This is a genomic window from Ruegeria sp. YTSC199, from assembly GCF_059609725.1.
Window position 1 is genome coordinate 1 of sequence record NZ_JBXWMF010000037.1, and the last position, 45,147, is coordinate 45,147.

The 45,147-nt window shown below is 59.1% G+C and carries 46 protein-coding genes and 2 tRNA genes; 25 read left to right on the forward strand and 23 right to left on the reverse strand.

From position 1 onward, the window contains the following. The first annotated feature begins 294 nt into the window (after positions 1–294). Positions 295–1,545, forward strand: a complete 1,251-nt coding sequence (locus AC2FEE_RS23345) for a Hint domain-containing protein (RefSeq protein ID WP_496867847.1) — start codon at positions 295–297, stop codon at positions 1,543–1,545. Between the two features lie 369 nt (positions 1,546–1,914). Further along, positions 1,915–4,035 (forward strand): adenylate/guanylate cyclase domain-containing protein, encoded by a 2,121-nt coding sequence (locus tag AC2FEE_RS23350; RefSeq protein ID WP_496867848.1) that lies wholly within the window; start codon positions 1,915–1,917, stop codon positions 4,033–4,035. Positions 4,036–4,617: 582 nt separating this feature from the next. Here AC2FEE_RS23350 and AC2FEE_RS23355 read toward each other — a convergent pair. From AC2FEE_RS23355 to AC2FEE_RS23450, 20 genes are all read right to left on the reverse strand, one after another. Continuing rightward, on the reverse strand, positions 4,618–5,520 hold the full coding sequence (locus tag AC2FEE_RS23355) for an FAD:protein FMN transferase (RefSeq protein ID WP_496867849.1): 903 nt from the start codon (positions 5,518–5,520) through the stop codon (positions 4,618–4,620). Next, the gene (locus AC2FEE_RS23360; RefSeq protein WP_496867850.1) at positions 5,517–6,032 is read right to left on the reverse strand and encodes a nitrous oxide reductase accessory protein NosL; all 516 of its coding nucleotides are present in this window, start codon (positions 6,030–6,032) and stop codon (positions 5,517–5,519) included. Before AC2FEE_RS23360 ends, AC2FEE_RS23355 begins: the two co-directional genes overlap by 4 nt. Then, positions 6,029–6,850, reverse strand: coding sequence for an ABC transporter permease (locus AC2FEE_RS23365; protein WP_496867851.1), 822 nt, complete (start codon positions 6,848–6,850; stop codon positions 6,029–6,031). The genes AC2FEE_RS23360 and AC2FEE_RS23365 overlap by 4 nt, the downstream gene beginning before the upstream one ends. Then, entirely contained in the window at positions 6,847–7,740 is an 894-nt protein-coding gene (locus AC2FEE_RS23370) for an ABC transporter ATP-binding protein (RefSeq protein WP_496867852.1), read from the reverse strand. The genes AC2FEE_RS23365 and AC2FEE_RS23370 overlap by 4 nt, the downstream gene beginning before the upstream one ends. After that, positions 7,730–8,986: a nitrous oxide reductase family maturation protein NosD gene (locus AC2FEE_RS23375; RefSeq protein WP_496867853.1), complete on the reverse strand. Its 1,257-nt coding sequence runs from the start codon at positions 8,984–8,986 to the stop codon at positions 7,730–7,732. Before AC2FEE_RS23375 ends, AC2FEE_RS23370 begins: the two co-directional genes overlap by 11 nt. Before the next feature lie 3 nt (positions 8,987–8,989). After that, positions 8,990–10,897 (reverse strand): TAT-dependent nitrous-oxide reductase, encoded by a 1,908-nt coding sequence (gene nosZ / locus AC2FEE_RS23380; RefSeq protein ID WP_496867854.1) that lies wholly within the window; start codon positions 10,895–10,897, stop codon positions 8,990–8,992. 16 nt (positions 10,898–10,913) lie between these two features. Continuing rightward, positions 10,914–13,037: a 4Fe-4S binding protein gene (locus AC2FEE_RS23385; RefSeq protein ID WP_496867889.1), complete on the reverse strand. Its 2,124-nt coding sequence runs from the start codon at positions 13,035–13,037 to the stop codon at positions 10,914–10,916. A gap of 44 nt (positions 13,038–13,081) precedes the next feature. Beyond that, positions 13,082–13,546, reverse strand: a complete 465-nt coding sequence (locus AC2FEE_RS23390) for a DUF2946 family protein (RefSeq protein WP_496867855.1) — start codon at positions 13,544–13,546, stop codon at positions 13,082–13,084. Positions 13,547–13,687: 141 nt separating this feature from the next. Continuing rightward, complete coding sequence (locus AC2FEE_RS23395) at positions 13,688–13,951, reverse strand: hypothetical protein (protein ID WP_496867856.1); 264 nt, start codon at positions 13,949–13,951, stop codon at positions 13,688–13,690. Continuing rightward, positions 13,908–15,461: a cytochrome D1 domain-containing protein gene (locus AC2FEE_RS23400; RefSeq protein ID WP_496867857.1), complete on the reverse strand. Its 1,554-nt coding sequence runs from the start codon at positions 15,459–15,461 to the stop codon at positions 13,908–13,910. The genes AC2FEE_RS23395 and AC2FEE_RS23400 overlap by 44 nt, the downstream gene beginning before the upstream one ends. Beyond that, a complete protein-coding gene (nirJ, locus tag AC2FEE_RS23405) occupies positions 15,436–16,650 on the reverse strand; it encodes a heme d1 biosynthesis radical SAM protein NirJ (protein WP_496867858.1) in 1,215 nt (404 codons plus the stop codon). The genes AC2FEE_RS23400 and nirJ overlap by 26 nt, the downstream gene beginning before the upstream one ends. Positions 16,651–16,653: 3 nt before the next feature. Next, on the reverse strand, positions 16,654–17,136 hold the full coding sequence (gene ahbB / locus AC2FEE_RS23410; protein ID WP_496867859.1) for a siroheme decarboxylase subunit beta: 483 nt from the start codon (positions 17,134–17,136) through the stop codon (positions 16,654–16,656). Beyond that, complete coding sequence (locus AC2FEE_RS23415) at positions 17,133–17,582, reverse strand: Lrp/AsnC family transcriptional regulator (protein ID WP_496867860.1); 450 nt, start codon at positions 17,580–17,582, stop codon at positions 17,133–17,135. The genes ahbB (AC2FEE_RS23410) and AC2FEE_RS23415 overlap by 4 nt, the downstream gene beginning before the upstream one ends. Further along, positions 17,579–18,568, reverse strand: a complete 990-nt coding sequence (ahbB, locus tag AC2FEE_RS23420) for a siroheme decarboxylase subunit beta (RefSeq protein WP_496867861.1) — start codon at positions 18,566–18,568, stop codon at positions 17,579–17,581. The genes AC2FEE_RS23415 and ahbB (AC2FEE_RS23420) overlap by 4 nt, the downstream gene beginning before the upstream one ends. A gap of 3 nt (positions 18,569–18,571) precedes the next feature. Further along, positions 18,572–19,717 (reverse strand): cytochrome D1 domain-containing protein, encoded by a 1,146-nt coding sequence (locus AC2FEE_RS23425; RefSeq protein ID WP_496867862.1) that lies wholly within the window; start codon positions 19,715–19,717, stop codon positions 18,572–18,574. Then, positions 19,714–20,055, reverse strand: coding sequence for a c-type cytochrome (locus tag AC2FEE_RS23430; RefSeq protein WP_496867890.1), 342 nt, complete (start codon positions 20,053–20,055; stop codon positions 19,714–19,716). Before AC2FEE_RS23430 ends, AC2FEE_RS23425 begins: the two co-directional genes overlap by 4 nt. A 76-nt stretch (positions 20,056–20,131) precedes the next feature. After that, positions 20,132–20,893, reverse strand: coding sequence for a uroporphyrinogen-III C-methyltransferase (cobA, locus tag AC2FEE_RS23435; RefSeq protein ID WP_496867863.1), 762 nt, complete (start codon positions 20,891–20,893; stop codon positions 20,132–20,134). 202 nt (positions 20,894–21,095) lie between these two features. Then, positions 21,096–21,497: a cupredoxin domain-containing protein gene (locus AC2FEE_RS23440; protein ID WP_496867864.1), complete on the reverse strand. Its 402-nt coding sequence runs from the start codon at positions 21,495–21,497 to the stop codon at positions 21,096–21,098. Positions 21,498–21,550: 53 nt separating this feature from the next. Further along, positions 21,551–23,338, reverse strand: coding sequence for a NapC/NirT family cytochrome c (locus AC2FEE_RS23445; RefSeq protein WP_496867865.1), 1,788 nt, complete (start codon positions 23,336–23,338; stop codon positions 21,551–21,553). Positions 23,339–23,462: 124 nt separating this feature from the next. Then, positions 23,463–25,139 (reverse strand): cytochrome D1 domain-containing protein, encoded by a 1,677-nt coding sequence (locus AC2FEE_RS23450; RefSeq protein ID WP_496867866.1) that lies wholly within the window; start codon positions 25,137–25,139, stop codon positions 23,463–23,465. Positions 25,140–25,374: 235 nt separating this feature from the next. Between AC2FEE_RS23450 and AC2FEE_RS23455 the strand changes: the two genes are divergently transcribed. The 7 genes from AC2FEE_RS23455 (at position 25,375) to AC2FEE_RS23485 (ending at position 32,065) form a co-directional block, all read left to right on the forward strand. After that, positions 25,375–26,556: an NnrS family protein gene (locus AC2FEE_RS23455; RefSeq protein ID WP_496867867.1), complete on the forward strand. Its 1,182-nt coding sequence runs from the start codon at positions 25,375–25,377 to the stop codon at positions 26,554–26,556. 99 nt (positions 26,557–26,655) lie between these two features. After that, positions 26,656–27,105 (forward strand): c-type cytochrome, encoded by a 450-nt coding sequence (locus AC2FEE_RS23460; RefSeq protein ID WP_170448418.1) that lies wholly within the window; start codon positions 26,656–26,658, stop codon positions 27,103–27,105. Between the two features lie 16 nt (positions 27,106–27,121). Next, positions 27,122–28,522 carry a cbb3-type cytochrome c oxidase subunit I gene (locus AC2FEE_RS23465; RefSeq protein ID WP_496867868.1) on the forward strand — a complete coding sequence of 467 codons (1,401 nt, stop codon included), beginning with the start codon at positions 27,122–27,124 and terminating at the stop codon, positions 28,520–28,522. A gap of 2 nt (positions 28,523–28,524) precedes the next feature. Further along, the gene (locus tag AC2FEE_RS23470; protein ID WP_496867869.1) at positions 28,525–29,334 is read left to right on the forward strand and encodes a CbbQ/NirQ/NorQ/GpvN family protein; all 810 of its coding nucleotides are present in this window, start codon (positions 28,525–28,527) and stop codon (positions 29,332–29,334) included. A gap of 9 nt (positions 29,335–29,343) precedes the next feature. Then, positions 29,344–31,266 carry a nitric oxide reductase activation protein NorD gene (locus AC2FEE_RS23475; protein WP_496867870.1) on the forward strand — a complete coding sequence of 641 codons (1,923 nt, stop codon included), beginning with the start codon at positions 29,344–29,346 and terminating at the stop codon, positions 31,264–31,266. Further along, complete coding sequence (locus tag AC2FEE_RS23480) at positions 31,263–31,811, forward strand: cytochrome c oxidase subunit 3 (RefSeq protein WP_496867871.1); 549 nt, start codon at positions 31,263–31,265, stop codon at positions 31,809–31,811. Before AC2FEE_RS23475 ends, AC2FEE_RS23480 begins: the two co-directional genes overlap by 4 nt. A 5-nt stretch (positions 31,812–31,816) precedes the next feature. Then, the gene (locus AC2FEE_RS23485) at positions 31,817–32,065 is read left to right on the forward strand and encodes a cytochrome C oxidase subunit IV family protein (RefSeq protein WP_496867872.1); all 249 of its coding nucleotides are present in this window, start codon (positions 31,817–31,819) and stop codon (positions 32,063–32,065) included. Between the two features lie 56 nt (positions 32,066–32,121). Here the strand turns inward: AC2FEE_RS23485 and hemA are convergent, their stop codons facing one another. Further along, on the reverse strand, positions 32,122–33,345 hold the full coding sequence (hemA, locus tag AC2FEE_RS23490) for a 5-aminolevulinate synthase (RefSeq protein WP_496867873.1): 1,224 nt from the start codon (positions 33,343–33,345) through the stop codon (positions 32,122–32,124). A gap of 178 nt (positions 33,346–33,523) precedes the next feature. Here hemA and AC2FEE_RS23495 point away from each other — a divergent pair, with 178 nt between their 5' ends. After that, positions 33,524–34,216: a Crp/Fnr family transcriptional regulator gene (locus AC2FEE_RS23495; RefSeq protein WP_496867874.1), complete on the forward strand. Its 693-nt coding sequence runs from the start codon at positions 33,524–33,526 to the stop codon at positions 34,214–34,216. A gap of 251 nt (positions 34,217–34,467) precedes the next feature. On the opposite strand, the gene AC2FEE_RS23500 is transcribed toward AC2FEE_RS23495, so the two are convergent. Next, a tRNA-Thr gene (locus tag AC2FEE_RS23500) sits at positions 34,468–34,542 on the reverse strand. Positions 34,543–34,625: 83 nt separating this feature from the next. On the opposite strand from AC2FEE_RS23500, the gene AC2FEE_RS23505 reads away from it, so the two are divergent. The 9 genes from AC2FEE_RS23505 to AC2FEE_RS23545 all read left to right on the forward strand — a co-directional run bounded on the left by AC2FEE_RS23505 (position 34,626) and on the right by AC2FEE_RS23545 (position 41,180). Continuing rightward, the gene (locus tag AC2FEE_RS23505) at positions 34,626–34,781 is read left to right on the forward strand and encodes a hypothetical protein (protein ID WP_496867875.1); all 156 of its coding nucleotides are present in this window, start codon (positions 34,626–34,628) and stop codon (positions 34,779–34,781) included. 6 nt (positions 34,782–34,787) lie between these two features. Continuing rightward, entirely contained in the window at positions 34,788–36,056 is a 1,269-nt protein-coding gene (gene murA / locus AC2FEE_RS23510) for a UDP-N-acetylglucosamine 1-carboxyvinyltransferase (protein ID WP_496867876.1), read from the forward strand. After that, a complete protein-coding gene (locus AC2FEE_RS23515; protein ID WP_496867877.1) occupies positions 36,053–36,529 on the forward strand; it encodes a DUF2948 family protein in 477 nt (158 codons plus the stop codon). The genes murA and AC2FEE_RS23515 overlap by 4 nt, the downstream gene beginning before the upstream one ends. A 61-nt stretch (positions 36,530–36,590) precedes the next feature. Beyond that, a complete protein-coding gene (locus AC2FEE_RS23520) occupies positions 36,591–37,043 on the forward strand; it encodes a GNAT family N-acetyltransferase (RefSeq protein ID WP_496867878.1) in 453 nt (150 codons plus the stop codon). Positions 37,044–37,096: 53 nt separating this feature from the next. After that, positions 37,097–38,398 carry a histidinol dehydrogenase gene (gene hisD / locus AC2FEE_RS23525; RefSeq protein ID WP_496867879.1) on the forward strand — a complete coding sequence of 434 codons (1,302 nt, stop codon included), beginning with the start codon at positions 37,097–37,099 and terminating at the stop codon, positions 38,396–38,398. 859 nt (positions 38,399–39,257) lie between these two features. Next, complete coding sequence (locus tag AC2FEE_RS23530; RefSeq protein WP_496867880.1) at positions 39,258–39,737, forward strand: UPF0262 family protein; 480 nt, start codon at positions 39,258–39,260, stop codon at positions 39,735–39,737. A gap of 3 nt (positions 39,738–39,740) precedes the next feature. After that, positions 39,741–40,193, forward strand: a complete 453-nt coding sequence (locus tag AC2FEE_RS23535) for an arsenate-mycothiol transferase ArsC (protein ID WP_496867881.1) — start codon at positions 39,741–39,743, stop codon at positions 40,191–40,193. 2 nt (positions 40,194–40,195) lie between these two features. Beyond that, the gene (locus AC2FEE_RS23540) at positions 40,196–40,594 is read left to right on the forward strand and encodes a ketosteroid isomerase-related protein (protein ID WP_496867882.1); all 399 of its coding nucleotides are present in this window, start codon (positions 40,196–40,198) and stop codon (positions 40,592–40,594) included. Further along, positions 40,587–41,180, forward strand: a complete 594-nt coding sequence (locus AC2FEE_RS23545; RefSeq protein ID WP_496867883.1) for a GNAT family N-acetyltransferase — start codon at positions 40,587–40,589, stop codon at positions 41,178–41,180. The genes AC2FEE_RS23540 and AC2FEE_RS23545 overlap by 8 nt, the downstream gene beginning before the upstream one ends. Before the next feature lie 124 nt (positions 41,181–41,304). On the opposite strand, the gene AC2FEE_RS23550 is transcribed toward AC2FEE_RS23545, so the two are convergent. Continuing rightward, positions 41,305–41,772: a cupin domain-containing protein gene (locus AC2FEE_RS23550; RefSeq protein ID WP_496867884.1), complete on the reverse strand. Its 468-nt coding sequence runs from the start codon at positions 41,770–41,772 to the stop codon at positions 41,305–41,307. Between the two features lie 175 nt (positions 41,773–41,947). Here AC2FEE_RS23550 and AC2FEE_RS23555 point away from each other — a divergent pair, with 175 nt between their 5' ends. The 6 genes from AC2FEE_RS23555 to AC2FEE_RS23580 all read left to right on the forward strand — a co-directional run bounded on the left by AC2FEE_RS23555 (position 41,948) and on the right by AC2FEE_RS23580 (position 45,075). Next, positions 41,948–42,823, forward strand: a complete 876-nt coding sequence (locus tag AC2FEE_RS23555; RefSeq protein ID WP_496867885.1) for a carbon-nitrogen hydrolase family protein — start codon at positions 41,948–41,950, stop codon at positions 42,821–42,823. Positions 42,824–42,914: 91 nt separating this feature from the next. Then, complete coding sequence (gene infA, locus AC2FEE_RS23560; protein WP_005978431.1) at positions 42,915–43,133, forward strand: translation initiation factor IF-1; 219 nt, start codon at positions 42,915–42,917, stop codon at positions 43,131–43,133. Between the two features lie 11 nt (positions 43,134–43,144). Further along, entirely contained in the window at positions 43,145–43,723 is a 579-nt protein-coding gene (locus AC2FEE_RS23565; RefSeq protein ID WP_496867886.1) for a Maf family protein, read from the forward strand. After that, positions 43,720–44,742 carry a ribonuclease E/G gene (locus tag AC2FEE_RS23570; RefSeq protein WP_496867887.1) on the forward strand — a complete coding sequence of 341 codons (1,023 nt, stop codon included), beginning with the start codon at positions 43,720–43,722 and terminating at the stop codon, positions 44,740–44,742. The genes AC2FEE_RS23565 and AC2FEE_RS23570 overlap by 4 nt, the downstream gene beginning before the upstream one ends. Then, positions 44,739–44,921 carry a DNA gyrase inhibitor YacG gene (locus tag AC2FEE_RS23575; RefSeq protein ID WP_496867888.1) on the forward strand — a complete coding sequence of 61 codons (183 nt, stop codon included), beginning with the start codon at positions 44,739–44,741 and terminating at the stop codon, positions 44,919–44,921. The genes AC2FEE_RS23570 and AC2FEE_RS23575 overlap by 4 nt, the downstream gene beginning before the upstream one ends. A 79-nt stretch (positions 44,922–45,000) precedes the next feature. After that, a tRNA-Phe gene (locus tag AC2FEE_RS23580) sits at positions 45,001–45,075 on the forward strand. The last annotated feature ends 72 nt before the right edge of the window (positions 45,076–45,147 follow it).

Sequence of the window (45,147 nt, forward strand, 5' to 3'; positions counted from 1 at the left end):
ACAGGCCGGACACACGACTGTACTGACAGACCATCGCAACCGCAAAAAACGCTTGCAATGCAGGAGCCATCCACACAGGACATCTTAGGTAGTGCAATCGTGGGAAGCCGGCTGTAGCGAGCGTAGAGTCCAGATGACACCTTGCTTTCCAATAGTTTGGAGGACGATTTAGTATGCCGTTTTCAAACACAGTTGCATCGGTTCACCCGAGGTTGGGTTTGAGTAGCATGCCTGCTAGGTTACAGTTTAAGCGATAGTGTATTGACCCCGCCGATTTGAGAAACGGATCGAAAAATGCCCGTTTTTATCACTTTGACCAATGCTGATGTCAACGACACCGCATTCTGGGCGTCGTTAGACATAGGCCCTAACAGCACAATTGATGTCTCGGGGCTTAGCAACGCGTTCCAGGTCACCATGACCGGGAACTCGATCACTTTCACCAACACCAACACTGATACTGTCACTACCTATACCGACGTCGATCTCGCTGGGGGATCATTCAGTCAATTCGTTGAATACACCGGAAATAATAACGATGACGATGTAAGTGGTTCTGTTGGTTTGAACGCAGGCGGGTACAGCGGAGGGCGCGGGAACGATACCTTTGTCGACACCGGGGCACTTGGCGGAAGTATCAGTGGCGGACGCGGTAACGACACACTGCAAGGTGGCTCAGGAAACAATAACATCTTCGGCAACCAGGGTAACGACATCCTGCGCGGCGGTTCGGGCAACAACAATCTCAGCGGCGGCGGCGGGCGTGACACGCTGTTTGCGGAAGATGGCAGTGGGAACCTTGATGGCGGTGGCGGGCGTGACGTTATTTACGCCGGATTGAACACAAGCTTTGTCAATGGCGGTAACGGAAATGACAGGTTGGTTTTACCAGCCGGGTCAACGTTTGTTCCGTTTTCGCCGGGCTCAACAGGTGGGACAGTCACTCTCCCGAACGGTCGGAATTTCACATACCTGAGCATTGAGACTGTGGAAGTCGCATGTTTTACGGAGGGAACGAGAATCCGAACCCCGGGTGGCAATCGCTTGATTGAGAATCTTAAAGTTGGTGATTTGGTCAAAACACTTGACCATGGGCCGCAGCCTGTCAGGTGGATTGGGAAACGTACCGTTTGCGGTAGGGGCAAACACGCCCCAATTCGATTTGCGTCAGGCGCAATCGGTAATCGGCGAGAGCTCCGCGTGTCGCCCCAGCATCGTGTACTTGTCTCTGGTTGGCGTTGTGAATTGCATTTCCATGTACCCGAAGTGTTATGCGCGGCTAAGCACTTTTGTGACGGAGACAAAGTCTGCCGTGATCCATGTGATACGGTAAACTATGTTCACATCATGTTTGACAAACACGAAATCGTAAACTGCGAGAACGCCCAGCTCGAGAGCTTTTATGCTGGTGAACATATACTGAAGGCGGACTTCGAAGTTTATAGGGAATTGATTGAGATTTTCCCTGAGCTTGCCGACAGAAGATACAGGCCAAGTCCCGCACGCCCTTTCATCCGCCACGCTGAAGCCGCACTCTTAGACTAGCGGCAAGATTAAATCCTCAAACCCAATCCTCTCGATCTCGGCCCGCAAGACAAAGCGGGAGAGCCGTGTTCGGTAAGCTGTTTACAAATAAAGGAGTTTAAAAAGTCCACTTGCTGGGCACTCCTTCCATTCGAAGTAATCAGCAATGTGGCCGCAGCGAATGTCAGCTTAGTGGCCCGCTCGCCAAACAGGCGCTAAAGCCGCGAAGGTCAATGGTCGAAACCTTGCAACAGCTTCATGTGTTTTTTCTTGTTTCGGTGTGGGCAATTAACTAAAGCCGAATACTTGCTCCGGTAATCGCTTCACAAGCAGATCTTTTTGTTGAATTTAACAGTTGCGTGAGTTTTCAGCATTTAGGCGAAGTAAGCTTTGCTCTTCGAACTGTCTCAACTCAATACTAAAGCTCATGTCGCCAGTTGCGGAGTTTTAGTGCGAATTAGCGTAGGCATCGCTGTATCAATACTAGTTGCTATATCCATCGGCGTGTCGACGGTTATAGTCCACTCCCTGTGGTGGAAAACAGCGCGCGACAATAGCCGCATGCTCGCAGCCGAGATCAACAGTCAAATTGCAAACACCGTTCGTATAGAAGTGGGCGTAACGCTCAGGTCGGCCGAAGCCGCCTGGGCAGCCGTACGCACGATATTTGTCCAGAACGTTATCGCGACGCGACAAGCCGACAAGAGAGAGTTCGTGTTTTTATCACAATTGCAGGCACAACCGAATATTTCATGGATTTTCTTCGGTTGGCCCGATGGGAACTTTTTCGCGTCACATCGTTTAGGTGACGGCGGGCTTGAGATGATTGAAATCGACAAAGATATCCGTGAAAGGATGTTGCGGAAGGACCGCTATATCTTCATTCCAGGAGACATCCAGTTCGAAGAGCGAACCTTTACCGTAACATCCTACGATCCACGCGAACATGCGTGGTTTGAAAACTTTATGGGCCTTGAGTCCACGGGATGGATTGAAGCGCGCGACCTCCCGGAGAGTAACAAAACTGTCTACACATTTGCCGGTCCGATAGACGTCAACCGAAAGCGGCAAGGCGTTCTGGCCGTGGCGATCGAAACAGATCGACTTTCGCGCTTTCTGGCGACTCTTACGCCCGGGGAATTCGGCGCAGCGTTTGTTCTGGATGCCGATGGAAAAGTGATCGCGGTACCCGATGCGGAAGCAGATGAGGTCACACCCGCACGCATGGGTGAGGGTGAGCTTTATGAGGTCGCCAAGATCGCCGGTGAAAAGCTGTTGGGTGACCCCACAGCGAACGCCTCCGGTTCGTTGACTAAGCGTGTTGTCATCGAAGGTGTGCCCTACGCGGTTGCTCTTACGCCATTGGGGTTCTACGGCTGGCGCGTTGCCACCGTCATCCCTGAAGCTGCCTTTCTTTCGGATATCGACAAGACGCTGATAAACCTGATTTATATTCTGATCGGTGTGGTTGTAGTTGCCACCGGATTGGCTATCTGGCTGGTTCGCACAGTCGTCGCAAATCCGTTGGCATATATCGCCGAAGACCTGAGCAAAATCGAACGCTTTGATGTCGAACGCATTGCGCGCAGGCCCTCCAGACTCTCTGAGCTTGCAAACCTCTCTGCTGCGACCGCAAGTATGGCTGCAGGTCTGTCAGCATTCCGCAAGTATGTACCTACCGACTTGGTGCGCATGCTGGTTGCCGAGGGCATCAAGACTCAGCCAGGCGGAGACATAAAGCAGATTTCCGTGCTGTTTTGCGATGTCACGGGTTTCACAGGTCTGTCTGAAAAACTTGGCCCCAAAATCGTTCAAATGATGGAACCCTTCTTCAACGCGTCCTCTGCGGCCATCACGCGCAATGGGGGAACTATCGACAAATTCATGGGCGATGCCGTGATGGCTTTCTGGGGTGCGCCGCGCAAGGATACCAACCACGCCGAAAACGCCTGTCGCGCGGCACTGGACCTTGTCGCCGCTGTTGAGGAGGCCGGAATTGAAGACGACGCTGGCAACCCACTGCGCGTCAGGATCGGGCTAAATAGCGGCGAGGCTCTGGTCGGCAACATAGGGTCAGAGCAGCGTTTGAATTACACTGCAATTGGCGATGTGGTGAACGTTGCCAGCCGATTGGAGGGAGCCAACAAGGATTACGACACACTGATCCTGATTGGTCCAGAAACCCGACGCCAAGCGGCTGATAGAATCTTGGTGCGCGAACTGGACACGTTAACAGTATTTGGGCGCACAAAGGAGTTGGTGGTCTACGAACTGATCGCGATGGCGGATGGGATTGACGGATCGCTTGCGTGGATTGAACCCTACGAACAAGGCCTAGCACATTATCGAACAGGGCAGTTTGAAAAAGCTGTTGCTGCCTTCAAGGCCGCTGATCAAGAACGAAACGGAGATCCCGCCTCGGTGGTCATGATGTCCCGCGCCCAAGTTTTGTTAGAGAATCCGCCACCGGAAGATTGGAATGCAGTTACGAACACCAATAAGAAACGGTAGTTTGCGGGGCCCGCAGACGCTTATTGTCCGTTGAAGATTGGAACAGAGAGAGTTTTTCCAGCGACAAACAATTGCAAGGTATGCACTGCTGCCGTTCGATGTGCTGGGTGCTGCAAACGCAGTGAACAACAGCTGTATGACCATACGGAGCCTGATCGGGCGAATTGCAGCAGTCGATCAGCCCGCACTGCTAGAGGAACCACATTCGCGCCTTTTAGTTGCGAGAGGTTGTCAAGCAAACTCTGTAAGAATGACTATTGTCGGCTGGTCTTGGAACCGTGCCGTGCGAATGTAGCGTGCGTGTGTGGTCCCATTTATTTGCAGATATTCTTCTTACCTTATCCCGCATACCTTCTTCAGCGGTTTGTGGGTGGGTAATCCATAAATATTTGTTTTATATACGATTTATTGGACGGAGTTGCTTTGTCCGGACTCTCTTCGTTTCCGCCACCTACTTTTTTCGTGGATACGGCGTGAACCCAGGCTTGCCATACTAGTCATTGGGCAAGCCTAGGTTTCGGCTTTGGTGTATTGAGAGGCCTTGGTGGCGCAGTCTCTGGTGCGCAACACTGGGCCTTGTGATCAGATGTGCATTTCCAGCCGCGCGTCGGGGAAAGACCTGAGTACTGTGTCAAATCCTGTCTTCGGCAGGGCGCACAAAGCCGTCGACAACCCGTCGGCAATGGCTGCGCTGGGCGCCGAGACTGAGACGATGTCCGCTGGGCGCATACCACCCGCAGGGCTCAGAATATGCCCCTGATCACCTGTCAGCATAAAGCTGCGCGCGTCCGAAGTTGCGACCGCACGGTCCTGCAGTTCGATGGATTTGTGAACATTGCCACCGGGTCCAGCCAGCCCGACCCGCCAGGCTTGACCGTCTCCACGTTGTCCCCGGGCTGCGATTTCTCCCATGTTCACCAGCACGTTCCGTAGGCCATGCGCAGTCAACAACGCACTGATACGGTCGGTGATGGCGCCTTGAGCGATGCCGTTCAGGGTCAGTGCTGAAACGCCCGGTCGCGGCAAGCGGATCTTGTCCGTCTGAACGATCACACGAGTCCATCCGACAGAACGCCGTGCTGCGTCGGTCTTCTCTGGGCGCGCACCAGTTGCGAGTGCGGTCCAGAGCGGTTGAACGGTGGGGTCGAACGCGCCGTTCGTAGCCTCGTGCAGCGCCGTACACAGGCTGAGAACGTTTAGCAATTCAGGCGCGGGGCCGGACAAGTGGCCGTCGCGGTTCAGTCGGCTTAGTTCGGATTGGGGGCGGTACAGGCTGAAGATGTTTTCCAGGCGGCTCAACTCGGCTTCGACGGCGGCAACGACCGGCGCCGCCTGGGTATCGGTCAACCCTTCCAGCCGCAGGCTGGCTTCGGCCCCCAGTGCAACTCCGCGCCAATGAGCCGCCGGGGCGGGTTTCGCACCGGCTGGAAAGGCAATGCAGGCGGCGGACATGGTCAGGAACCGGCGGCGGGAGAGGGGGGTCATGACGGGGTCTCCAGTTTCTGGTCCAGATCGACGGGGCCAAGAACCTCGGCAGCGGGAATTTCGGACAGCGGCATCTGCGCGCCGCCATATTGCGTGATAAAAACATCGGCGGCGGTGGGATCGGCAAAGGGCACAACCTCGGGTGCGCCCATGCCCCCAGCAACGTTGGAGCCGACCACAAAGGTTGCACCATCAGCCGCGATCCAGTTGGAAATGCCGGGCTGCCGCCAGTTCGGAGCAACCCCCATGTCACTGACATAAACAGCCGTGATTTCGGCATCCCTCTCGGGGCTTTTCAGATAAGCCACCATGTCGCGCACTTGCGCAAAGAACAGCGGCACGGGATACCCTTCCAGATGAATCTGCCCCTTGGGCCCGCCATGTTCCGCGATGTTCATCTGACAGAAATAGCTGAGCGCGTCCGGGGTCAGATCAACCGGGTCAGGGGTGACAATCTGCTCTTCCTTGCAGGCGGTCAGAGCAACCAGGGCAATAAGGGCAAGATGTTTCATGGCTCGACCCTCCGGAATGCAAGGCGGGCAAGGGCAAATCCCAGCACCGGCCAGATCAGCAGCGAGACGGGCGCGGCCCAGACGGGCAGGGCCTGAGCGGCACCAGTCATACCCGAGGCCATGGCGACACCTTCGGTTGCGGCGATGTTCCACAGACGGAATGCGTCGGCCGGGTTGGCAACCATCACCCACGGAAAGACGGATTGGGTGAAGGTGCCGCCCTTGTCCATGACGACGGCTCCCAACAAGCCCAAATCATAAAGGACGACAAAAACCAGCCAGAGCCCGGCCGACAGACCTGCTGCCGCCGTGGCGCCCCTTGCCAGGGCAGACAGCAGGTAACCCAGCGCCAGAAACACGGCGCCCAGCAGGATGGATGTGAGAATGAGGCGGGCCAGCGCCATCAGGCTTTCCGGCCCCGCGCCGCCAAAGAATGCGGCCACCGCTCCGGCGGTGCCAAAACCAACGGTTATGGCAAAGGCCAGAGCGGCCAAGTGGGCAGTGAACTTGCCCAGCAGGATTTCTCCGCGCCCTGCCGGGTAGGACAGCAGCAGCGACAGGCTGCCCCGGTCCACGTCACCGGCGATGGCGTCGAAAGAAATCATCAACGCCAGCAAGGGCGCCAGGTAAACCGACAGTGTGGTCATTGAGGCCACAGAAACAGTCAGCATATCGACGCCCAGCGTGCCGGTGGGGGCGCTGCCCGCGAAAGTCAGAGCCAAAGCGAACAGTACCATGATCAGCGTTGCGACCAGCAGCCAGCGGTTGCGGCGCAGGATCAGCATCTCGGTGCGGGTGATGGCGAGGAAGCGGGTCATTGCATCTCCTCCTGTGCGTAGTGTCGATAGAGGTCTTCCAGCCTGGGCGGGGTCATTTCGACATCCGCCACCGCGTCGCCCAACCTGGCGATGCGGCGCAGGGCCTCCATCTTGTCATCCGGGGAACAGAGCAATTCCACGGACGCACCATTGATCCGGTTGCCACCCAATTCGGCGGCCAGTGCATCTGCGTTGACGCTGGCGCGTACGCGCAGGCGGATCGGCAGACCGGCCAGTGCCGACAGGTTGTTCAGCGTGTCATCTGCGACCATCCGGCCTTTGCGCATAATGGCGATGCGGTCGGTTCGGGCCTCGACCTCGGTCAGTGCGTGCGATGCGATCAGGACGGCGGTGCCCTGAGCGGCTAACTCGTCGATGATGGCATAAAGATCCTGACGGGAAATCGGGTCCAGCCCCGAGGTCGGTTCGTCCAGCAGCGCCACTTTCGGCTGGCCTAGCAGCACTTGCGCCAGACCCAGACGTTGCCGCATCCCCTTGGAGTAAGTTCCGATCCGGCGATCCAGTGCATCGCTGAGGCCAACGCGATCCAGCAGGCCGGGCACGTCGGCCTTTGCCCCGGACAGCTTTGCGAAAAGGGTCAACTGCTCGCGTCCGGTCAAGGCTGGGTGAAACGACACCGCCTCGGGCAGATAGGCCGTATCCCGCCGCGCTTTCGCGGTGCCGGGGGTGGTATCACCGATCCGAATGGCTCCGCCATGGATCGGCGTCAGGCCGAGGATGGATTTGATCAGGGTCGACTTACCCGCGCCGTTATGGCCCAACAGCGCAACGCGCTGACCGGGGGCAAGAGAAAGGGTGATATCGTCAAGAACGCGGGTTTTTCCACGGTCCTTGCTGACATGGTCGATAACTAGGGCCTTATCCGTCATGAGGCACCTTTTTCATAGCTGGGGGTTCAGGGGCTTGCATCAAAGGATTGCTGTCCATAACACCCCCCGGCAGCAGGGCCGGGAAGGCGGATTGCGACCAGCGCACCAGTTGCACGGCGGGGGAGCCGAGCAACAATTTAGCTGCGGGTTGGGTCCACAGCACATGGTCCATACTGTCATTGGGGCGATAGGGGGCATCGGCGATACCGTCGCCATCCACATCATAGGCGGCAAAATCGGACCAGTAGTTGCCGCGCCCGTCTTCGGACCACTCGACCCATTTGGTCGAGACGTATTTCACCTGTGTCCGGTTCCCGATGAAAGAGTTGCCGACGATGCGGTTGCGTTCGCTGCCGGCGGTAAAGTGGATGCCGATGCCGCATCCCTGGAACCAGTTGTCGGTGAATTCGTTCTTGTTGGAGTTGTAGAGAAAGGTGCATTTTTCCTTGGCACCTATCACTACGTTGCCGGTGATCTGACTCTTGTTGGCGTAGTTCAGCATCACGCCATGTTCGCGGTCCCCGATCGAGACGTTGTCTGCGACCTTCACGTTGGTCGTGAACATCACCGCATAGCCCAAATCGTTGCCGATCGATACATTGTCGCTGACGACCGAGTCGTCGGCATACATGTAGTGCACCGCAAAGCGCAGATCGCGGAACAAGTTGCCGGTGAAAGTGTTCTTTTTCGACGAGTTCACAAAGATCCCGTCACGGCCGTAGCGGATATCATTGTCTTCGACCCGCGCACCAGGCGCATTCCAGACATAGACGCCATTGCCGCGGTCGTTCATCCGCTGGTCCAACCGTCCTTCGATCCGGTTGCCGCGCACGATGCTGTCCTTGGCACCATGAATGTCCACACCATAAAGATTGCCCAGCAGCACGTTATCCTCGACCACCGGCGCTTTGGCCGTTTTGGTCAACTGGATGCCGCTGTCGATCCCGTCATGGCTTGAGCCTGAGCCGATCACTGTCAGACCGCGCACAGTCACGCCCGGTCCGGTCACGGTGATGACGCTGCCCTCACCTTGCCCGTCGATGGTGGCCTGTCCCAGCCCATCTAGGGTGATGGGCCGGTCCAGAACCAGTGTTTCAGTGTAAACACCGGGGCTCAGGCGGAGGGTGTCCCCATCCGCCGCCTGCGCCAGTGTTTCATTGATGGCCCCCGCCCGGTTAGGCACATCCCAGTCAGCCGCCCAGAGAGGCGAGCCGAGCAGGAGCGGTATGAGAAGGGACCAACGCATGGGTTATGCTCCCTGCGGCTCGACCAGCATCCGGCCGCGCATTTCCATGTGCAGCGCGTGGCAGAACCACTGGCAATAGAACCAATGCACGCCTGGACGGTCAGCGGTGAAGGTGACCGAGGCGGTCGCCAGCGGTGCGACTTCCATCGCGATACCGTAGTTGCCCAGGCAGAAGCCGTGGGTCACGTCGTCCACGTCATCCAGGTTGGTGATGTAGACCGTCACCTCGTCACCCTGCTTGACGGTGAACTTCTCAAGGCTGAAGGTCGGGGCCTGCGATGTCATGTAGACCCGCACCTTGTTGCCGTCCCGGATAGGTTCTTCAGCGCCTTCTTCCAGATCGATGCCATCGGCTTCGGCCTGTTTGCGGGCGTCTTCCCATGTGACATCGGCGCGATCCCAGACGTTGACCGGATTGACGATGTCGCTGCGAACGATGATCGAGTCATGCGGTTCGGCAAAGGTCGGGCCGTCGTGAACCACCTTCATCTCGTTCGATGAGATGTCGATCAGCTGCTCGTTTTCGGGCTTCAGCGGGCCAACGTTCAGGAAGCGGTCTTTCGAGAACTTGTTCATCGAAATCAGCCACTTGCCGTCGGCATCCTTAGTTTCACCCATCGAGGTCGAGTTGTGACCCGGCTGATAGTGCACGTCGACCTTCGAGATGATCGGGTCCACATCGGCGCCACCGTAAGCCTCGATGGCCTTGTCGATGTTCCACTTCACGATCTGGCTGTCGAGGAACAGCGTGGTGAACGCGTTGCCCTGACCGTCATAAGCGGTGTGAAGCGGGCCGAGACCCAGCTGCGGTTCGCCCACGATGCAAGACCGCGGGTCGGCATCGCTTTCGAACAGGGCGTCCAGCTTGGTGACGTCCATGATCGACACAGTCGGCGAAAGCTTACCGTTGATGCAAACGTGCTTACCGTCTGGCGCGGTGTTAATGCCGTGCGGAGAGTTCGGGATCGGGATGTAGCGGGTGTACTTCTTGTTCTGACCTTTACGTCCGTCCAGAACCTTGACGCCTTTCAGCTCTTGGTAGTCACCGGCTTCGATACCCGCTTCGATTTCCGCGAGGTTGAAGACAACGACGTGGTCCAGCTCGTTCTCGGTCATCTCGGCCAGGTTCATACCCATTTCCGAGTTGTACGAGGTCGAGTAGGCGTATTTACCCTGATAGTCGCAGTCGGTGTTGTCGAGGTTACCCGACACGATCACCTGCCACGCCACTTCCATGGTGTCGCCATCCAGCGCAGTGAAGATGTTCACGTATTGCGACGGATCATCCAGCACTGTGCCGTCATTGACCAGCGGCGTTTCATCCTCACCGTTGGCAAATACATAACCGGTGCGCGGGAATTTCTGTGGACGCAGACCGTGGATCGCCTTGGCATTCGGGATCTCGGTGATCTTGTCGCATTTCATAACGTCGCAGCGCACGCGGGCAACACGGGTGTTGGCCTTGTCGTTCATGAACAGGTAACGGCCGTCATATGTGCCGTCGGTGAACGACATGTGTGGATGGTGAAGGTCGCCGTTGTCATAGGTCTTCATGCCGCGTTTGGCGAGGAATTCCTTGGTTTCCGGCAGCAGGCCGTCAGTCATGATCTTCAGCGACTCGTTGGTCTGACCCCAGCCGGTGGCCGAGCAGCGGTTGAACACCGGCACCCGCATCAGTTCGCGCATGGACGGGAAGCCCAGAATACGCAGTTCGCCGGTCTGACCCGAAGACCAGAAGCCGTAGTATTCGTCCAGTTCACCGGGCTCCAGGTTAGCATTGGCGGCAGCGCTGGCTTGCTTTGCGGTCATTAGGGTCGAGCCCAGACCGGTCCCGGCCAGCACAGCGCCAGTTGCGGTTGCACCCAGCATCCCGCGGCGTGTGATGTTCAGTTTGTTTTCGTTGTCCGACATGATCGTTCCTCCTTTTTTAGGAAACGGATTGCGGTTTGGCGTTCGGATGGTTCGCCGGTGGTTGTCCGAGCGGGGTCTTGAGGTCGACCGACCCTGTCTTGGCCCGCCGCTTCATCTGGCGGATGACGACGGGACATTTCGTCTCGGACTGGTAGAGCACCTGACAATGCAGGCAGGTGACGCACTCGTTCGGGTTGATCTCACCGGTGGGGTGGATGGCCTGAACGGGGCATTCGTTGGCGCAGGTCTGACAGGGCGTGCCGCATTCCTTGTAGCGGCGCAACCAGTCGAACATGCGGATACGGGCAGGGATCGCCAGCGCTCCGCCCAGCGGGCAGAGGTAGCGGCAATAGAACCGTTCGATGAACAGTCCGATCCCCAGCAAGACCAGCGCAAAGACCACAAACGGCCAGTCGCGCATGAACTTCAGGATGATCGCGGTCTTGAACGGTTCGATCTCGGCATACTTTTCGGCCAGCGGGATGGACACGAAGCTGACGCCGAAGAGCACTAGGAAGATCATGTATTTTGCAGGCCAAAGCCGTTCATTCAGACCCCAGGGCAGGGTCCACTGCGGAACGCGGCAGGCCCGGGCGATCTTGTTGGTCAGCTCTTGCAGCGCGCCAAACGGGCACAACCAGCCGCAATAGGCTCCGCGCCCCCAGAACAGCAGCGCGGCAGCGACAGCGAACCACTGGATAAAGACCAGCGGATCCAGCAGGAAGGCATCCCATGAGAAGCCCGTACGCAGGCTGCCTGCCAGCGCCATCAGGTTCACCACGCTCAGCTGCGCATTGGCGTACCAGCCGATGAAAAACAGGGTCATTGTCAGGTAGCCGATGCGGAACCAGTAGAACACCCGCGCGTTCATGGTGGCGTGGAACTGGAAGAAGAAGGTGGCCGTCAGCACCAGCAGCATGATGCCCAGAACGGCGATTTCAACGGTGCGATCCTTCCAGATGCGCTGCCACAAAGCGGCCTTGGCGGCGGCTTCGCCGGTGGCGTCATCGACGACCGCGGGGGCAGCGACGGGCAGCAGATACCGCTCGGGCAGTTTGTAACCAAGATCGAAGGTCAGGAACGTCTTTTCAACCGCACCTACAGCGCGTTGCACCAGCAATTGCAGGCGGAACGGTTCGGCCGGATTGAACTCGGCCTCGGCTGGGATCTTGAAGATATCCAGTTCGGTGAAGCTCGGCGCATCGGAGGCTGCGACTTTACCAAGGCGCTCTTGTTGCTTGTCAAAGAACCGTACTGAATTGTCGCCCTGGATCAATTGTATCCGATCGAAGATTCCACCTCGGACGTAACCCGAGCCTTTGAAGCTGTAGGCACCGCGACCCAGCACCAGAATGGCCTGTTCCCCTTCGTCCAGCCACTCGACCAGATTCTGATACTCGGCCTCACCCAACAGGGACTTGCCGATTGACGGGACAGAAACCAGTGCCAAATGCATGTCGATGAACGTGTCGTCCGGCTCACCCGGCTCGGGGCGCTTGATGGCACGCTGATCGCCAGTGGCCTCAAAAGCGGCGTTGACCTGACCGACGTCGAGCGTCAGGCGCCGGACCGAGCCGTCGCCGGACAAGGTTGCCCAGTCGTAAGTGGAGTTCTTCGCCATATCGATTTCGCGTTTGGGACCGTCGGCCAGCAACGGAGACAGGCCTCCCAGACCCAGCGCGCGGGATACCTTGATTCCACCGCGAACGAGGCTGTCGTCGATCACCATGATCGTGACCGTCGCGCCCGAGATGATGTCGAGGTCGTGCCCCTCGCCACCGGTCTCGGCTTCGACTTTCAGGTCAAGCCCGGTGTAACCTTCGGTCAGCTCGACCATACGGGAATTGGGGATGCCGATCAGAACAATGGGTTCCGAGTGTTTGACCAGCTTAACGCCGGTCAGAACCGCATCGTCGTCGATCGCAGCAACCACGTGGATCGGCTTACCCGAATAACCGGTGGTGCCCACGAAATCAGATGTCAGGAAAGCCCAGGCGACGGTCTCTCCGCCCTTCAGAACTGGGGCAACGGGCACGTCGTCGCGAACCGGGCCAAAGGCATCGGCACCGGGGGCGAGATCAGCGGGCTCAATGTCGGGCAGGAAGCTGGCGAGGCTGTCGGCATGGGCGCTGAACGCCATCAGGCAGGACAGGGTAAGGGCCAGCAGGAAATGGATTGCGCGACTTACGACCACGGCGCACCTCCGATAATTTGGGTGGACGCCATGGACGCGCGCAGGGCGCGTTCAGTTAATTCTTGGGTCACGCGCGGGGGCCCGCGGGTTTCGGGCCACAGTCGTTTTACGCTGGTGACGCTGACCAGATCGCGATTTTCGCAATGTGCGGCGTGAACAAGACCTTCCCGTTGCACCAGGAGCAGGTCCGGCACCGGGGCCGCTGAGGTGACCGCGCACAAGGCGCAATCGGCGCATTTCGGACAGGGCGCGGTTGGGTCTGTGGTGTCCTCTTCAAGGTCCACCTGAACCCAGACCGCCCCTGCCTCCGAGCAGATCTCCACCCACATGCTTTCCCCGGGACTCGCCAGCGCCGGGCCAAGCAGCTGCAACAGCAGAAGGAAAATGCCCGCCAAAGCACAAGCTGCGCGGGACGCGCAAACAGCTGACATGTGCAGAGGGTTGAGGGCGGGCATGGAGAATCCAACTCGGCAATCTTTCCTGAGGGGTAGACCTGCCGCCGGATTCGATCCTTGACTTAAGTCATTTGTTCTCAGGCTGCCCAAAAATTAATCTTGGCGGATTTCCGTGAAATCTCAGAATTCTAGAAGCCGACGTCAACTGTCAGCTTCGTCCATCAAACCGCGTACCCAGCGCCCGGCCAGCCAGGACGCGGGAACGCCCAGCGGGATTGACCACAGGATCGCAGTAACGGGTTCGATCACGCCGAACCCGGCGCTGTTGGCGATCAAACCCGCCAGAAACAGGTTGATGGCCACGGTTAGAGCCGTGGCCGGATAAAGCAGAATGGCCAGTTTCCACACCGGCCATTTGCCTTCAGTGGCTGGTGCCTTCCGAGAATGTGATTTTGTTCCAGACATTGTATTTTCCCGAAGGTTTGCGCATCGGCAATCGGCGGACTTCTTCCAGCGTCTGCGCATCATAGACGATCACTGCGCCGTCATCTTCCCAGATCGAAACCAGCGCGTGGCTGCCGTCCTTGGTGAACTCCACATGGGCGACAGTTTTACCCGGGGCTGGGCGCAGAGTCTTAACGATCTCAAGACTTTGCTTGTCGATTACATGCATCGCATCCTTGTTCGGCCCGAAGAACACATCGGCCCAGACATAGGGCGAATTCTCATGGCTGCGCATGAAAAATCCCGGCCCTTCGGTTTTGATCCGTTTGACAGTTTCCCACGTCTGCATGTCGATCACCGATACGGTGCCATCGGTCAGGTGCGGCGTTGCCATCACGGTGGTATCGCCATGCTGCCACGTGATGCCCGAGCCCAGATGCGGCATACCCGGCAGGTCGAGATCGGCGACTTTCTGACCGATGACCAGATCGATCACCTGACCCCCCGTGCCATCGCGTGAGGCACCCATAACGTATTCATAGCTCTGATCGAAGAAGAAATCGTCCAGATAGTCGGGCGTGGTGATCTTGCGCACCGGGAAGGGGTTGGGGTTCTTGAACTGACCCTCGATACGGAAGTCGTGACCCAGCCCGGATTGGGGCGGGTTATCTCCGTAGAAGACCTCCCAGATCTCGGGCACGTCTTTCAGCGCCAGAACAAAGCTTTCGCGTGGTGGCGCCTGATACACGGCCGAGACGCGGCTAGGGTTACCCTTTTTGCTTTTGATGTCGATGACTTGGGCGACCGACAGGTCTTCGGTCGACAGCAGGGTCAGGCTGTTCGGCAGGTAGTTCGCCACGGCCACCCATTTGCCGTCACCCGACATGGCGATGTTGCGGCTGTTCAGCCCGGCACGCACGCGGCCCACCTGTTTCAACGCCCAGATGTCGTACTTTTGTACCCAACCATCGCGGGACATGATGAACACATAACGGCCATCGGGGCTGAATTTTGGGCCTCCGTGTACGGCAAAGGGGGTTTCGAACCGGTCCAGAACCTCGAACGTGTCACCATCCAGCACGCTGACGTGGTGATCGCCGGTCTCAACCGCCAGCGTGATATTCATCGGGTCGCTGTCCCAGACGGGTGCGTCGACCGGTTTGTAATCTTCGTCCAACGTGCGGCTGGCCATGATCTCGGCCTCGCCCCATTCGGGGTCGGTTTCCAGCGGTGACTTCAGCCAACCCGCCAGTTCTTCGATCTGCAAAGCGTCGAGTTCATGGGAAAAGGCGGGCATCTGTGTAGCCGTGCGCCCCTCGGCGATCACGGCGGCCACACGCGGGCCGCGCATACGTTTCAAGGTTTCGGGGATCAGCGCAGGACCAACCCCGCCCAGACGGCTTTCACCATGACAGGATGCGCAATGTTCGGCATAGTCCGACGGGGCGTCGGCCCATGCGGTGCCCGCCAGCAGCAGCGAACAGAATGTGCCGATTTTCAGATTGTCAAAAGAACTGATGCGCCGGATCATGGCTTTTTCCTCGGAACGGCGTGACCTGCAGGCGTTCGCCCGTGTCCTGCACGCCGATTTCTTGATTAGACAGATAACAGGCCGGATCTTCGGCCCAGGGGTCGCCGGTCAGTTGCAAGGCCCGAATCCGGGTATTGCCGCCACAGACGTCCTTGAGCTGACAGGCCCCGCAGCGCCCTTTCAGCGGACGCGGACGGGTGCGCAGCATGGCGAGCATCGGGTCATCGCTGGTCCAAAGCTCGGAAAATGGTTTGGTTTTCACATTGCCGACAGTGTAGTCGGACCAATAGGTGTCGGGATGAACCCGGCCCAGATTGTCAATATTGGCCACGCCCAGACCGCTGGAATTACCCCCCCATGCAGCCAAGTGCTCGTGTACATGGGCGGCCTTGTCGGCATCGAAACGCGCACGCACCCAGTTTAGGAAATAGCCCGCGTCAGCGTCGTTATTACCAGTCACGATGTCCAGTTGACGGCCACCCGAGGCGGCTTCCCACGCGCGTTCGAGTAGCAGGTCCAGCCCGTTGCGGGTGCGCAAATGCTCGGCATCCTCACCCCTGTTCTTGTCACCGCGCCCAGCATAGACCAAGTGAGACAGGTAAAACTTGTCGACGCCCTCGTCATCGCACAATTGCAGCAGGTCGGGCAGGTGATGCTGAGTGCCTTCGGTCAGGCAGAACCGCAGGCCAACTTTGATGCCGCGTTTCTTGCATTCACGCACACCGCGCAGGGCGTCGGCAAAGGCGCCTTCAACCCCGCGGAACCAGTCATTCGTGGCACCGATACCGTCCAGCGAGATACCGACGTAGTTGAACCCCACATCGGCGATCATGTCGGCGGTTTCGTCGTGTATCCGTGTGCCGTTGGTCGACAATGCCAGCATCGGTACCAAATCGCGGGCGCGTTTTGCGATGTCGAAGAAATCGAACCGGTCCAGCGGTTCCCCACCCGAGAGGATCAGGGCCGGGACGCGAAACTGGCCCAGATCCTCAAGGGTTACCATGGCTTGCTCGTGGTTGAGCTCGCCCGGGAACGCAACATCCGCCGAGACGGTGTAGCAATGGCGGCACTTCAGGTTGCAGCGGCGCGTCAGGTTCCAGATCACCACCGGTTTTACCGGTCCGGGGCGGCGTTTGCGCACCGGGGTCGGGGTGACGAGTTGATGCATGTATTCGGTCAGGCGGAACATGTCTCAGCCTTTCGTTTTCAGGCGCAGCCCGGTTTTTTTCAGGATGCGCGTGGAATAGAGGATATCTTTGGCCCGACAGGCCTCGCCCAGTATCGCGGTAATTTCCGCCCGCTTTTCTTCGACCTCGTCGCGGTCTGTGCCGTGGACCATCGCGAACAGGTTATAAGGCCAGTCGGGCAGGGCGCGAGGGCGTTCATAGCAGTGGGTGACAAACGGCAGAGCGCCGATCCGGGTACCCAGTTCGGTTACGCGGTCGTCTTTGACATCCCACACAGTCATCCCGTTCGAGGTCATGCCCAGTTTGTAGTGATTGGGTGCAGCAGCGATGCGGCGGATCACACCGCTCGATTTCAGGTCGGCCAGACGAAGCAGCAATTCGTCTTCGTCCATGCCCATGTCCGAAGCCACCTGCGCGTAGGGTGCAGGCACGAGGGGCAGGCCGCCTTGCAGCGCCTCGATAATCTCTCTGTCTTTTGCATCGATCATGCCGCCACCCGGAAGCCGATGAAAAATTCCTGCAATTTGGGAAAACAAAGAACCTCGATCCCCGTTTCCCGTTCGATGGCATCGGCGGTGGCCTCGATCCCCTCGGGGGTTTCGGTTGCCAGAACGAACCACATGTTCAGCCGGTGCGTGCGTTCATAATTATGGGCAACCTCTGGATGCGCATTGACTTTGGTCAGGACGGTTTCGAAATTCTCGGGCGGAACGGCCATTGCGCACAGGCAAAACGCGCCGCCCATGGCAGCAGCGTCGAAAAACGGGCCAAAGCGGGTGATGATGCGTTCGTCTTTCATGCGTGTGAGGCGGCTCAGCAGCTCGCTTTCCAAGATGCCCAGCTCTGTGGCAATTGCGGCATAGGGATGCGTGCTCAGCGGCAGATCGTCCTGCATCCGGTTCAGGATCGCGCGATCGGTTGCGTCCAGTGTCATGCCGCAGCCTCCTTTGGGTGGATCAGCGCGCCGGTCTGTTTGAAACAACGGGTCGAGAACAACACCTTGTGGCGCGCACTGGCCAGTTCCGGCAAGGCGACAGCACTTGAAAGAGTTTCCAGCGCTTCGTTGCGCGACCGGGCGTGGATCATGGAATAGAGGCGATAAGGCCAGATGTCCTCGACCGGGTTCCGCTCATAACACAGGGTCACGCCGGGATGCGCGGCAAGAGCTGGGCCAGCAGTGCCGACCTGATCGGCGGGCATGTCCCAGACCACCATCGCGTTGGCCGACCACCCAAGTGCACGGTGCCGAACGATGACACCCAGGCGCGAGATAATGCCCGCATCGTGCAGCGCCTCGATTCGCGCCATCACATCGGGGGCGGACCGACCCAGAGACCGTGCCAGATCAGCAAACGGATCAATGACCAGTTGCAGGCCCGAACTCAGCGCCTGCAGCAAGGGGCGGTCTCCGTCCCGCATGGCCGAGCAATCCACCTTGCGGGGACCGGGCACGTTGCGGGTATTGCCTGACATGCGAAACCCCAGATCGACGTTGAACGGGCGCACCAGCCGCAAATCCAGCACCCGCAGCCCGGTGCGATGGCTGATCCGCGCCAGCGTGTCATTCACATGCGCACGATCCGGGCCGGTGGCGACAAACCACAGGTTCCAGTCATCCTCGCGCTGGTAATTGTGGTTAACGCCGGGTTCCGCGTCGATCATTGCGGCGACCTCTTCCAGGCGCTCATCGGGCGCGGCGACGGCGGCCAGAGTGCTGGCCGAAACCGCGCCGGGCGCAATCGTCGCGCCAACGCGTGTGATCCGGCCGGTTGCGCGCATTCGTGTCAGGCGGTCGATGACTTCGGCCTCGTCCAGACCCAGCGTGTTGCCCAGAACCTGAAACGGACGATCGGTGATCGGGAAATCACGCTGGAATTCATCCAGCAGGCGGCGGTCGATCGGGTCGGTGATATGATCCATCAGTCACAGCCCCGTTCTGTGTGCGCGCGCGGTAAAGAAGATGCCCGAGGGGCTGTCCGCATCGATCTCGCGCAGTTTTTCGAAGGTCTGGGTGTCGTAGACCATAACCTTGTTGGCGTCGCGCACGCTGATCCAGACCTCATGCCCGCGGGGCGTGAACTCCATGTGCAGCACCGCGGGGCCGGGTTTGAACTGGTGGATGATCTCTTTGCTGACACTGTCGATGACCTGAATCGTGTCGTTCAGCGGGTGGGCAAAATTCACCCAGACCTGCCGCCCGTCGGGTCGGGCCATGGCAAAGACCGGCTGGCCGTGCGTCTTGGTACGCCCGGTTTCGGTCAGGGTGTCAGAGTCGATCCACAAAACCTCGTGATGGCCAACAGCAGGCAGGACGAACTCGCGCCCGGTCAGCGCCCAGCCTTCCAGATGGGGCATCTTGTAGACCGGCATTTCCTCTTGTCCGCGCCCGTAGTCGGGCAGCACGCGGATGGGTTCGGGGTTTTCGGCCCAGAGATCCAGCGCGGTCAGTCCGTCCTCGCCGAACAGGCCGGTGATATAGGTGCGACCATTGGCGGTGATCAGTGCGTCATAAGGGTTCCTGCCCATATCGGTGATCTTGGTGATCGCGGGGTCGCCTTTGGCGAAATCGGCAATCCATGTCTCGCCCGTATCCCACATGGTAAACACAAAGCGACGGCCCGGCGCATCAACCAAACCGATGGTTTTGCTGTCGGTGGGAATATCGGCGACCATCTCCAGCGTGTCAGCATCAAAGACACGTACACCGCCGGGTTCATAGTTGGACACGGCCACCAGTTTGCCATCGTCAGAGATTGCGCCGCCGATGGCGTTGCCCGCCTGCACGACGCGATTCACGATCTGACGGGTGACAATGTCCACCTTGGTCAGCCCGCCGTCACGCCCGAAGACATACGCAAAGCGTTCATCAGGCGAATAGACCAGCGAGGCATGGGAGAGGTCGCCCAGCCCCTCGATCCGCGCCAGCGCGGCGCGGTCGGACTGGTCGACCAACAGGACTGACCCCTTGGCCCGTTCGATCACCAGACCCAGGTCTCCGGTTGCGGTAGGATCGGCATGTGCCGTTGTGATCATCAATGTGGCTGCAAGGCCGAGGATGAGATGTTTCATTGTTCCTCCTGTTCCAGCAGGTAACGGGCGATCCATTCGGCCTCTTCTTCGCTGATCAGGGGCCGCCACGGGGGCATTGCGGTATCGGGAATGCCATCAAGGATGACGCCGGTCAGGACGTCGGGATCGTAATGCTGCAATGTCTTGGACCGCAGATCGGGACCGAGGCCGCCTTTCAGCGACAGCCCGTGGCACGAGCCGCAATCCTGATGGACAAGTCGTTTCAGAGCGTTGGGGTCGATGGCGTCGGCGGCAAAGGCGGACGTGGCCAGAACTACGGCGGTCGTCAGCACGGCGTGCGCCGCCCAGCCCGGTCGTTGGGTCGCCCTGCGGGGCAACACCCGGCCCACCGCTCGGCAAGGCGCCTGGCTCCCCGCCGGGACCGGGCGCTGTCCCAGGCTATTATGACCAAGCTTAGCCATGAGCCTGTTCCAGCAGGTCCGCCAAAGGCCGTTCCGCGTAAAGTGACACCACATTGCCGATGATGAACAAGGTCGGCGCTTTCAGGTCGGCTTTGCGGACATCTGCCGCCAATTGATCAAGGCGGGATATCATGCGGCTCTCATCCGGTGTGGTGGCTTTGCCCACGGCCAGAACGGGGGTCGAGCCGGGCAGGCTCTCGGTCATCAGCCCCATGGCGATCTGGCCGATGTTGGCTACGCCCATATAGACCACCAGGGTCGAGTCGGGATCGGCCAGCCGTTTCCAGTCCAGGTCCAGCACCTTGTCGGCTTGTCGGTGGCCGGTAACATATTGAACTGAAGTCGCCAGCCCGCGATGGGTCAGCGGCACGCCGGTCGAACAGGAAGCCCCCTGTGCCGCCGTGATACCTGGTGCGTATTCTACAGCGATTCCATGAGCCATCAGATAGGCGGCTTCTTCCGAGCCGCGGCCAAAGATCATCGGATCGCCGCCCTTTAACCGGGCGACGGTGTGACCGGCCAGTGCCTCTTCTTTTAGGATTTCGTTGATGCGATCCTGCGGTACAGTGTGGCATTTGGGGGCCTTGCCCACCGGGATCAACCGCGCACCGTCGGCGTGCAGGGCGAGGATGTCGTCCGAGACCAGCCGGTCATAAACGACCACGTCGGCCTCTTGCAGCATACGCAGGGCGCGCAGGGTCATCAGCTCGGGGTCGCCAGGGCCGGCGCCAATCAGAAAAACCTTACCGCTCATGTGCTAACTCGCTTGTTCTGAATGTCTTCGGAACCCGGATCTGCCGGCAGCTTCCACGCGCGAATAGGGGACGTTGCTGGGTGAACCGGGCGTGTCATGAGGGCAAGTTGGCGTAATCCTAAACCAACCTCCTTGACATAAGTTAAGGAGCGCGGGATTAGCGCCCGCGCTCCTTTGATTTTGCCTGTATTTTTGCCTCGGCTCAGGGTTCGACTGTGATCATACCGATCATGTTCTGTGTTTCCCAATGTGGTCCGCACAGGTATTCCTGTGGGCCCGGCGTAAGGAATGTCATGTCCACCGATTCCTCAGGGAATAAACGGTCGCTTTCGGGTTCGCTGCCGTCTTTCAGCAGGACCGAATGGCTGGTGCGTTTGTCTACATTTACCCAACGCACGGTGGTGCCCGGCTTTACGGTCAATTCGCGAGGGCAGAAATTGTATTTGTACATCAGCACCACCTCGGCGTCCTCGACTGCGGACGAAGGTTGGTCAAACATCTCGACATATCGATCTTCGGCCTCGGCACAGACCTCGGCGGATTCATCGGCCCAGGCGGGCGCGGCTAGAAGCAGCAGCGCGGGAAGAAGGCGGTGGGGTTTCATCGTCCATGTCTCCTTTCCAAAGGGGAAGGGGCCGGATCATCCGGCCCCCTCAATTATTGTTTTACCACGTTTATGTTAGCTGTGTCGTCATCCAACGCAAGGCTGGTGTTCAGCGTCACGTGGTGGAACCGCGCAGCTGCATAGTCGTCGTGGATGGCAAAGCCGACTGTATAGGTATTGCCAGCCTCCAGCGGCACATCGCCGGGCGCGCCAGAGTTCAGCGGACGGGTAAAGACCACAGTCCACATTCCTCCGGAAAGTTCGGCCGATGCGGCGATCTCGCCCTCATTAACCACGCGCTGTTCCAGCAAGTAGCCGTTGGTGGCACTACCGTCCGCATACACACGCATCAGGTCAAGGTAGGTACCGTCGGCCAGATACTGCTCGATCTGGTCGGCGGCCTGCAGCTTGTCCCAGCCACCCAGCGCCTTGCCGCGACGGCCTTTGACTTCGACCTCGGTGCGGCTTTCGCTGATGTATTTGGTCACAGTATCCTGAGTGGCCAGACGGCCCGAGACATCACCATTTGCGGCAATCGCCTCCGCGCCCGGATCAAAGGGCATATAGGAGTTGTCCGCATGGCACGAGGCCCAGCAGCCCACCTGATCGCCCATTTCGATACCGGTGCCCGTAATCATCATGGCGACCTTGATCTGGTTGTCAGGGTCCATCTTGCCGCCGTCCACAAACGGCGCAGGATTGTGGTCCGCATCCGGCCATTGCAGGCGGACATACAGGTTCTCATCATCATGTGCCGCCTGCACCGTAGCGTCGATCACGCCGCGTTTGCCGGGGATCGGCGTTGGTTCCAGATCACCGCCAGCCACAATCTTATTGCCGATCATGTCCAGTTCCTTGGCGTGACAGGTCGAGCACTGATCGCCGCCTTTGGTCAACGGACGGGCACCACCGTGGAACTTGCCGTTCTGCACCCACTCAAACGAAGCCTGACCGGGGTAGAACAGTTTCAGATCCGCACTGGCGATCGCGTTCCAATCGACGTTGCCTGCAACATCGCTGCCACCGCCGCCTGCGGGCGCTGCGGCTTCTTCTCCGGCTGTATTTGCGCGCTCTTCGGCAACGGCTGCGTCTACAGCGGCAGCGATCTGTGCCTGAACGGCCGCTTGCTGCGCTTTCTTGGCCACTTTTTCCGCCTCGGCTTCGGCAGCTTCCTGGGCCTCGATCTTGGCAAGGCTGGCCATGTATTCCGGCGGGATCGGGCGGATGAAGTCCGGATTCGGGGCTTCAAGTTCCTCCAGATACTCTTCGTCGGCCCGGTCGCGGGCATCCGAGTGCGCAATACCCTTGTGACAGTCGATACAGGTCTGGCCGACCCCCATCGCGTTCAGGTGCTGCTGACGCGCGCGGGGTTTCTGGAATTCCGGCATCATCGATTCGAAATCGTGACAGTTGCGGCATTCGCGCGAGTCGCTGGATTTCATCCGCTCCCATTCGTTCATGGCCAGGTGTACACGCTTGGCTTCGAACTTTTCGCGAGTGTTGATGGTGCCGACCATTTTGCCGTACAGCTCTTTGGACGCCTTGATCTTGCGGATGATCTTGTGGGTCCAGTCCTTGGGCACGTGGCAGTCGGAACAGACCGCGCCCACGCCAGAACGGTTCACGTCGTGGATCGTACCTGTGTATTCCTCGTAGACGAAATCGCGCATCTCGTGGCACGAGATACAGAAATCTTTGGTGTTGGTGGCTTCCATGGCGGTGTTGAACCCGCCCCAGAAGATGATGCCGCCGACAAAGGCGGCAGCGATTCCGGCCACGGGCATTCCCCACAGGAAATACCGGCGCCAGATCGGTGGTTTTTTATCCGGTTCGGAGGTCATATCCGGGCTCCGTTATGGCTGTATTGACTGGCCCGGTATGTCGGGCGGGCGTGTTTGGCTGAACTGTCAAACGAGGAAAGGGCGGGCGAGGGGCCCGCCCTTTCCGGTTGTGGTATCAAACCCGTCAGGTGACGTGGTTCGAGCGGTTGTAGACGTTGAACTTGCCGGTCGGGGCATACAGCCCTTCGATGCGACCGATTTCTTCCAGCGTCTTGGCGTCGAAGATCACGATCTGACCGTTGGGCTCTTTCGAGTCCGACAGGTTCCACTTGGATACCCAGACCTCGGTCCCATCCGCGTTGAATTCGAAGTGAACAGCGGCGCTGCCTTCGTCTTCGGTGATCTGGATGGTTTTCACGATCTCGCCGGTCTCTTTCGAGATGACCTGCACAGATTGCTGAACCTCAGGTTCCGGGTGCTTGGTCTGGTCTGCCCAGATGTAGTCCGAATTCGGGTGCGTACGGACAAACAGGCCGGGGCCGTCGGTTTCCACTTCGTAGCAGGTTTTCCAAGCCTGATCCGGATGACCTTCCGGGTCGTTACCCCAGACGGTTACGGTGCCAACACCAAGGTGGGTTGTGCCGGCGACCGGGCCGCAATTCGGGTCAACCCAGTTGGCGCCAGGGCCAGGGTGCGGCAGCGCCGCGGTGTCGATCATCGCCTCAAGTTTGTGGGTTTCGGTATCGACAACCACCATCTTGTTCGACGCGTTTGCGGCGATCTGGAAATAGCGGCCTGTCGGGTCGAAGAACCCGTCATGCAGGAACTTGGCGCTGTCGATCTTGTCGATCCGCAGGTTGTCCAGATCGGTGTAATCGACCTGCCACAACTGACCCAATTCCTTGATCGCGACAATCCAGGTCGGCTCGTTCGGCGTTGTGTAGATTGCGGCCACGCGGGCCTCTTCCACATAGTCGCCGTCTACGTTCACACCGCGGGTCGATACAACCTTGACCGGTTCCATTGTCTGGGCATCAACGATTGCAAAGTGCGGCGGCCAGTAACCACCACCGATGACGTATTTGCCGTCGCCGGAAACGGCCACGTCACGTGCGTCATAGGCAATCTTGACTTCCGAAACCAACATGTTCTCAGGCTTCTGCCAGAGGTCGATCTTGGTCATCTTGCCGTCGCGGCCCATGGTGTACCAGAAGCGGCCGGGGTGCTCTGGCTCGGTAATGCTGTGGTGTTCCGATGCTTTCAGAACGTGCACGGCGTAACCTGTCGGGATGTGTGTCAGCACTTCTTTGGTGTCACCGTCGATAACGGCCACTTTACCCACGTCACGTTCGATGACGACGAAGAAGTTTTCCCAGTTGCGGCCGTGAAGCGGCTCGGTCGGGTAGTCGGCTTCTTCAATATAGACCTTGCGGGTCTCTTTCATTTGCTCCAGCGACATCTCTGGCGGCTTGGGAGCCTCCATCTGGATGTAGGTCGCCATATCTTTGATTTCCTGCTCGGACATGATGTCCGAGAAGTTGTTCATCCCGCCTTCGGTACCCCAGGCGATGATTTTCTCAAGACGTTCCTGCCCAAGTGCAAGGGTCCCGCCTTCGGTCACGGTACCGTCGGCTGCGGTTTTCTTCCAATGTGGTTCAAGACTTTTGCCGGTGGCGCCTTTGCGCAGAACGCCGTGACAGCCTGCGCATTGTTCGAAATAAAGCTGTTTGGACGATTCAAACGCTTCCTCGCTGAGGGTTGGCTCTTCGGCGAAGGCTGGTGCAGCGACGCTGCCCAGCAGCATCGCCAAACCGGCCCCAAAGGCGCGGCCAGTTTTGTTGTAGCTGATTCCAAGTGACATGATCACTCTCCATTTGCGTGGTGAGGCATCCCCAAGGGTGGAGCATCGCGCGACAGCACTCCTTGACGAAAGTCAACACAAGGGGTGCAATTCTGGGTGGCAACTAAAAAAAATCGCCAAAAAAACCTTGGAGAAATCTGAGTATTAGACACATGTTTTCCGACGTTTTGATTTTGGTTAAGTCGCCGGCTCGGCGGCGCTGCTAGGACTTGGAAAACCGTCAAGGAGAGCAGCCATGCCCGCAATCGTCGCCCGTATTCTTGGTGAGGCGTTTCGTGTTTTCTTTCTGTCCGCGGGTCTCTACGGCCTGTTTGTGGGGTTGGTTTGGGGGCTGTGGCTGGCGGTGCCCTACATGGCGCCGGATTATGGCATGACACCACCAATGTGGCACGCGCACGAGATGATCTTTGGCTATGCCACCGCCGCGCTGGGCGGGTTCTTTCTGACGGCTGTGCCCAATTGGACCGGCGCGCCTGAGGCGCGCGCGCGCTTTGTTACTCTGGCTGCAGGGCTATGGCTGGCGGGTCGGATGGCCATGTGGTTTTCCGGGATGCTGCCGCCAGTGTTGGTTGCGGTGGTCGATTTGGCCTTTGTGCCTGTTTTGGCAGCTAAAATCCTGACTCAGCTGATCCGCCGCCCAAAACCGCAGAACATGATTTTCCTGCTGTTGCTCAGCCTGATCTGGGTCGCGGATCTGATGACTCATCTGGAATGGATAGGGGTCACGGCGGACACGTTGCAAACCGGGCTGCGCGCAGGGTTGCTGAGCTTGTGTGCGATGATTGCCATTCTCGGGGGACGGATCACACCGGCCTTCACCCGCAATGCCATGAAGCGCGAAGGCGTGCCCGAGGCGGACTGGCCGGTGTCGGTCGCTGTCCTCGATAAGGCGGGGATGATTCTGGCCCTGATTCTGCCGCTGAGCGCCTTGGTGTTTGATGCCGGGCCGGTAGCCGGGGTGTGTGCGCTTGTATTGGGAGCGGTGCAGGTATTGCGCATGGCCCGCTGGCGCACACGCTGGGCTGCGCGGCAGCCGATTCTGCTGGCGCTGCATCTGGGTCTTGGAATGCTGGCGCTTGGGCTGATTCTCTGGGGGCTGTCGGTGCTGGGTGTGGGTAATGAAGTCGCTGCCTTGCATGTTCTGGGCATCGGTTGCGTGGGCGGCATGACCCTGGCGGTCATGAGCCGCGCTGCGCTGGGCCACAGTGGCCGTGCACTGATTGCGCCTGCCCCTATGGTTGTCGCCTATGGGCTGATGGCCGTGGCTGCTCTGTCGCGGTGGATCGGAGCGGAGCTGAACGCAGGCTATATGGTGGCGATGCTGCTGTCCGATGGCCTGTGGGTCTGCGCCTTTGCGCTGTACCTGATTGCAATGTGGCCCGCCCTGACAGGTCCCCGCGCCGCCCGGGCGGGATGAATTTCAATTACTTCGGCCAGCCTTGACTTTCGTTAAGGAGACACCATCGCCCAGCCGCCATGGTGTTCAGACTAGCTAATCTGCGCAAAGGAGAGCGCGATGCGAGAAGTCATGACCAAGAGCATGGCCCGCAACATATTTTATGGCGGGTCACTGTTCTTTATTCTCATCTTTCTGGCCCTGTCGGCCCATTCACACTGGTATATCGTGAACTCCGAGAATTCGGCAAAACTCGATGAAAGTGTGGTTCGCGGCAAACATGTCTGGGAAAAACACGCCTGTATCAACTGTCATACGATTCTGGGTGAAGGGGCCTACTTTGCCCCCGAAGTTGCGAACGTAATGACTCGCTGGGGCGTCCTCGACGACCCGGAATCGGCCTTTGAATCCCTTAAAGGCTGGATGGAGGCGCAGCCGACCGGCATTCCCGGTCGTCGGCAGATGCCGCAATTCAACCTCAGCGACGAAGAACTCCGCGACCTGACCAACTTCCTGATCTGGACGGACAATATCGACGCTCAGGGCTGGCCGCCCAACGAGGCCGGCTGAGAAAGGGAACGGAGAAATGAAATACGAATCCCAAAAAATCGCCTATGCCTACTTTGCGGTGGCAATGGCCCTGTTTGCGATCCAGGTGATCGGCGGCCTGCTGGCCGGTTTGATCTATGTGTTCCCAAACTTCCTGAGTGAGCTTCTGCCGTTCAACATCGTGCGGATGCTGCACACCAACTCGTTGATCGTCTGGCTGATCCTGGGCTTCTTCGGTGCTGCCTACTTCCTGATCCCGGAAGAGGCTGAGCGCGAAATCCACTCGCCCAAGCTGGCCTACCTGCAGCTGATCATCCTGGTGGTCGGTACATTGGGCGTGGTTGTGACCTATGTCTTCAACCTGTTCGAAGGCAACTGGCTGCTGGGTAAAGAGGGGCGTGAGTTCCTTGAGCAACCCAAATGGGTCAAAGCGGGCATCGTCGTGGCCGCGCTGATCTTCCTTTACAACGTGTCGATGACCGTTCTGAAGGGCAAGAAGACCGCCATCACCAACATCCTTCTGTTGGGCCTTTGGGGTCTGGCGCTGCTGTTCCTGTTTTCCTTCTACAACCCGGGCAACCTGGCCTTGGACAAACAATACTGGTGGTATGTCGTCCACCTGTGGGTTGAAGGCGTGTGGGAACTGATCATGGCCTCGATCCTGGCCTACCTGATGCTGAAACTGACCGGTGTGGACCGCGAAATCGTCGAGAAATGGCTCTATGTCATCGTCGCCGCCGCGCTGTTCTCAGGCATCCTTGGTACGGGTCACCACTACTACTGGATCGGTACACCCGCGTACTGGCAGTGGATCGGTTCGATCTTCTCGAGCCTCGAAGTGATCCCATTCTTCGCGATGATGGCCTTTGCCTTCGTCATGGTCTGGAAAGGTCGTCGTGACCACCCCAACAAGGCCGCACTGCTGTGGTCGCTTGGCTGTGCCACGCTTGCCTTCTTTGGTGCCGGTGTCTGGGGTTTCCTGCACACGCTGCACGGGGTGAACTACTATACCCACGGTACGCAGATCACTGCAGCCCACGGTCACCTGGCCTTCTACGGTGCATATGTCTGCCTCAACCTCGCGATCTTTAGCTATGCGATGCCGATCCTGAAGAACCGTGATCCGTACAATCAGGTGCTGAACATGGGTTCGTTCTGGCTGATGACCAGCGGCATGGTCTTCATGACCTTCGTGCTGACTTTCGGCGGTACCGTGCAAACGCACATGCAACGTGTGGTCGGTGACTACTTCATGGACGTGCAGGACCAGATCGCGGTCTTCTATTGGATGCGTCTTGGTTCCGGCGTTGTCGTTGTCCTCGGTGCGCTGCTGTTCATCTACTCGATCTGGGTGCCCCGGAAAGAGATGGTTGAACCCGGCCCGATCGAACGCGACCGGCTGGAAAACGATCCTGACCACGTCGCAGCGGAGTCATGAAGATGGACGGCTCAAGAAACATGGGAACGGGGGCGGCTGACGCCCCCTTCTACCTGCCCCAGCGTGATGAATGCGATGTGTTCACCGCCGCCTACAACAACGACCTGCCGGTTCTGCTGAAGGGGCCGACAGGCTGCGGCAAGACCCGCTTTGTAGCCCATATGGCCGCCCGTCTGGGTCGTCCGCTTTATACCGTGGCCTGCCACGATGACCTTGCCGCAGCTGACCTGATCGGGCGCTACCTGTTGAAAGGCGGCGAAACCGTCTGGGTTGATGGTCCCTTGACCCGCGCGGTGCGCGAAGGCGCGATCTGCTACCTTGATGAGGTGGTCGAAGCTCGCAAGGACGTGACCGTCGTGTTGCACCCGCTAACCGACGACCGACGCATCCTGCCGATCGACCGCACTGGCGAAGAGCTTGAGGCCGCGCCCGGTTTCATGCTGGTCGCCTCGTATAATCCCGGATACCAGAATATCCTTAAAACCCTGAAACCCTCGACCCGGCAACGGTTCATCTCTCTCGAGTTTGACTTCCCGTCGCCCCAGATGGAGGCCGAAGTTGTCGCCCAGGAAAGCGGGCTGGCGCTTGAGCGCTGCAAGCCGCTGATCCGGTTGGCGAACAAGCTGCGCGGGCTCAAGGGTCAGGATCTTGAGGAAGGCGTTTCCACCCGCTTGGTCGTTTATGCCGCGACGCTGATCGCACAGGGCATGTCGACCGACCGCGCCATCCTTGCCGCAATGATCGAACCTCTGACTGATGACGAGGACATCAAACGCGGGCTCCTCGATCTTGTCACGGCTGTCTTTGGGTGAGGCCGGCCAATGGTCAAGATCGACTTTGAGCCATGGGAACCCGAAGAAACGATCGGGAAACTGTGGCACACCCTTGCCAGCCGCCTCGATGCACCTGAGGTGCATGTTGGAGCCGCGGTCGACCTCTCTGAGGTCGCGGGGCGGTTGGCAGTCCTCTTTCGGGGACTTGGGGGTAGTCCGGGCGTTGAATTGCGCCCGGTCTCGCCCGAGGTTTCACGCCACCGCCTGAGCTGGCGCCGCCGCTTGGCAACCGAAGCCGAGCTGATGCCGCGCGCCTCGTTCGATGGCGAGGTGTTGCGCCTGCCGGATCGGTTGGCGGTTTATCCGCTGCGCGAGGCAAACGGCGCACTTTTTATCTGGCTGGCTGCTACTGCAGCTCATGCCGGAGCCCGAATTGACGAAGATGACCCGTTGCGCGCCGATCTGCACGCGCTGGTTGCGGCCCGGCAGATGGTTGAGGTCACGCTGGAAGACGCCCCGGGTCTGCGCCCTCTATACAAGGAACTGTGCAAGGGGTTGCTGCACCAGCGCAGCGTTCCCGATCTGCCGCCGGCCGAGGCCGCGGTGGAAAGCATCGTTCGTCATATGCTGGGCGATCCCGACTCGTTGTCGGACCGCGCCAAGGCATACTTGGAGATGGACGCCGAGGTTGCGGCCCCGCGCGGATATCAGCACTTTCGACCTGTACCGCTGTGGCCCGAACTGCGCGCCGTCGGCTTTTCCGAACATACCGAGGTTGAGAATCCCGATACCGAAGGCGAGCCCGAGGAGTCCGGTGAAAAGACCCACCGCGCGCGACGTCGCAAGTCCGACCAGGCCGAGCGCAGCGACAGTTTCATCCTGCACAAGTTTGAAGCGATCCTGAGTTGGGCCGAGTTCCTGAACCTGAACCGCCGGGTCGATGATGACGATCCTGACAACGCCAAGAAGGCTGCCGACGATCAGGAAGAAATCGGACTGGGACAAATCTCCAAAGCGCCACCGACCAAACTGAAGCTGCATCTGGACCTCGCACCCGAAGATGTGAACCGCGAGCGGCTGTCGGGCCGTATCCTCTATCCGGAATGGGATGTCCGTACCGGGCAGTATCTGCCGGACCACGTGAATGTTCTGCTGTCGGACGCCGAGATCCGCGAAGACGCCGCCGAGTTTGGCAAAGACCCCGCCACCGCCCGCCGAATCCGTGCCGTGAAGCGCCAGTTCGAGGCCCTGCGCCCCGGCCGGGTGATGACGCGCGGCCACCTGGATGGCGATCAGCTCGATATCGAAGCCGCTGTGCGCGCCGAAACCGACAGGATGGCCAGCGGTGAGGGCAACGAACGCATCTGGATGCAATCCCGCCCCGTGGCGCGCGATCTGGCGGTGTCAATCGTGCTGGATGTCAGCCGTTCTACCGAAAGCGCCGTCACAGGCCGCGCCGTGATCGATATCGAACGCGAGGCGCTGGCCGCTTTGGCCTGGGGCCTGAATGCCTGCGGTGACGATTTCGCCATCCACGCCTTCAGCTCGCTGAAACGCCAGCGCGTTTTTGTGCAGCGTTGCAAACGGTTTGATGAGCCGATGGGCAGCACCGTCGAACAGCGCATTGCCTCGCTGCGGCCCGGTCACTACACACGGCTGGGCGCCGCAATTCGTCATTGTTCTGCCGATCTGGCCAAGCAATCCCGAAAGCGCCGCCTGCTGCTGGTGATCACCGACGGCAAACCGAACGATCTGGACCATTACGAGGGCCGCCACGGCATCGAAGACACGCGCCAGGCTGTTCTTGAGGCGCGCCGGGCCGGACAATCGGTCTTTGGCGTAACCATCGATAAAACCGGCAAAAGTTGGTTCCCCCGTATGTTCGGGCAAGGCGGTTTTGCTGTCATCCCCGATCCGCACCGTCTGACAATGGCCTTGCCGCAGATCTACCGCCAATTGGTTGGCGCATGAGCGATGCCTCTCTGATCGACGAGCTTCCGGGCGAGTTGCTGATGTGGGTTCTGATCGTCTCGGAACTGCTGGTGTTCGGTGCCGGGATGATCGCATTCATGGGGGTGCGCCTGACTGATCCGGCGGGCTTTGCCGAGGCGCAGTCGCATTTGCACCGCACGGGCGCGGCGTTCAACACCGCTGTTCTGGTCACGTCTGGCTATCTGGCGGCGCAGGCCCTGCACTGGCGGCAGGCTGCCCGGCGCGGAGCGGCGCGTTTGGCCTTGCTTGGGGCTGCTCTGCTGGGCGTGGTATTCCTGATCATAAAAGGCACGGAGTACGCGGACAAAGCGGCACAGGGGATCGGATACGAAACGCACCCGTTCTTTCTGTTTTATTACCTGCTGACCGGTTTTCACGCCGCGCATGTGCTGGCCGGGGTTGGCATTTTGCTGTTGGTCTCGTGGCGGGATGATCCCCGCAATATCGAGGCAGGTGCCCAGTTCTGGCACATGGTTGATCTGGTCTGGATCATGCTGTTCCCCGTTATCTATCTGCTGGGATGAGGGACATGATCGCAAACACTCTCACACGGGCCTGGCTTGCTCTTCTAGTGCTAAGCCTTGGGTCGGCGGTGTTGACCACGATGCCGTTGCCGTCTGAGGTTCTGGGCGGTGGGATTCTGATTTTTGCGCTGGCCAAATCCCGCATAATCCTAGCCCGATACCTGGACCTTGCTGCCAGTCCGTCTTGGCTGCGCGGCTTCACCATGGTTCTGACGGGGTTTGCGGTGCTGATCTTCGGCCTCTACCTGATCTGAGAAAGAAAAAAGCCGCCCTGAAAGGGCGGCAGGTTTCCAAGCAAGGGGCGCTTTGGTTATTGGGCAGCCATCGGCAGGCGCGCGATCTGGCACCGTTGCCACAGGGCCGACAGCGCATTGACCAGATGGTCGATATCGGCATCGGTGTGAACCGGAGACGGAGTGATCCGCAGGCGCTCGGTTCCTTTGGGAACGGTAGGGTAGTTGATCGGCTGGATGTAGATGCCGAACTCTTCCAGCAGCGTGTCCGAAATGAATTTGCATTTGACTGGATCACCGACCATCACGGGAATGATGTGGCTGGGGTTTGGCAGATGCGGGATGCCCTCGGCGTCCAGACGGGCGCGTACCTGCGCCACGCGGGCTTTTTGCAGATCGCGTTCGGTGCTCGACTGTTTCAGATGCCGAATTGAGGCCGCAGCGCCAGCCGCGATTGACGGGGGCAGGGCGGTGGTAAAGATGAACCCGCTGGCAAAGCTGCGTACAAAATCACACAGCGCGGCCGTAGCGGCGATATAGCCACCTACCACACCGAAGGCTTTGCCAAGCGTGCCTTCGATCACGGTCAGGCGATCCATCAGACCTTCGCGTTCGGCAATGCCGCCGCCACGCGGACCATACAGACCTACGGCGTGGACCTCATCCAGATAGGTCATGGCGCCGTATTTGTCTGCCAGATCACAAATCTCTTTGATCGGCGCGATGTCTCCGTCCATTGAATAGACCGACTCAAATGCGATCATCTTTGGCGCATCGGGATCAGCGGCGGCCAATTTCGCCTCAAGATCCTCAAGATCGTTGTGTTTCCAGATGACCTTTTGAGCGCGTGAGTGGCGGATACCTTCGATCATCGAGGCGTGGTTCAGGGCATCTGAAAACACAATCAGTCCGGGGATTTTAGAAGCAAGGGTGCCAAGGGCGGCCCAGTTCGAAACATATCCCGAGGTGAACAGCAGCGCGGCTTCTTTGCCGTGCAGATCAGCCAGTTCGGATTCCAGCAGTACGTGATCATGGGTGGTGCCTGAGATGTTCCGCGTGCCACCCGCGCCTGCGCCGCAGCGGTCCAGCGCGTCATGCATGGCTGAAATCACGGCAGGGTGTTGACCCATGCCCAGGTAATCGTTCGAGCACCAGATCCGCACGTCCCGCTGCACCGGTCCGTCGGTTTGGCGCGCATTTGGGAAGGATCCGCAGCGACGTTGCAGATCGATGAAGACGCGATAGTTTCCTTCTTCCCGCAAACTATCGAGGCTTTGGCTGAAAAATCGCTCGTAGTCCATCTTTCTGGCTCCCCGGAATACTGGCTTTGGTGCGAGATTAGGCGCGTCGTACTCAATGCGACATGACTATTGTCAAGTTGACCTCGGAAAAGACTGGTGCGTTGGGCGCAGCTTTGGCATAGCCTGAACCCGAAGGATGTACCGGTCAGAAGATCGACTAGGGAAAAGGGGAACCTTCTTGGCTCACGAAGCGCAAAAAGCAATCGCGCGGCAATCGCTCCTGCTCAAGAGCTTGCCGGATCAGCATGTTGATACTCTGCTCAGTCATGCGATCTGGCGCAGCTATGATCGCGGCGAGACGATTTTCCTGCAGGAAGAAAAGGCCAAGGCCGTACACGTGGTGCTGGCGGGTTGGGTCAAGCTGTTCCGCATGTCGCCCACCGGGGCCGAGGCGGTGGTGAGTGTCTTTACCCGCGGCGAAAGCTTTGGTGAAGCGGTTGCGCTGAGGAACGTTCCCTATCCTGTCTCTGCCGAGGCGGTGTCGGCCTGCGAAATCATGCATATCCCCAGCCCGTTGTTGCTGTCGCTGATGAAGGAAGACCCCGAGATCGGAGTATCGATCTTGGCCTCGACCTTTACCCATCTGCATGCGCTGGTGGCGCAACTGGAACAACTAAAGGCCCAGACAGGCGCGCAGCGGGTGGCCGAGTTCTTGCTGAGCCTGTGCGATACCGATGCCCATGCTTGCGACGTGGAACTGCCCTATGACAAGATGCTGATTGCCGGGCGTCTGGGCATGAAGCCGGAAAGCCTGAGCCGCGCCTTTTCGCGGCTCAAGACTGTTGGTGTGAAGATCAACCGCAACCACGCCGAGATCGCAGATGTCGACCGCCTGCGAGACTACGCTGAAAGCGATCCGTCAGAGAAGTAGTCGTCCGGATTGTCTGCCCCCATTCGGAAATTCAGACCTTGATCGGTTTCTGGCTGTCGAATCCGCACGTCTGGCTACAACGCGGCGTGTTCAGGTCCGTTGGAACGTGCACTACAGCGCAGTAAATCCCGTTTTATTTGTTGTTGACTGGTGCCAGCAAGGCTGGAGTCAACGTCTGCGTCTCTTGTGTGGGAACCTGAAGGCGCAAGCAGTTGGCTTTTCGTAAGTTTTTGAGAATTATGAGGAAATCATGGTGCTGCTGGAGAGAATTGAACTCTCGACCTCTCCCTTACCAAGGGAGTGCTCTACCTCTGAGCTACAGCAGCGCCGTGGGCGGGTGATTAGACTCAAACGAAACGCGGCGCAAGGGTGTCTGGACGGTTTTTTTCGCCTCCTGTAGAGAAAGACAATGACAGATAAAAATTCACCCAAAAAACAAGGCAAATCCGGTGATGCACGCGAGGAGCGGCTGAAGGCAGCGCTTAAGGCGAATATGGCGCGGCGCAAGGCGCAGGCCAAGGCGCGGGCGGCATCCGGAGACACTGCCGATAAGGACGAGGGATAAGAGCAGATGGATTCGATTTTGGTGACGGGCAACGGCCCGCTAAACGGTCAGATACCGATTGCAGGGGCCAAAAACGCGTGTCTGACGCTGATGCCAGCCACTTTGTTGAGCGAAGAACCGCTGACACTGACCAATGCGCCGCGGCTGAGCGACATCAAGACCATGACCCTCTTGTTGCAGTCGCTGGGGGCCGAAGTTTCCTCGCTGCAGGACGGGCAGGTGATCGCCATGTCCAGCCACAGCCTGACCAGTCACGTCGCCGACTACGAAATCGTCCGCAAAATGCGTGCATCCAACCTGGTTCTGGGCCCGTTACTGACCCGGTTCGGAGAAGCCGTTGTTTCGCTGCCCGGTGGGTGCGCAATTGGCGCGCGACCGATGGACCTCCACGTTGAGGGTCTCGAGGCGCTGGGCGCTGAGATTGAACTGAAGGACGGTTACCTGCACGCCAAGGCACCAGGCGGTCTGAAAGGCGCGGTGCATGAGATGCGCTTTGCCTCTGTCGGCGCGACCGAGAACATCGTTATGGCGGCCACGCTGGCAAAGGGTACCACGGTGCTGAAGAACGCCGCGCGTGAGCCAGAGATTGTCGATCTGGTCGAATGTTTGCGAAAGATGGGCGCGCAGATTTCGGGTGAGGGCACCTCGACCATCGAAATTCAGGGCGTTGATCGCCTGCACGGCGCGACTCATCAGGTTGTCACTGACCGGATCGAACTGGGCACCTATATGCTGGCTCCCGCTATCTGCGGTGGCGAGGTCGAGCTGCTGGGCGGTCGGATGCGTCTTGTTGATTCTTTTGCTGAGAAACTGGAGGCCGCCGGAGTCAGCGTTACGGAAACCGACAAGGGCCTGAAAGTGGCGCGCAAGAATGGGCGCGTTCAGTCCGTGGACGTGGTCACCGAACCGTTCCCCGGTTTTCCGACCGACCTGCAGGCGCAGATGATGGCGCTGATGTGTACGGCCGAGGGTACCTCGGTGCTGGAAGAGCGTATTTTCGAGAACCGCTTCATGCACGCGCCGGAGTTGGTGCGTATGGGTGCGAATATCGAAGTGCACGGTGGTACGGCTACGGTCACCGGTGTGGAGAAATTGAAGGGCGCGCCGGTGATGGCGACAGACCTGCGGGCCTCAGTCTCGTTGATACTGGCGGGGCTGGCAGCCGAAGGTGAAACCACGGTCAGCCGGGTCTATCATCTGGATCGCGGATATGAACATGTAGTGCGCAAGCTGGAAGGCGTGGGTGCCAAAATCGAACGGATCAAAAGCCAATGACAGACGCAAGCTTTCACGACGGGCGCGAAGCCCCGCTGAACCTGGGTGCCGAAGATCGCGATGACCTGCAGGTGATCTCGACACTGACGCAGGACGCCGTATTCCCGATGACCGAGATGACATGGCAGCCGTCGCAGCGCCGGTTTGGCCTGCTGTTGAACCGCTTTCGGTGGGAAGATAAGGACGCCGCTACCCGCCGGGGGCGTGCATTCGAGCGTGTCCAATCGGTTTTGGTGTTTGACTCGGTGCTCTCGGTGGCCAGCCAGGGTGTAGATCGCAGCGACAAGGATATGGTGATGTCTTTGCTGTCGGTCGATTTCGAAGCGGGTGAGGACGGCGTAGGTCAAATCATCCTGACTCTGGCAGGTGACGGCGCGATCCGTCTGACGGTTGAGGCGATTGACGCCACGCTCAAGGATGTGACCCGCCCCTATCAGGCCCCATCGGGTCAGGCTCCACACCATCCGGAATAAGCGCGGCATATCGCAAGCTTTCTCCGGGCCTCCGGCGGGTTCGGAACTGCGCCGCGCGACCGTGTTCGACGTGTTCGATCTGAGCCGGGTTCTAGTCCGCTCGATCACCCAGCTGTGTAAGGCGGATCATCAGGGTGACCCGCAATCCATCGCGAAATGGACGGCGAACAAAGACCCTGAGACGATTCGGCGCTGGATTATCGACGGGGGACAAATCTGGTTGGCCGAGCGTTCGGGTCAAGTCGCCGCCGTAGGTGGATTGCGTGACGATGAGGTCACGCTGCTCTATATCGATCCGGATCACACCGGGCATGGCATCGGGTCGGCCTTGCTGCATCAACTGGAACAGGAGCTGATCGCTTCGGGCCATACCGAAGCCCGGCTTGAGGCGACGCAAACGGCGCAGGCGTTTTATAGGCGGCACGGCTGGCAGCCCACCGGGCAATGCGGCGCGCGCGGTGACGTTTCCTGTTTCGCCATGCGCAAATCGCTGCACCCCGCCGAGAAGGGTTGAGGCCAGCCCATCCCGGCGATATGTCCCGATCAAATGCCCCGGAGAGCCAGATCATGCCCGTTTTCCTAGATTCCTCGTCGCCCGAGTTTGAAACCGCCTTTCAGACGCTGTTGTCGGCCAAGCGAGAAGACAGCCCGGATGTCGACGCCGTGGTTGCGGAGATCATTGAGGATGTGCGCACCCGGGGCGATGCGGCGGTGATTGAGCTGACCGCCAAGTTCGACCAATTGGAGCTGACGCCGGAAACGTTGGCGTTTTCCGCAGATGAAATCGCCGAGGCGGTCACGCAGGTCTCGGACGCGGACCGTGCCGCGCTGGAACTGGCTGCCGAACGCATCCGGGCCTATCACGATAAGCAGATGCCGGAAGATCATCAGTGGACCGACGCCGCCGGGGCGACACTGGGGTGGCGCTGGTCGGCGGTTTCGGCGGCGGGGCTTTACGTCCCGGGCGGTCTGGCCTCGTACCCGTCTTCTGTTCTGATGAATGCGATTCCGGCCAAGGTGGCTGGGGTTGACCGGCTTGCCATTGCGGTGCCGACGCCGGGCGGTGAGGTTAACCCTCTGGTCCTGCTGGCGGCGCAACTGTCGGGCGTCGACACGATCTATCGCATCGGTGGCGCGCAGGCGATTGCGGCGCTGGCGTATGGTACCGAATCCGTCGCTCCGGTGGACAAAATCACCGGTCCGGGAAATGCCTTTGTCGCTGCTGCCAAGCGCCGGGTTTTCGGCAAGGTGGGCATCGACATGATCGCTGGCCCATCCGAGATTCTGGTGATCGCCGACAAGGACAATGAGCCGAACTGGATCGCGCTGGACCTGCTCAGCCAGGCCGAACATGACGAAAGCGCGCAATCGCTTCTGATCACCGACGATGCTGCATTCGGACAGGAAGTGGCGCAGGCCGTTGAAAAGCGCCTGGAAACCCTGCAGCGCCGCGCGATTGCCGGAGCCAGTTGGCGCGATTTTGGTGCTGTGATTACCGTGCGCGACTTGGACGAGGCTGCCGCGCTGTCAAACCGCATCGCACCGGAACATCTTGAGCTTTGCGTCGCTGACCCGGTGGCGCTCAGCCAGAAAACCATTCACGCCGGGGCGATCTTTCTCGGTCAGTATACACCCGAAGCAATCGGCGACTATGTTGGTGGCCCCAACCACGTGTTGCCGACCGCGCGTTCGGCCCGGTTTTCTTCCGGCCTCAGCGTGATGGATTTTCTAAAGCGTACCACGCTTAGCCAGATGACGCCGGAAGCGCTGCGCGCGATCGGCCCTGCGGCCGAGCAACTGGCACAGTCGGAAAGTCTGGAAGCGCACGGCTTGTCCGTCACGGCACGGCTAAAACGATTGAACGATTGAGTTTTTTCGGTCTGCTGGCCACTCCGTCACTCAATTTGATGCCCGGCAAGTCAATCAGGTGTAAGGATTTGAACTTGGAGCGCGTGGCTAGCCTCTGGGTGGGAGTAAAGTTCAGCTAGCTGAGGCACCTGTGCCGGAAACCCATTGCCGATGTCGATCAATAGCCGTTCGTCTACCTCTATGCAGACCTTGCGAACATCCCGGACCACATTGAGGCCCGACATGCCCGCGAAAAACTCGCTCGCTTGAGACTTGCCGTGGCCCGGTTACCAGACTTGGGGTCGTCCACGCAGACCTGTTCCGACTGAAGCTTCTGCTTTCATCTGGGCGGATCATGAATGGCGCGCTGGCCATGCCCGGAGGTAGCCCTGCGTCGAAGAATATGCGCAAACACGCCAGTGGCAGCAGTTTCATCCCTTTCCGGTGGATCGACGAGAAAAAGAAGCCCGAGGCGCATTTTTTGGCCCCACTTATTGGAGCCTGCCTCCCACAGTTTTGGACAACCGATGCGGTCCACTATTATTGAATTCTCCCGAACACAAAACGGCGGTGCCGCGCCCGGGTGCCGTATCCGATCCCCTAGCGTTACCAATACCTTTGGAATGCCCCGGACTGCCCAAGCTTTAGTTTCTTGAGTGAGACAAGAAAACGTCCGTGCCTTTCTATCGGGCGTAGTTCCGCAAGATTTTCTGGGGCGCAAGAGCAGTGAGCGTTCGCGCGTCGAAACGCTTTCGCGAAAACAAGGCATCAATCCATTGGACCACACGATCTAGACGCAGCACTCGAACGGTTACCGAGTGCGTTGCCCATTCAATTCCCATGCGCTAAGTCTGTGCCGACTTGAACGGACCTGACTCCTATGACCCGCATTTCGCATATCGAACTGGATGACCGAAATCTGCCCCCGCCGACCCCCGAGATCGAGCAGGAGCGCAAGGTTGCTATCTATGACCTGCTGGAAGACAACAGCTTTGCGCTGCCTCAGCGGGACGGCCGCGAGGTGCCCGTGGGGCCATACCACGTGCAGTTGTCGATCCGGGACAAGCGGCTGGTGTTCGACGTCGCCACCGAGGCCGAAGAAAAAGCGGCCGAGTTCCACCTGTCACTGGGTCCGTTCAGACAGGTGGTCAAAGACTATTTTCAGATCTGCGAAAGCTATTTCAACGCGGTCAAGACCTTGCCGCCCAGCCAGATCGAAACCATCGACATGGCACGGCGCGGTATCCACAACGAAGGCAGCCGCGTGCTGCAGGAGCGGTTGGAAGGAAAAGCAGATATTGATACCGACACCGCCCGTCGCCTGTTCACGCTGATCTGCGTGCTGCACTTCGGGGGCTGACGGGTGACGCCTTTGCCGCAGTCGGTCCTGTTCTGTTGCGACCACAACTCGGTCCGGTCTCCGATGGCCGAAGGCATCATGAAAAAGTTCTATGGCACCGGGACCTATGTACAATCTGCCGGTGTGCGCAACGACTTTGAGATCGACGGGTTCTGCATTTCGGTTTGCCAGGAGATCGGCGTTGAACTCTCTCGCCACCGGACACGCTCGTTTGACGAGATGCAGGAATGGGGCGATGACCTCAGCTCTTTCGACCTCGTGGTTTCCCTGTCGCCCGCCAGTCAGCGAAAAGCGTTGGAACTGACCCGGATTTTTCACCTGGATGTCGATTATTGGCCAATAATGGACCCTACTGGGTTGGGCGAGAATCGTGCAGAAAAGCTATTTCACTACCGACAAACCCGCGATCAGATCATCAAGCATCTGATAGAGCGCTGGGGTAAACCAACGGAGTGACCATGAACCAGACCGTCAAAACCTATTTCGAGGCTTTCAATGCAGACGATGTGGACGGCATGTTGGCCTGCCTTTCTGATGACGTGGCCCATCACGTGAACGAAGGCCAGATCCGCGTCGGCAAGGAGAAATTCACGGCCTTCTGCGATCACATGACCCGCTGCTACAAAGAGAACTTGACCGATATCGTTGTGTTCGAGGCCGAAGGCGGCACTCGTGCGGCGGCCGAGTTCATCGTCAACGGCACCTATCTGGAAACTGATGATGGCTTGCCCGAGGCGCATGGCCAGACCTACCGCCTGCCCGCCGGGTCGTTTTTTGACCTGAAGGATGGCAAGATCACCCGCGTCACCACCTACTACAACCTCGCCGACTGGACCAGGCAGGTCTCGAATGGCTGAGGTCACCGCCGTCCGCCCCCTGACCGGAGCGGCGCTGGAGGCCGCTCTGGACGACGTGGCGCGCCTGCGGATCGAAGTATTTCGGGCGTGGCCGTACCTGTATGACGGTGACCTGGACTATGAACGCAAGTACCTGCAATCCTACCGCGACAGCGACAAGGCGATTGTCGTCGGCGCCTTTGATGGGGATCGTCTGATCGGAGCCTCAACCGGGGCGCCTTTAACCGAACACGCCAACGATTTCGCCGCGGCTTTCGAAGGGTCCGGGCTGGATTTATCTGAGATATTTTACTGCGCTGAATCCGTACTGCTATCTGATTATCGGGGGCAGGGCGTTGGCCACAAATTCTTCGACCTGCGCGAGGGGCATGCCCGCGCGTTGGGATTCAAAAAGTGTGCCTTCTGCAGTGTACAGCGTCCGGTGGAACATCCGATGCGACCGGTGACCTATCGGCCGTTGGATACCTTCTGGCGCGCGCGGGGGTACGAGCCTCTGCTGGGCGTTGTGGCGCAGTTTTCGTGGAAAGACGTCGGTGAGGTAGGCGAGACCCTGAAGCCATTGCAGTTCTGGGTCAGGAATCTGTAAACCGCGTTCTTCTGTTACTTGGGAGAAGTCGCGTTCGGTTTAGGGACGTCGATCACGTCCCTCTGCCTTTTAGAAACTCGCACAAACAAGACCAATGAATGGCGACCGTGGATGCCGAATATAACTAGTTTACGACCCCCAGATCACAAATCACAACCTTCACTGGTTCGTCGCTTCGATTAAAGAACCAGTGATCGGTATCTGCGTCCTCAATCAACGCGATGTCTGTTCCTGCTGGATATTCTTGTTCACCTTCCGCGCGGCCTTCGATCCACGTACCCTCCAGGGTATAGACAAGTCCGGGTCGGGTAGCATGATCGTGCCGCGCGACCTGACCGCCTGGTTCCGCTGTGGCAAGTCTCAATTGTAAGAAGTAACCTTCCAGACCCGTTTGCCTGGCCATTGATTCCTCAGGCACAATGCCCAGTTTCGTAATGCCTATCCCCTTATGCTCTGTTGGGTAGTTTCCTTGCGCCACGCCTTTGCCGGTGCTCAAGGCTCCCATCAGCAGGCCCGCACTGAACAACGCAAACCCTAGTAAGGTGAGTTTCAAGTGTCTCATTTCACCCTCCATTTTCAGATGTTCGCGCACTCAACCATAACACAATGCACTTGCCCTGTCGTCGACCGCCAAGCCATCCGGATGGGAGTACACCGCCAAGATCGTGCGGAACTTTCCGCTCATTCTCTCAAGCCGGTAGATTGGGCTGTACAGTCCAGAAACTCACCTCTTAATGTCAGGCGAGATTTTTTTGGAGAGTGAGACATTGAAAGTCGCAACCGCCGCCTACAACCTCGACTGGCTCGACAGCTGGGCGCAGTATGAGGACAAGCTGGATCGTTGGGTTTCGCAGGCGGTGGGTCAGGGGGCCGGGTTGTTGGTCTTCCCTGAATACGGTGCGATGGAACTGTCGACGCTCGACGGCGCTGAGGTGGCGGGCGATCTGGAGCGTTCGATCCGGGCCGTATCGGATCGGATGGAGCAGGCGCAGACCCTGCATCAGCGCCTCGCTCAGGAATACAAAACCTACATTCTGGGCGCATCGGCGCCGGTTGTGGATGGGCCGGGCCGTCCGGTAAACCGCGCAGCGCTCTACGCGCCTGATGGCGGACAGGATCATCAGGACAAACAGATCATGACCCGGTTCGAGCGCGAAGACTGGGATATCGTGCCGGGCGGGCCACTCAAGCTCTTCGACACTGCATTGGGCAAAATCGGCGTGTTAATCTGCTATGACAGTGAGTTCCCCTTGCTGGGCCGAGCGTTGAGCGAGGCTGACCTGATCCTTGTTCCTTCGTGTACCGAAGCATTGGCAGGCTATTGGCGCGTTCGCATCGGGGCGATGTCGCGAGCGTTGGAAAATCAATGCGTTACAGTAATGGCGTCTCTGGTCGGGAACAACGACTGGTCCGAGGCGGTGGATGTGAACACCGGCACCGGCGGCGTTTTTGGCCCGCCTGACAAGGGCTTCCCAGCGACCGGCGTGCTGTCTGAGGGCGTCCTGAACCAGACCGGCTGGACCTATGCTGATATCGACCTGACTGCCATTGCCGAAGTCCGCGCCGATGGGAATGTCCTGAACCGCATCCACTGGGAAGAGCAGGCGCCCCGAGTCGATTCAGTCACAATATCGCGCCTTTAGGCGATTCCGCCCTTGAAATAGGGCCAAAATAGGCTCATTTAAGCCCACATCCCCGTAGATTCTGCGGGTGCAACGTAATGATGGAGACAACATGGCCAAGGAAGATACGCTCGAATTTCCCGGTGTCGTGAAGGAACTCCTGCCTAATGCGACGTTTCGGGTCGAGCTGGAAAACGGCCATGAGATCATCGCACATACGGCAGGCAAGATGCGCAAGAACCGCATCCGCGTTCTGGCCGGCGACAAGGTTCAGGTCGAGATGACCCCGTATGATCTGACCAAGGGTCGGATCAACTACCGCTTCAAGTAACGCCTGCCGCAATGGCGTTTATCTTAGGATCGGGCAGCCCAAGGCGGCTGGACCTGCTGGCCCAGCTTGGCGTGCAGCCCGATGCCATCCGCGCCCCCGACATCGACGAAACGCCCCTGAAGGGCGAGTTGCCGGTGCCCTACTGCAGCCGTATCACGCGGGCCAAAGTGCAGGCGGTGCAGGCGGATAATGACGATATTACCCTGTGCGCGGACACCACCGTCGCGCTGGGTCGCCGTATTCTGGGCAAACCCGAAGACGCGGGCCAAGCGGCCGAATTCCTGCATGCCTTGTCCGGTCGGCGGCACCGCGTGATCACCTCGGTCGCCGTGCGGCGTGGGGACCGGATATTGCAACGGGATGTTGTTTCCCAAGTCAAGGTCAAACGTTTGTCGGACGTGGAAATCAACGCCTATCTGGCGACCGGAGACTGGCAGGGAAAAGCGGGTGCCTACGCCATCCAAGGCCCAGCAGGCGGGTTCATCCCATGGATTTCGGGCTCGTTCACCGGCATTGTGGGTTTGCCGCTGTCCGAGGCTGCCGCCCTTTTGCAAGGCATCGGTTATCCGCTGTATCGTGAGGCATCATGAAGGGTCGTACCATCGTTCTGGACCACATTGAAAACCGCGAAGCAGCTGCTTTGATGGTGGACGGAAAGCTTGACGATTTCTTGATCGCGTCAGACGCTCCCGCGCCGGGAACGATCTATCGCGCCCGCGCCGACCGTCCGGTCAAAGGGCAGGGCGGCATGTTCCTGACAACGCCTGGGGGCCCGGCCTTTCTGCGCCAGGTCAAGGGGTTGGCGCCGGGTGCGCTTTTGCTGGTACAAGTTACGGGCTATGCTGAACCGGGCAAAGCGCTGCCTGTAACCGACCGTGTCCTGTTCAAAAGCCGCTATGCAATTGTCACACCCGATGCGCCCGGCCTGAACATCTCGCGTTCCATCCGTGACGAGGAAGAGCGCGACCGCCTGCTCGAGATCGCGCACGAGTGCATGGAGGGCAGCGACTATGGCCTTATCCTGCGGTCGTGCTGCGTGGGAGAGGATGCGGGCGAGATTGCCGAAGATATCAGCGCCATGCTGGCCCACGCTGATCAGGTTTTGAATGATCCCGGAACCGCACTCGAGCTTCTGCTCGAAGGTGACGGCCCGCACGTATTGGCCTGGCGCGACTGGACCGACCCGGCTGAGGTTGTGACACAAGCGGGTGGGTTCGAGGCGCAGGGCGTTCTCGATGCGCTGGATGTGGCGCGCGGGATATCCGACCCGCTTCCGGGCGGGGGCCATCTGTTCATCCAGCCCACGCGCGCGCTGGTTGCCGTGGATGTGAACACCGGGTCCGATACGTCTCTGGCCGCTGGAACCAAAGCCAATTTCGCCTGCGCCAAAACGTTGGCCCGCGCGCTGCGTGTACGCGGCCTTGGTGGGCAAATCACGGTGGACCTGGCCCCCATGCCCAAAAAGGAACGCCGCGGCTTCGAATCGACTCTGCGGGCCGCGTTCAAAGCGGATGGGATCGAGACCACTCTGGCCGGCTGGACACCTTTGGGGCACTATGAACTCCAGCGCAAACGTGGCCGTATTCCGCTGTCAGAGGTGTTGAAATGAGCTGTCCGATCTGCGCCGAAGACACGGTGGATAGGTTCCGCCCGTTCTGCTCCAAACGCTGTGCCGACATCGACTTGGCCAAGTGGCTGAACGGATCATATGCGGTTCCTTCGCAGCGCGAAGAAGACCTGGACGCGGAGGTCACTGAGGGCGAAACAGAGCAATCCCGCCCACATTGAAAAAATGTCAAAAAGGCTCTGGACACTGCCAGTAGCAAGTCATAGAAGGCCTCCACCCAACGATGAACATCGTTCCCGTGCCCGGGTAGCTCAGGGGTAGAGCAGTGGATTGAAAATCCTCGTGTCGGTGGTTCGATTCCGCCCCCGGGCACCATTCCCAACAGGTAAGCTACTGTTTCCCTTCAGCTTTAACTGGAGCTGACCAAGGGCGTAGTACATGCTGGAG

What these genes read in the sequence shown, in the direction of transcription:
- AC2FEE_RS23345 (WP_496867847.1), top strand. Translation starts at nt 295, where the DNA reads ATGCCCGTTTTTATCACTTTGACCAATGCTGATGTCAACGACACCGCA.
- AC2FEE_RS23355 (WP_496867849.1), bottom strand. Translation starts at nt 5,520, where the DNA reads ATGACCCCCCTCTCCCGCCGCCGGTTCCTGACCATGTCCGCCGCCTGC.
- AC2FEE_RS23360 (WP_496867850.1), bottom strand. Translation starts at nt 6,032, where the DNA reads ATGAAACATCTTGCCCTTATTGCCCTGGTTGCTCTGACCGCCTGCAAG.
- AC2FEE_RS23365 (WP_496867851.1), bottom strand. Translation starts at nt 6,850, where the DNA reads ATGACCCGCTTCCTCGCCATCACCCGCACCGAGATGCTGATCCTGCGC.
- AC2FEE_RS23370 (WP_496867852.1), bottom strand. Translation starts at nt 7,740, where the DNA reads ATGACGGATAAGGCCCTAGTTATCGACCATGTCAGCAAGGACCGTGGA.
- AC2FEE_RS23375 (WP_496867853.1), bottom strand. Translation starts at nt 8,986, where the DNA reads ATGCGTTGGTCCCTTCTCATACCGCTCCTGCTCGGCTCGCCTCTCTGG.
- nosZ (WP_496867854.1), bottom strand. Translation starts at nt 10,897, where the DNA reads ATGTCGGACAACGAAAACAAACTGAACATCACACGCCGCGGGATGCTG.
- AC2FEE_RS23385 (WP_496867889.1), bottom strand. Translation starts at nt 13,037, where the DNA reads ATGGCGTTCAGCGCCCATGCCGACAGCCTCGCCAGCTTCCTGCCCGAC.
- AC2FEE_RS23390 (WP_496867855.1), bottom strand. Translation starts at nt 13,546, where the DNA reads ATGCCCGCCCTCAACCCTCTGCACATGTCAGCTGTTTGCGCGTCCCGC.
- AC2FEE_RS23395 (WP_496867856.1), bottom strand. Translation starts at nt 13,951, where the DNA reads ATGTCTGGAACAAAATCACATTCTCGGAAGGCACCAGCCACTGAAGGC.
- AC2FEE_RS23400 (WP_496867857.1), bottom strand. Translation starts at nt 15,461, where the DNA reads ATGATCCGGCGCATCAGTTCTTTTGACAATCTGAAAATCGGCACATTC.
- nirJ (WP_496867858.1), bottom strand. Translation starts at nt 16,650, where the DNA reads ATGTTCCGCCTGACCGAATACATGCATCAACTCGTCACCCCGACCCCG.
- ahbB (WP_496867859.1), bottom strand. Translation starts at nt 17,136, where the DNA reads ATGATCGATGCAAAAGACAGAGAGATTATCGAGGCGCTGCAAGGCGGC.
- AC2FEE_RS23415 (WP_496867860.1), bottom strand. Translation starts at nt 17,582, where the DNA reads ATGACACTGGACGCAACCGATCGCGCGATCCTGAACCGGATGCAGGAC.
- ahbB (WP_496867861.1), bottom strand. Translation starts at nt 18,568, where the DNA reads ATGGATCATATCACCGACCCGATCGACCGCCGCCTGCTGGATGAATTC.
- AC2FEE_RS23425 (WP_496867862.1), bottom strand. Translation starts at nt 19,717, where the DNA reads ATGAAACATCTCATCCTCGGCCTTGCAGCCACATTGATGATCACAACG.
- cobA (WP_496867863.1), bottom strand. Translation starts at nt 20,893, where the DNA reads ATGAGCGGTAAGGTTTTTCTGATTGGCGCCGGCCCTGGCGACCCCGAG.
- AC2FEE_RS23440 (WP_496867864.1), bottom strand. Translation starts at nt 21,497, where the DNA reads ATGAAACCCCACCGCCTTCTTCCCGCGCTGCTGCTTCTAGCCGCGCCC.
- AC2FEE_RS23445 (WP_496867865.1), bottom strand. Translation starts at nt 23,338, where the DNA reads ATGACCTCCGAACCGGATAAAAAACCACCGATCTGGCGCCGGTATTTC.
- AC2FEE_RS23450 (WP_496867866.1), bottom strand. Translation starts at nt 25,139, where the DNA reads ATGTCACTTGGAATCAGCTACAACAAAACTGGCCGCGCCTTTGGGGCC.
- AC2FEE_RS23455 (WP_496867867.1), top strand. Translation starts at nt 25,375, where the DNA reads ATGCCCGCAATCGTCGCCCGTATTCTTGGTGAGGCGTTTCGTGTTTTC.
- AC2FEE_RS23460 (WP_170448418.1), top strand. Translation starts at nt 26,656, where the DNA reads ATGCGAGAAGTCATGACCAAGAGCATGGCCCGCAACATATTTTATGGC.
- AC2FEE_RS23465 (WP_496867868.1), top strand. Translation starts at nt 27,122, where the DNA reads ATGAAATACGAATCCCAAAAAATCGCCTATGCCTACTTTGCGGTGGCA.
- AC2FEE_RS23470 (WP_496867869.1), top strand. Translation starts at nt 28,525, where the DNA reads ATGGACGGCTCAAGAAACATGGGAACGGGGGCGGCTGACGCCCCCTTC.
- AC2FEE_RS23475 (WP_496867870.1), top strand. Translation starts at nt 29,344, where the DNA reads ATGGTCAAGATCGACTTTGAGCCATGGGAACCCGAAGAAACGATCGGG.
- AC2FEE_RS23480 (WP_496867871.1), top strand. Translation starts at nt 31,263, where the DNA reads ATGAGCGATGCCTCTCTGATCGACGAGCTTCCGGGCGAGTTGCTGATG.
- AC2FEE_RS23485 (WP_496867872.1), top strand. Translation starts at nt 31,817, where the DNA reads ATGATCGCAAACACTCTCACACGGGCCTGGCTTGCTCTTCTAGTGCTA.
- hemA (WP_496867873.1), bottom strand. Translation starts at nt 33,345, where the DNA reads ATGGACTACGAGCGATTTTTCAGCCAAAGCCTCGATAGTTTGCGGGAA.
- AC2FEE_RS23505 (WP_496867875.1), top strand. Translation starts at nt 34,626, where the DNA reads ATGACAGATAAAAATTCACCCAAAAAACAAGGCAAATCCGGTGATGCA.
- murA (WP_496867876.1), top strand. Translation starts at nt 34,788, where the DNA reads ATGGATTCGATTTTGGTGACGGGCAACGGCCCGCTAAACGGTCAGATA.
- AC2FEE_RS23515 (WP_496867877.1), top strand. Translation starts at nt 36,053, where the DNA reads ATGACAGACGCAAGCTTTCACGACGGGCGCGAAGCCCCGCTGAACCTG.
- hisD (WP_496867879.1), top strand. Translation starts at nt 37,097, where the DNA reads ATGCCCGTTTTCCTAGATTCCTCGTCGCCCGAGTTTGAAACCGCCTTT.
- AC2FEE_RS23530 (WP_496867880.1), top strand. Translation starts at nt 39,258, where the DNA reads ATGACCCGCATTTCGCATATCGAACTGGATGACCGAAATCTGCCCCCG.
- AC2FEE_RS23540 (WP_496867882.1), top strand. Translation starts at nt 40,196, where the DNA reads ATGAACCAGACCGTCAAAACCTATTTCGAGGCTTTCAATGCAGACGAT.
- AC2FEE_RS23545 (WP_496867883.1), top strand. Translation starts at nt 40,587, where the DNA reads ATGGCTGAGGTCACCGCCGTCCGCCCCCTGACCGGAGCGGCGCTGGAG.
- infA (WP_005978431.1), top strand. Translation starts at nt 42,915, where the DNA reads ATGGCCAAGGAAGATACGCTCGAATTTCCCGGTGTCGTGAAGGAACTC.
- AC2FEE_RS23565 (WP_496867886.1), top strand. Translation starts at nt 43,145, where the DNA reads ATGGCGTTTATCTTAGGATCGGGCAGCCCAAGGCGGCTGGACCTGCTG.
- AC2FEE_RS23570 (WP_496867887.1), top strand. Translation starts at nt 43,720, where the DNA reads ATGAAGGGTCGTACCATCGTTCTGGACCACATTGAAAACCGCGAAGCA.
- AC2FEE_RS23575 (WP_496867888.1), top strand. Translation starts at nt 44,739, where the DNA reads ATGAGCTGTCCGATCTGCGCCGAAGACACGGTGGATAGGTTCCGCCCG.